The organism is Aeromonas sp. A600620 (genome assembly GCF_029479985.1).
Lineage (GTDB): Bacteria > Pseudomonadota > Gammaproteobacteria > Enterobacterales > Aeromonadaceae > Aeromonas > Aeromonas veronii_A.
Window position 1 is genome coordinate 113,853 of the sequence record NZ_JAAKXB010000011.1, and the last position, 42,041, is coordinate 155,893.

At 58.3% G+C, this 42,041-nt stretch carries 51 protein-coding genes and 1 other RNA gene (1 of these 52 only partly in view); 22 read left to right on the forward strand and 30 right to left on the reverse strand.

From position 1 onward, the window contains the following. An RNA gene (gene rnpB / locus G5533_RS14435) (RNase P RNA component class A) lies at positions 1–383 on the reverse strand (it extends 4 nt beyond the left edge of the window). 157 nt (positions 384–540) lie between these two features. Next, complete coding sequence (rsmI, locus tag G5533_RS14440) at positions 541–1,374, reverse strand: 16S rRNA (cytidine(1402)-2'-O)-methyltransferase (RefSeq protein WP_042079676.1); 834 nt, start codon at positions 1,372–1,374, stop codon at positions 541–543. A 199-nt stretch (positions 1,375–1,573) separates the two neighbouring features. Here rsmI and G5533_RS14445 point away from each other — a divergent pair, with 199 nt between their 5' ends. From G5533_RS14445 to dolP, 4 genes are read left to right on the forward strand one after another with little or no spacing between them, the layout of a single operon-like run. Further along, positions 1,574–3,361, forward strand: a complete 1,788-nt coding sequence (locus G5533_RS14445; protein ID WP_234888387.1) for a penicillin-binding protein activator — start codon at positions 1,574–1,576, stop codon at positions 3,359–3,361. Further along, positions 3,303–3,674 (forward strand): YraN family protein, encoded by a 372-nt coding sequence (locus G5533_RS14450; RefSeq protein WP_005355127.1) that lies wholly within the window; start codon positions 3,303–3,305, stop codon positions 3,672–3,674. The genes G5533_RS14445 and G5533_RS14450 overlap by 59 nt, the downstream gene beginning before the upstream one ends. A gap of 9 nt (positions 3,675–3,683) precedes the next feature. Further along, entirely contained in the window at positions 3,684–4,274 is a 591-nt protein-coding gene (locus G5533_RS14455) for a D-sedoheptulose-7-phosphate isomerase (RefSeq protein WP_441254949.1), read from the forward strand. A gap of 4 nt (positions 4,275–4,278) precedes the next feature. Then, positions 4,279–4,857 (forward strand): division/outer membrane stress-associated lipid-binding lipoprotein, encoded by a 579-nt coding sequence (gene dolP / locus G5533_RS14460; RefSeq protein ID WP_005336277.1) that lies wholly within the window; start codon positions 4,279–4,281, stop codon positions 4,855–4,857. A 43-nt stretch (positions 4,858–4,900) separates the two neighbouring features. Here the strand turns inward: dolP and G5533_RS14465 are convergent, their stop codons facing one another. From G5533_RS14465 to zapE, 8 genes are all read right to left on the reverse strand, one after another. After that, positions 4,901–5,326, reverse strand: coding sequence for a ClpXP protease specificity-enhancing factor (locus tag G5533_RS14465; RefSeq protein ID WP_005336278.1), 426 nt, complete (start codon positions 5,324–5,326; stop codon positions 4,901–4,903). Continuing rightward, on the reverse strand, positions 5,323–5,952 hold the full coding sequence (gene sspA / locus G5533_RS14470) for a stringent starvation protein SspA (RefSeq protein WP_005336279.1): 630 nt from the start codon (positions 5,950–5,952) through the stop codon (positions 5,323–5,325). Before sspA ends, G5533_RS14465 begins: the two co-directional genes overlap by 4 nt. 87 nt (positions 5,953–6,039) lie before the next feature. After that, positions 6,040–6,774: a cytochrome c1 gene (locus G5533_RS14475; protein WP_201938939.1), complete on the reverse strand. Its 735-nt coding sequence runs from the start codon at positions 6,772–6,774 to the stop codon at positions 6,040–6,042. Next, positions 6,771–7,988, reverse strand: a complete 1,218-nt coding sequence (locus G5533_RS14480; RefSeq protein WP_005341735.1) for a cytochrome b — start codon at positions 7,986–7,988, stop codon at positions 6,771–6,773. Before G5533_RS14480 ends, G5533_RS14475 begins: the two co-directional genes overlap by 4 nt. A gap of 2 nt (positions 7,989–7,990) precedes the next feature. Continuing rightward, positions 7,991–8,581 carry a ubiquinol-cytochrome c reductase iron-sulfur subunit gene (gene petA, locus G5533_RS14485; RefSeq protein WP_216952217.1) on the reverse strand — a complete coding sequence of 197 codons (591 nt, stop codon included), beginning with the start codon at positions 8,579–8,581 and terminating at the stop codon, positions 7,991–7,993. 295 nt (positions 8,582–8,876) lie between these two features. After that, a complete protein-coding gene (rpsI, locus tag G5533_RS14490; protein ID WP_005336286.1) occupies positions 8,877–9,269 on the reverse strand; it encodes a 30S ribosomal protein S9 in 393 nt (130 codons plus the stop codon). Positions 9,270–9,284: 15 nt separating this feature from the next. Continuing rightward, entirely contained in the window at positions 9,285–9,713 is a 429-nt protein-coding gene (gene rplM, locus G5533_RS14495) for a 50S ribosomal protein L13 (protein WP_005341737.1), read from the reverse strand. A gap of 266 nt (positions 9,714–9,979) precedes the next feature. After that, entirely contained in the window at positions 9,980–11,074 is a 1,095-nt protein-coding gene (gene zapE / locus G5533_RS14500; RefSeq protein WP_421263412.1) for a cell division protein ZapE, read from the reverse strand. Positions 11,075–11,214: 140 nt separating this feature from the next. On the opposite strand from zapE, the gene G5533_RS14505 reads away from it, so the two are divergent. The 3 genes from G5533_RS14505 to degS all read left to right on the forward strand — a co-directional run bounded on the left by G5533_RS14505 (position 11,215) and on the right by degS (position 14,272). Further along, positions 11,215–11,595 carry a YhcB family protein gene (locus G5533_RS14505; protein ID WP_216952219.1) on the forward strand — a complete coding sequence of 127 codons (381 nt, stop codon included), beginning with the start codon at positions 11,215–11,217 and terminating at the stop codon, positions 11,593–11,595. An 81-nt stretch (positions 11,596–11,676) separates the two neighbouring features. Next, a complete protein-coding gene (locus tag G5533_RS14510) occupies positions 11,677–13,038 on the forward strand; it encodes a Do family serine endopeptidase (protein ID WP_005336295.1) in 1,362 nt (453 codons plus the stop codon). A gap of 109 nt (positions 13,039–13,147) precedes the next feature. Further along, positions 13,148–14,272, forward strand: coding sequence for an outer membrane-stress sensor serine endopeptidase DegS (degS, locus tag G5533_RS14515; protein WP_421206659.1), 1,125 nt, complete (start codon positions 13,148–13,150; stop codon positions 14,270–14,272). A gap of 146 nt (positions 14,273–14,418) precedes the next feature. On the opposite strand, the gene npr is transcribed toward degS, so the two are convergent. From npr to G5533_RS14565, 10 genes are all read right to left on the reverse strand, one after another. Further along, positions 14,419–14,691 (reverse strand): PTS phosphocarrier protein NPr, encoded by a 273-nt coding sequence (gene npr / locus G5533_RS14520; RefSeq protein WP_005336318.1) that lies wholly within the window; start codon positions 14,689–14,691, stop codon positions 14,419–14,421. 20 nt (positions 14,692–14,711) lie between these two features. Continuing rightward, positions 14,712–15,578, reverse strand: coding sequence for an RNase adapter RapZ (gene rapZ / locus G5533_RS14525; RefSeq protein WP_421255505.1), 867 nt, complete (start codon positions 15,576–15,578; stop codon positions 14,712–14,714). 45 nt (positions 15,579–15,623) lie between these two features. Further along, entirely contained in the window at positions 15,624–16,070 is a 447-nt protein-coding gene (ptsN, locus tag G5533_RS14530) for a PTS IIA-like nitrogen regulatory protein PtsN (protein WP_005336322.1), read from the reverse strand. Positions 16,071–16,072: 2 nt separating this feature from the next. Next, positions 16,073–16,360, reverse strand: a complete 288-nt coding sequence (gene hpf, locus G5533_RS14535; RefSeq protein ID WP_005336323.1) for a ribosome hibernation promoting factor — start codon at positions 16,358–16,360, stop codon at positions 16,073–16,075. A 20-nt stretch (positions 16,361–16,380) separates the two neighbouring features. Next, positions 16,381–17,820, reverse strand: a complete 1,440-nt coding sequence (locus G5533_RS14540) for an RNA polymerase factor sigma-54 (protein WP_005336331.1) — start codon at positions 17,818–17,820, stop codon at positions 16,381–16,383. 65 nt (positions 17,821–17,885) lie between these two features. Next, positions 17,886–18,611 carry an LPS export ABC transporter ATP-binding protein gene (gene lptB, locus G5533_RS14545; RefSeq protein WP_005336333.1) on the reverse strand — a complete coding sequence of 242 codons (726 nt, stop codon included), beginning with the start codon at positions 18,609–18,611 and terminating at the stop codon, positions 17,886–17,888. A gap of 3 nt (positions 18,612–18,614) precedes the next feature. Continuing rightward, the gene (lptA, locus tag G5533_RS14550; protein ID WP_040068817.1) at positions 18,615–19,142 is read right to left on the reverse strand and encodes a lipopolysaccharide transport periplasmic protein LptA; all 528 of its coding nucleotides are present in this window, start codon (positions 19,140–19,142) and stop codon (positions 18,615–18,617) included. Then, the gene (lptC, locus tag G5533_RS14555; protein ID WP_005336338.1) at positions 19,129–19,689 is read right to left on the reverse strand and encodes an LPS export ABC transporter periplasmic protein LptC; all 561 of its coding nucleotides are present in this window, start codon (positions 19,687–19,689) and stop codon (positions 19,129–19,131) included. The genes lptA and lptC overlap by 14 nt, the downstream gene beginning before the upstream one ends. Continuing rightward, on the reverse strand, positions 19,686–20,240 hold the full coding sequence (gene kdsC / locus G5533_RS14560; protein ID WP_164535919.1) for a 3-deoxy-manno-octulosonate-8-phosphatase KdsC: 555 nt from the start codon (positions 20,238–20,240) through the stop codon (positions 19,686–19,688). Before kdsC ends, lptC begins: the two co-directional genes overlap by 4 nt. Next, entirely contained in the window at positions 20,240–21,235 is a 996-nt protein-coding gene (locus G5533_RS14565) for a KpsF/GutQ family sugar-phosphate isomerase (RefSeq protein ID WP_421255506.1), read from the reverse strand. The genes kdsC and G5533_RS14565 overlap by 1 nt, the downstream gene beginning before the upstream one ends. Before the next feature lie 207 nt (positions 21,236–21,442). Here G5533_RS14565 and mlaF point away from each other — a divergent pair, with 207 nt between their 5' ends. The 7 genes from mlaF to murA are packed head-to-tail and all read left to right on the forward strand — an operon-like array spanning position 21,443 to position 25,964. Next, the gene (mlaF, locus tag G5533_RS14570; protein ID WP_005336343.1) at positions 21,443–22,243 is read left to right on the forward strand and encodes a phospholipid ABC transporter ATP-binding protein MlaF; all 801 of its coding nucleotides are present in this window, start codon (positions 21,443–21,445) and stop codon (positions 22,241–22,243) included. After that, positions 22,243–23,022 carry a lipid asymmetry maintenance ABC transporter permease subunit MlaE gene (gene mlaE, locus G5533_RS14575; protein WP_005336345.1) on the forward strand — a complete coding sequence of 260 codons (780 nt, stop codon included), beginning with the start codon at positions 22,243–22,245 and terminating at the stop codon, positions 23,020–23,022. Before mlaF ends, mlaE begins: the two co-directional genes overlap by 1 nt. 7 nt (positions 23,023–23,029) lie before the next feature. After that, the gene (mlaD, locus tag G5533_RS14580) at positions 23,030–23,527 is read left to right on the forward strand and encodes an outer membrane lipid asymmetry maintenance protein MlaD (protein ID WP_005336348.1); all 498 of its coding nucleotides are present in this window, start codon (positions 23,030–23,032) and stop codon (positions 23,525–23,527) included. A 2-nt stretch (positions 23,528–23,529) separates the two neighbouring features. Next, on the forward strand, positions 23,530–24,162 hold the full coding sequence (locus tag G5533_RS14585; RefSeq protein ID WP_421206654.1) for an ABC transporter substrate-binding protein: 633 nt from the start codon (positions 23,530–23,532) through the stop codon (positions 24,160–24,162). Beyond that, positions 24,159–24,431 carry an STAS domain-containing protein gene (locus tag G5533_RS14590; protein ID WP_421206652.1) on the forward strand — a complete coding sequence of 91 codons (273 nt, stop codon included), beginning with the start codon at positions 24,159–24,161 and terminating at the stop codon, positions 24,429–24,431. The genes G5533_RS14585 and G5533_RS14590 overlap by 4 nt, the downstream gene beginning before the upstream one ends. Continuing rightward, complete coding sequence (gene ibaG, locus G5533_RS14595; protein ID WP_005306001.1) at positions 24,431–24,688, forward strand: BolA family iron metabolism protein IbaG; 258 nt, start codon at positions 24,431–24,433, stop codon at positions 24,686–24,688. Before G5533_RS14590 ends, ibaG begins: the two co-directional genes overlap by 1 nt. A 19-nt stretch (positions 24,689–24,707) precedes the next feature. After that, on the forward strand, positions 24,708–25,964 hold the full coding sequence (gene murA, locus G5533_RS14600) for a UDP-N-acetylglucosamine 1-carboxyvinyltransferase (RefSeq protein ID WP_421255507.1): 1,257 nt from the start codon (positions 24,708–24,710) through the stop codon (positions 25,962–25,964). A gap of 578 nt (positions 25,965–26,542) precedes the next feature. Here murA and G5533_RS14605 read toward each other — a convergent pair. Beyond that, a complete protein-coding gene (locus tag G5533_RS14605; RefSeq protein ID WP_421231511.1) occupies positions 26,543–27,796 on the reverse strand; it encodes a phospholipase D-like domain-containing protein in 1,254 nt (417 codons plus the stop codon). A 73-nt stretch (positions 27,797–27,869) separates the two neighbouring features. Here G5533_RS14605 and G5533_RS14610 point away from each other — a divergent pair, with 73 nt between their 5' ends. Continuing rightward, entirely contained in the window at positions 27,870–28,046 is a 177-nt protein-coding gene (locus G5533_RS14610; RefSeq protein ID WP_005339947.1) for a hypothetical protein, read from the forward strand. On the opposite strand, the gene G5533_RS14615 is transcribed toward G5533_RS14610, so the two are convergent. The 3 genes from G5533_RS14615 to tatA all read right to left on the reverse strand — a co-directional run bounded on the left by G5533_RS14615 (position 28,024) and on the right by tatA (position 30,154). Then, positions 28,024–29,445 (reverse strand): transglycosylase SLT domain-containing protein, encoded by a 1,422-nt coding sequence (locus G5533_RS14615; protein ID WP_227341810.1) that lies wholly within the window; start codon positions 29,443–29,445, stop codon positions 28,024–28,026. The two genes, G5533_RS14610 and G5533_RS14615, sit on opposite strands and share 23 nt — an antisense overlap. Before the next feature lie 228 nt (positions 29,446–29,673). Then, the gene (locus G5533_RS14620) at positions 29,674–29,976 is read right to left on the reverse strand and encodes a YfcZ/YiiS family protein (RefSeq protein ID WP_101531245.1); all 303 of its coding nucleotides are present in this window, start codon (positions 29,974–29,976) and stop codon (positions 29,674–29,676) included. A 16-nt stretch (positions 29,977–29,992) separates the two neighbouring features. Next, entirely contained in the window at positions 29,993–30,154 is a 162-nt protein-coding gene (gene tatA / locus G5533_RS14625; RefSeq protein WP_005339944.1) for a twin-arginine translocase TatA/TatE family subunit, read from the reverse strand. A gap of 276 nt (positions 30,155–30,430) precedes the next feature. On the opposite strand from tatA, the gene G5533_RS14630 reads away from it, so the two are divergent. Beyond that, positions 30,431–31,399 carry a LysR family transcriptional regulator gene (locus G5533_RS14630; RefSeq protein WP_005348538.1) on the forward strand — a complete coding sequence of 323 codons (969 nt, stop codon included), beginning with the start codon at positions 30,431–30,433 and terminating at the stop codon, positions 31,397–31,399. A gap of 77 nt (positions 31,400–31,476) precedes the next feature. Here G5533_RS14630 and G5533_RS14635 read toward each other — a convergent pair whose 3' ends face one another. Next, positions 31,477–32,076 (reverse strand): YhgN family NAAT transporter, encoded by a 600-nt coding sequence (locus tag G5533_RS14635; RefSeq protein ID WP_040069536.1) that lies wholly within the window; start codon positions 32,074–32,076, stop codon positions 31,477–31,479. A gap of 99 nt (positions 32,077–32,175) precedes the next feature. Further along, the gene (locus G5533_RS14640) at positions 32,176–32,421 is read right to left on the reverse strand and encodes a YecH family metal-binding protein (protein ID WP_005357633.1); all 246 of its coding nucleotides are present in this window, start codon (positions 32,419–32,421) and stop codon (positions 32,176–32,178) included. Positions 32,422–32,630: 209 nt separating this feature from the next. Between G5533_RS14640 and G5533_RS14645 the strand changes: the two genes are divergently transcribed. Further along, on the forward strand, positions 32,631–33,914 hold the full coding sequence (locus tag G5533_RS14645; protein ID WP_058056277.1) for a dicarboxylate/amino acid:cation symporter: 1,284 nt from the start codon (positions 32,631–32,633) through the stop codon (positions 33,912–33,914). Positions 33,915–33,925: 11 nt separating this feature from the next. On the opposite strand, the gene G5533_RS14650 is transcribed toward G5533_RS14645, so the two are convergent. Both G5533_RS14650 and G5533_RS14655 read right to left on the reverse strand, forming a co-directional pair. Further along, positions 33,926–34,240 carry a putative signal transducing protein gene (locus tag G5533_RS14650; protein ID WP_058056276.1) on the reverse strand — a complete coding sequence of 105 codons (315 nt, stop codon included), beginning with the start codon at positions 34,238–34,240 and terminating at the stop codon, positions 33,926–33,928. A 9-nt stretch (positions 34,241–34,249) separates the two neighbouring features. Next, positions 34,250–35,152: a LysR family transcriptional regulator gene (locus G5533_RS14655; RefSeq protein WP_019444678.1), complete on the reverse strand. Its 903-nt coding sequence runs from the start codon at positions 35,150–35,152 to the stop codon at positions 34,250–34,252. A gap of 96 nt (positions 35,153–35,248) precedes the next feature. Here G5533_RS14655 and G5533_RS14660 point away from each other — a divergent pair, with 96 nt between their 5' ends. Continuing rightward, positions 35,249–36,301, forward strand: coding sequence for an HlyD family secretion protein (locus tag G5533_RS14660; protein ID WP_219295563.1), 1,053 nt, complete (start codon positions 35,249–35,251; stop codon positions 36,299–36,301). Further along, the gene (locus G5533_RS14665) at positions 36,301–37,854 is read left to right on the forward strand and encodes a DHA2 family efflux MFS transporter permease subunit (RefSeq protein ID WP_421255508.1); all 1,554 of its coding nucleotides are present in this window, start codon (positions 36,301–36,303) and stop codon (positions 37,852–37,854) included. Before G5533_RS14660 ends, G5533_RS14665 begins: the two co-directional genes overlap by 1 nt. Before the next feature lie 77 nt (positions 37,855–37,931). Here G5533_RS14665 and G5533_RS14670 read toward each other — a convergent pair whose 3' ends face one another. After that, a complete protein-coding gene (locus G5533_RS14670; protein WP_421223133.1) occupies positions 37,932–38,558 on the reverse strand; it encodes a lysoplasmalogenase in 627 nt (208 codons plus the stop codon). A gap of 175 nt (positions 38,559–38,733) precedes the next feature. On the opposite strand from G5533_RS14670, the gene G5533_RS14675 reads away from it, so the two are divergent. Next, positions 38,734–38,889 carry a hypothetical protein gene (locus G5533_RS14675; protein ID WP_231720668.1) on the forward strand — a complete coding sequence of 52 codons (156 nt, stop codon included), beginning with the start codon at positions 38,734–38,736 and terminating at the stop codon, positions 38,887–38,889. Between the two features lie 351 nt (positions 38,890–39,240). Here the strand turns inward: G5533_RS14675 and G5533_RS14680 are convergent, their stop codons facing one another. Then, positions 39,241–40,359: a fatty acid desaturase gene (locus G5533_RS14680; RefSeq protein ID WP_216959726.1), complete on the reverse strand. Its 1,119-nt coding sequence runs from the start codon at positions 40,357–40,359 to the stop codon at positions 39,241–39,243. Between the two features lie 147 nt (positions 40,360–40,506). On the opposite strand from G5533_RS14680, the gene fabR reads away from it, so the two are divergent. Beyond that, the gene (gene fabR, locus G5533_RS14685) at positions 40,507–41,127 is read left to right on the forward strand and encodes an HTH-type transcriptional repressor FabR (RefSeq protein ID WP_005339921.1); all 621 of its coding nucleotides are present in this window, start codon (positions 40,507–40,509) and stop codon (positions 41,125–41,127) included. Between the two features lie 19 nt (positions 41,128–41,146). Continuing rightward, the gene (locus G5533_RS14690) at positions 41,147–41,512 is read left to right on the forward strand and encodes a YijD family membrane protein (RefSeq protein ID WP_213389829.1); all 366 of its coding nucleotides are present in this window, start codon (positions 41,147–41,149) and stop codon (positions 41,510–41,512) included. The last annotated feature ends 529 nt before the right edge of the window (positions 41,513–42,041 follow it).

The window sequence follows — 42,041 nt, forward strand, 5'->3', positions numbered from 1 at the left end:
GGAGTCGGCCTGTAAGCCGGGTTCTGTACCGGGTTGCCCCGGGTAGCAATCATTCCTCTAGGCCAGCAATCGCTCGCTGGCTCAAGCAACCTACCCGCCCCCAACGCGGGCCGCGCCAATAGGGGCCTATTTGGTCTTGCTTCGGGTGGAGTTTACCGTGCCACGAACTGTTGCCAGTCGCGCGGTGCGCTCTTACCGCACCCTTTCACCCTTACCTGATCCCTTGCGGGCCATCGGCGGTCTGCTCTCTGTTGCACTGGTCGTAGGCTCACGCCCCCCAGGCGTTACCTGGCACCCTGCCCTGTGAAGCCCGGACTTTCCTCCCCTCCGCCCGTCTGTCCCGAGGGACACAACGACGAAGCAGCGATTGCCTAGCCAACTCCGAGGCGCGGATTATAGCCTTGCGATACGCACGGGGTAAACCGGCAATTCCCGTTTACAGCCATTTATCGCGCTTTGCCCCCCGTTTACATGCTGAATGCTCGACGGTTCGGGGGATTGCACAGGTCAAAAAGCAGTCTGCCAGCCTATTTCATCCGCTCAATAGTGCTCGAGACCATATTTGTAGAGGGCATTCTTTTTCACGCCGTGGACCTCGGCGGTCAGGGCAGCCGCTTTTTTCAGTGGCAGCTCAGTCACCAGCAGACCCAGAGTACGGATCGCCTCGGCTGGCAGATCCTCTTCATCTTTGGAGGCACCACTCACGACCAGCACGATCTCGCCGCGGCAACGGTTGTCATCCTCACCAAGCCAGGCCAGCATTTCAGAGGCAGGCAGACCATGAATTGACTCGAAGGTCTTGGTCAGCTCGCGGCACACCACCACCTGACGCTCGCCGAGAATGCGAGCAATCGCTTCTACTGTATCCTGCACACGGCGCGGCGATTCGTAAAACACCAGCGAGCGGGTGTCTTCAATAACGGCTTGCAGGCGATCGTCACGCCCCTTGCTCTTGGCGGGCAGGAAGCCTTCAAAGGCAAAGCGATCGGTGGGCAGACCGGCCGCACTTAGCGCGGTGATGGCAGCACAGGGACCGGGCAGCGGCACCACCTTTACCCCGGCTTCACGACAGCGGGTGACCAAGTGATAACCGGGGTCGCTGATGAGCGGGGTGCCGGCATCGGAGACCAGCGCAACACTCTTGCCCTCTTTGATCCGGCCGATCAGCACATCGGCTTTCTGCTGCTCGTTGTGATCGTGCAGGGCGAAGGTCGGCACCGAGATTTGGTAGTGGCTGAGCAGGATACCGGTATGACGGGTATCTTCGGCGGCTACCAGATCGACACTGCGTAAAATGTCCAATGCACGCTGGGTGATGTCCGCCAGATTGCCGATCGGAGTGGGGACTATATACAGGGTTGGGATGTCACTCATGGGATCTCCGAGTGCCCCGACAATTGTGTCGCCATATTGGCCCGTTTACACTATGGGGAACTTCAACACTGGTCGGGGAATGAACTTGAACCGGGTTACAAAGCAGCTAAGTGTATCACGACTCTTCGGCATCATACTCGCGGCAGTACTGCTCGCCGCCTGTGCGTCGGAGCCCACTCAACCGTCAGGGCAGTCAGGCATGCCCTCTGCGTTCTCCAATCTGACCAAGAATGCCCAGTGGTATCTTGAGCAGGTGGATCCCGCCAAGCCGGCCGAGGCCTTTACCTGGCAGATGCTGGCGGCACGCAGCTATCTGGCGCTGGGCCAGGCCAAACCGGCCTCGGCGCTGTTCCAGCAATTGCAGAAGCAGGCCAAGGATCCCGTTCAGAAGGCGCAGTTGCAACTACTGCAAGCCCATCTGTTGCTGGCGCAAGGCCACGCCAATCAGGCGCTGATCCTGCTGGAAGGCAAACCTGAGGTGCTGCTGGATGCCGATACCCAGAAGGATTGGTATCGCCAGCGCGTAGTGCTGCAGCTCGACATCAATAACAAGTTTGGCGCAGCCAAGTCATTGATTGCACTGGAGCCCTACCTCAATCAGAGCGAGCAGGCGACCAACCATCAGCAAATCTGGTCGTTGCTCAAAAGCATGACCCCTTCCACCCTGCAAGCGCTGGAAGAGGCTCCGGCCCCTGATGTGACCACCGGCTGGCTACGACTGGCGGCACTGGTCAACGAGTTTGGCGCCCAGCCGAACTTGCTGGCCCGCCAACTGGCAGGCTGGAAGCGTGACTTCCCCAACCATCCGGCCCAGAAAGATATGCCGGCAGGATTGGGCGATCTGGCGGCCACTGCCAGCACCTCGGTGCAACAGATCGCTGTGCTGCTGCCCCTCTCCGGCAATCTGGAGCCGCAGGGCGCAGCCATCCGTAATGGTATGCTGATGTCTTATAAGGAAAATCAGGGGCAATTCACCCTGAACTTCTACGACACCCAGAGCAAGTCGACCGGCGACCTTTATAAGCAGGCGATTCAGGAAGGGGCAGACATGATCATCGGCCCGCTGCTGAAAGATCGGGTCGAGGAGCTGCTCAAGGCCAATCCGACCGTGCCGGTACTGGCGCTCAACGAGCTGGACAAGCCGGTCGTCAACGACACCACCTACTACTTCTCCCTTTCTGCTGCCGCAGATGCCGCGCAGGCAGCCCAGTACCTTTACACCCAGGGCTACCGTAAACCGCTGCTGATCGCCGCCCAGGGGCGGATCGGTTACAGCAGTATCAAGGCGTTCGAGCAGAGCTGGGCCACCCTGAGCCAGGATAAGCCGGTCGTTGCCACCTTCGGTGCGCGCAACGAAGTGCAGGGGATGGTCAAGAATGCCCTGAGCGGCCGCTCTACCGCCCGTGCAGGTGAAGTGGTGCAACTCTCTGATGCCACACCGCGCAGCATCGATGCCGTTTACGTGGTCGCCAACAGTCTGGAAACCCGGATGATCAAGCCCTATGTGGATGTCTCGGTCAATCCGATGGGCAGCCTGCCCATCTACACCAGCTCCCGTGGCTACGACAGCGCCGCCACCGAGGTCGCCTCCGAGCTCAACGGCATGCATATCGCCGATATGCCGCTGCTGCTGGGCGGCTACGAGAAACAGCGCGAGCAGATCGCCCTGCTCTGGCCGCAGACCCAGGGTGACCTGCTGCGTCTGTTTGCCATGGGCTACGATGCCGTCAGCCTGGCTGAGAACCTCCAGCAGATGCGCAAGGTAGGCGGCATGCAGCAGGCCGGCATGAGTGGTCAGCTGAGCGTGGATGCCCAGGGCAATATCGTGCGGATGCTGAGCTGGGGTACTTACCAGAACGGCAAACTGGTCGACGAGAACGCCGTTCAGCAACTGGAGGAGCCCTCCAATGAAGGAACTATGGAAACGGATGCGCCAGCAGTTGCCGAGCCTGTTCCCCTCACCAACGAGCAAGGGACAGCACTTTGAACAAGTCGCTGAACGCTGGTTGCAGGCCCGGGGCCTGCAACCGGTAGCTCGCAACTACCGCTGTCGTGGCGGTGAAATAGATCTCATCATGCACCAGGGCCAGACCCTGGTGTTTGTTGAGGTGCGCTACCGGGCCACCGGCAGCCATGGCGGGGCCGCCAGCTCGGTCACCCGCAGCAAACAGCACAAGATCATGCTGGCAGCGCGCCACTATTTGAAGCAACATGCCATCAACGAGGCCAATCAGGCCTGCCGATTCGATGTGATTGCGTTCGAGGGCGACCAGCCAGCCTGGATCCAGAACGCATTTTAAGAGGACCCTATGACTGACCGCATCAAAGAGAACTACACCGAAAGCATCCAGACCAAGATAGCCGCCGCCGAGGCGTTGCCGGATGCCATCCATACTGCAGCCCAGATGATCACCATCTGCCTGCTCAATGGCCACAAGGTGCTGGCATGCGGTAACGGTCCTTCTGCCGCACTGGCGCAACTGTTTATCTCCGAGCTGGTCAACTGCTACGAGACCCAGCGCCCCTCCCTGCCCGGCATGGCCCTGACCCCGGACATGGCAACCATCAGCGCCATCGCCACCGACCACGGTTTTGAAGAGGTCTACTCCAAGCAGATCCGCGCGCTGGGCCAGCCTGGCGACATTCTGGTGGTCATCACCACCTCCGGCCACAGCCGCAGCCTGATCAAGGCCGCCGAGGCTGCCCTCTCCCGCGACATGACCATAGTGGTGCTGAGCGGGGGTGACGGTGGCGAAATGGCAGGTCTGCTCGGCCCAAACGATGTGGAGATCCGTGTTCCCTCCTCCCGTCGCCCTCGCATTCTGGAAGTGAACCTGTTGACCCTGCACTGCCTGTGTGATCTCATCGACCAGACACTTTTCCCGCAACAGGAAGATTGAAACCATGAAAAAGCACACTATCCTGCTCGGTCTGCTGGTTAGCACCCTGCTGCTGCAAGGCTGCGCAGCCCTGGTTGTTGGCGGCGCCGCAGGGACTGCCAAGGCCTCTGGCGATCGCCGAACCCTGGGCGCGCAGTGGGATGACCAGACCATCGAGCTGAAAGCGGCCAATCTGCTGGCCGACAACAAACCCCTCAGCGCAGCCAGCAAGATCAGCGTCTACAGCAACAATGGCCGCGTCCTGCTGGTCGGCCAGACACCTTCTGACGTTTACAAGATTGAGGCGGGCAAAATTGTCAGTCGCATCGAAGGGGTCCGCCACGTCTACAACGAATTGCGCATCGGCCAACCTGCCAGTTTCACCACCCGCAGCAATGACTCCTGGATCACCTCCAAGGTGAAAGCCGACATGTTCGGCACCAAGAACTTCGACAGCACCAAGGTCAAGGTGGTCACCGAGAACGGCGAGGTGTTCCTGATTGGTCTGGTGACTCGCCAGGAGGGAGAGCAGGCAGTCAACATCGCCCGCCATGTCACCGGCGTGAAGCGCGTGATCAAGGCCTTCGAATTCGCCCAGAACTAAGCCCGACCGCACATAAAAAAACGCAGCCAATCGGCTGCGTTTTTTATTTGATCACCTTCAGGGTCGGACGACCGCTTGGACGCGGTGGTTCCGGCTCAGGCTCCACCGGCGCTTCAGCCTGCTCCAGCCAGATATCGTAACCCGGCTCAGGCGGGAACATGGTGCCCACGCCGTTCTCCCGGGCATGGATAGCCAGCACGGCCGCCATCGGGATATAGACCTGCTGGGATACCCCGCCAAAACGGGCACTGAAGCTGATAGCCTCGTTATCCATGTGAAATTGCATCACGGCTCGGGGCGCGATATTCAGTACAATTTGCCCGTCCTGAGCAAACTGCATCGGCACCATCACATGGGGAATGTTGACGTTGACCACCAGATGAGGGGTCAGATCGTTGTCCAGCAACCAGTCAAAGAACGCCCGTAACAAGTACGGGCGGCTCGGTGTCATTGTCGGTTCCATGCTCATACGCCAGCACGGATCTCGCGTTCGGCTTCGGTCAGGGAAGCCTGGAAGGACTCACGCTCGAACAGACGAACCATGTAGGCCTTCAGCTCTTTGGCGCCACGACCGGTCAGGTCGATGCCAAGGCTCGGCAGACGCCACAGCAGCGGTGCCATGTAGCAATCCACCAGACCGAACTCTTCGCTCATGAAATAGGGCATTTCACCGAAGATCGGCGCGATGGCCAGCAGGTTGTCACGCAGTTCGTTGCGTGCCGCTTCAGCGTCGGTACCGGCCATGATCTTGTCGGCCAGGGAGTACCAGTCCAGCTCGATGCGGTGCATCATCAGACGGCTGTTACCGCGGGCAACCGGGTAAACAGGCATCAGGGGCGGATGCGGGAAGCGCTCATCCAAATACTCCATGATGATGCGCGAGGTGTAGAGCGCCAGCTCACGATCAACCAGGGTCGGTACAGAGTTGTACGGGTTCAGCTCGGCCAGCTCATCCGGCAGATTGGCTGGGTCAACCTGACAGATATCCACACTAACACCCTTCTCCGCCAGGACAATACGCACCTGATGGCTGAACATATCGTTGGCACCGGAAAACAGCGTCATTACCGAACGCTTATTGGCAGCTACAGCCATTGAACCCTCCCGTCATAAAAAAGCAGAAACGGCAATGAAGCATCTTGGTCTTCATTGCCGTGCATTATATTACCCGGATCTGGTCGCTTAGTGAACGTCGCGCCAGAATTCCTTCTTCAACAGCACAGTGAAGATGAAGAAGATCACGATGAAGCCAAGCACCCAGAAGCCCATGCGTTCACGCTCCTGTTGTACCGGTTCAGCCGAGTAGACCAAGAAGTTTACCAGATCCAGTACCGTCTTATCATACTCTTCGTCATCCATTTCACCGTTGCCGTCAGATTTGATGCTGACAACCTGCTGGGTCTCGACGCCATCGACCATGTGAGTCGCGAACTCGGCACGGGGAGTCCCCTGCAGCGGCTCCAGCACATGGGGCATGCCCACTGACGGGAACACCACGTTATTCACACCAAACGGACGGGTCGGATCCACGTAAAAAGAACGCAGATAAGTGTAAATCCAGTCCGCACCACGTACTCGGGCAACCAGAGTCAGGTCGGGAGGCGGCGCACCAAACCACTTGGCGGCATCCTTCTCGGACATGGCACTCTTCATCAGATCACCCACTTTGGCGTCGGTGAAAATGAGGTTCTCCTTCATCAGATCCTCAGGGATCTCCAGATCGGCAGCAACCCGGTTGTAGCGTTGGTACTGGGTAGAGTGGCAGCCGGCACAATAATTCATGAAGGTGGCAGCTCCGCGTTGCAGGGATGCCTTGTCACTCAGATCGTAATTGGCCTTGTCCAGTGCAACCGCACCTCCAGCGGCAAACACCAGAGAGGGCAGCAGGGTCAGCACTGCAAATATTATTTTTTTCATTTAAATGTCACCCTCTCCGGCAGCGGCTTGGTGCGTTCGTTTTTGCTGTAGAAGAACAACAGCACGAAGAAACCGAAATAACCCAAGGTACAGATCTGGGCAACCAGCGTCAGAGTCGGCGTCGACGGCAGTACACCCAGCACCCCCAGAATGATGAAGCAGACCACAAACTGGGCGATGTTCAGCTTGTGCAGCTTGCTGCGATAGCGTACTGAACGCACCTTGCAGCGATCCAGCCAGGGCAGCAGGAACAACACCACAATAGAGAGGCCCATCATGATGACGCCAAGCAGCTTGTCAGGTACCGCACGCAGAATCGCGTAGAAGGGGGTGAAGTACCACACAGGCGCGATGTGAGCCGGAGTCTTCAGGCCGTTGGCCACTTCAAAGTTCGGCTTCTCGAGGAAGTAACCCCACATATCCGGCTTGAAGAAAATGATGGCGCAGAAGAAGAACAGGAAGCCAGCGACACCGATCATATCCTTGACGGTGAAGTAAGGATGGAATGCCACCGCATCCAGCGGCCAGCCGTTCTCGTCCTTGTGCTTCTTGATATCGATGCCATCCGGGTTGTTGGAGCCCACTTCGTGCAGCGCCAGGATATGCATCGCAACCAGCATCACCAAAACCAGCGGCAACGCGATGACGTGCAGCGCGAAGAAGCGGTTCAGGGTCGCACCAGAGATAACGTAGTCACCACGGATCCACAGGGTAAGATCGTCACCGATGACCGGAATGGCACCAAACAGCGAAATGATGACCTGGGCCCCCCAGAATGACATCTGTCCCCAGGGCAGCAAGTAGCCCATAAAGGCTTCCGCCATCAGCACCAGGAAGATCAGCATGCCGAAAATCCACAGCAGCTCGCGCGGCTTCTGGTAAGAACCGTAAATCATACCTCGGAACATGTGCAGGTAGACCACCACGAAGAAGGCAGAGGCACCGGTAGAGTGCATGTAACGTAGCAGCCAGCCATACTCCACATCCCGCATGATGTACTCGACGGAGGCAAACGCACCTTCCGCAGAGGGGTTGTAGTTCATGGTCAGCCAGATGCCGGTGATGATCTGGTTAACCAGCACCAACATGGCCAGCGAACCGAAGAAATACCAGAAGTTCAGGTTCTTCGGAGCCGGATACTTGGCCATGTGGTCGTTGTACATGGCCGTAAGCGGAAAGCGATCGTCAATCCAGCCCATCAGTTTGCTCAACATGATCAGGCCTCCTTGCCATCGGCACCGACCAGAATGGTGGTGTCGTTAATGAATTGATACGGCGGAATAACCAGGTTCAGTGGTGCAGGCACCCCCTGGAACACACGGCCAGCCATATCGAACTTGGAGCCATGACACGGGCAGAAGAAGCCGGACGCAACCCCCTGCACCTGCTCACCAAAACTGTCAGGCAGATAAGAAGGTGAACACCCGAGATGGGTGCAGATACCGACCGCGACAAAAATTTCGGGCTTGATCGATCTGTACCCGTTATGGGCATAGTCAGGCTGCTGCGGCTCTTCTGATGAGGGATCCCGCAACTTGTCATCATGTGCTGCCAGGGCATCCAGCGTCTGCTTGGTGCGTTTCACCACCCAGACGGGTTTGCCACGCCACTCGACACGGATGAGCTGACCCGGTTCCAACTTGCTGATATCGACTTCAACCGGTGCACCGGCTGCTTTGGCCTTGGCACTCGGATTCCATGACTTTATAAACGGCACTGCGGTAAACGCAGCTCCTACCCCACCAACGGCAACCGTTGACCAGGTAAGAAATCTGCGGCGACCGGTATCAACTGGCGCATTGCTCATCCAAAAACTCTCCCATGTGGACTCCGCACATTCTTATAGTGTCCCTGTTCCCCATTTTTCCCGTGACAACAGCGGCGGAAGCTGGATTTACAATTGCCACAGAAAACAGGGGAAATTTTAAAGAAAAGATAACAACTTGACAAGAAAGAGCGGTGAGCAATAAAAACAATAAAGAAACAATTTTTTGTCTTTTGTGACGCGTGGTTAGCATTGATGTCGGTAATATTACTAATAAAAAAAGCCTGGCGGTTGCCAGGCTTTTTTGACACTCGAAAGAGTGAGCACCGAAAGCGAATTAACGCTTGGAGTACTGCGGACGCTTACGAGCTTTGTGCAGACCGACTTTCTTACGCTCAACCTTACGGGCATCGCGAGTAACAAAGCCTGCTTTACGCAGTTCGGAACGCAGGGTTTCATCGTACTGCATCAGAGCACGAGTGATACCGTGGCGGATCGCACCAGCTTGACCGGAGATGCCACCACCGTTAACGGTGATGTACAGATCCAGTTTCTCGGTCATCTCAACCAGTTCCAGCGGCTGACGAACTACCATGCGGGCAGTCGGACGACCGAAGTACTGCTCCAAGGAGCGCTGGTTGATTACGATCTTACCGCTACCCGCTTTGATAAATACGCGAGCAGTGGAGCTTTTGCGACGGCCGGTACCGTAGTATTGATTTTCTGCCATGTTGCCAGTTCCCGATTAGATATCCAGTACTTGAGGTTGCTGAGCAGCGTGAGCGTGCTCGGCGCCTGCGTAAACTTTCAGTTTACGGAACATGGCACGGCCCAGAGGACCTTTCGGCAGCATGCCTTTAACAGCAGCTTCGATTACCATTTCCGGTTTACGCTGAATCAGCTTGTCGAAGCTGATTGACTTGATACCACCCGGGAAACCGGAGTGAGCGTGGTACATTTTGTCGGTAGTTTTCTTACCGGTAACACGTACCTTCTCAGCGTTTACAACGATGATGTAATCACCGGTGTCAACGTGCGGAGTGTATTCAGCTTTGTGCTTACCACGCAGACGAGCAGCGATCTCGGTTGCGATACGACCCAGAGTTTTACCTTCTGCGTCCACAATGTACCAGTCACGTTTTACGGTTTCTGGCTTGGCAACGAAAGTTTTCATTAAGTTAAACCCAATTACCTGTTACAGACCCAATTGTTTATGGGGGCTCTCCCACAAACAACAAACGATGGCCTACCTGTACCCCTTCGAATACAAGTAAAGCTTAAAGTGTTGCTGTCTTATCGACAGCTGTAACGTGGGCCGGGCGATTATAAGTGAAGTTGCCTTAAATATCACCTGCTAATTTCACTGCCATGAAACCAGCAAATGTCGCCCGGCCCTACCTGCCGCAGATGCCCATCCGACTGGCAGGCGCGGTATTGTGACTAAGGAAGGTGCACTCTGGCAAGGTATTCGTGCGATTGCATTTCCTGAAGCCGTGAAAGACAGCGTTGGAATTCGAAATTCAGCAGCCCTTCACCGTAGAGTTCTGCCATGGGAACCGCCGCCGACATGATGAGCTTGACGTGCCGTTCATAAAACTCATCGACCATGGCAATGAAGCGGCGAGCCGCGTCATCCGTGCCTGTGCCCATTGGCTGCACATTGGCCAGCAGAACAGTATGGAACAGTCTGGCCAGCTCGATATAGTCGTTCTGGGAGCGGGGAGTACAGCAAAGTTGCTCAAATTCCATATAGAGCACCCCTTCCCCCATTCCGAGCGACGTCAGCTGACGATGATTGACCTCGAACGTCCCCTCGCAAGCCGTGTGCCCACCGGTTAATTGCTGAAAATAGCGGTCAAGATTGGCTTTTGCCTGCAAGTCCAGCGGGCAGTGATAAATCTCCGCTTGTTCCAGCGTACGCAGGCGATAGTCGATACCGCCATCTACGTTAAGTACCTCGCAATGACGCTCGATCAGCTCGATAGCTGGCAGAAAACGGGCTCGCTGCAGCCCGTTGCGATAAAGATCCTGCGGCGGAATATTTGAAGTGGCGACCAGCACAACGCCGTGACCAAACAGCTCCTGAAACAGCGTGCCCAGCAACATGGCATCGGTGATGTCGGAGACAAAAAATTCGTCGAAACAGATGATGTCTGTCTCGCTGGCAAGCTTGCTGGCCACCAGTTTGAGGGGATCGGACTGCCCGCTCAACCCCTGCAATTCATCGTGAATGCGGTGCATGAAACGGTGGAAATGGCTGCGCATCTTGCGCGTCCCCGGCAGGCTGTCGAAAAAGGTATCCATCAGCCAGGTCTTGCCTCGGCCCACTCCGCCCCACATATAGATACCGAGGACGGGCTCCGGCGGCTTGGGCTTTTGCAGCCAACCCAGCAACCCTCGAGATCTGGTCGGAGTCGGGCGCCGTAGCAAATCCTGATACAGTCGCTCCAGCCTGCTAATGGCCATCCCCTGCGCGGGGTCGGCCACAAAGCCGGGGCGCAGCAGATCCTGCTGGTATTTTTGCTGCGGTGTCATCCTTGAGCGCCTCTCCAAGTCCCTGAATCGAGGACAAAATGGTATCACGGCCTCAGGACGCACGGTATAGTGCCATCAAGGCATGGCGGTTATGACGACCGCATAAACCCACTCTGTTTTAGCTGTAACAAGGAGCATCTATGAGTCTGTTAACTGGGATCCTGCTGGCTGTCGCGGCCTTGATTATCGGTATCGTTCTCGGCCGTTTTTCGGTACGCAGCCGCGATGCCGGCCGTCTGGAACAGGAACTGAAAAAGGCCCACAAGGAGCTTGAAAGCTATCAGGGCCAAATCAATACCCACTTCGCCGACAGCGCCGCGCTGATGGAGCAACTGGCCGAGCAGTATCAGACCCTCTATCGCCACATGGCCGAGCAGAGCAAATTCCTGGCCAAGGCACAGGAACCGCTGTTCCGTGAATCATTGGTAGAAGAAGCCCCAACCAAAGAAGCAGATGAGCCGGGCGTACCGCCTCGCGACTATGCCGGCGCCTCTTCCGGACTGCTCAAACAACCAAATTAGTTCCTCGCGGAACTAATTGGCCAGCCCTGTGGTCTGACCTTGACGATTGCAATGCAACTTTTTCTGGGAGCTGTTTTTCATATGCGTAAACCTCTTTCCATGCTCAGTGTGCTAGCCCTCAGCGTCGGTATCGCCATGTCTGCGGCCCCTGCTCAGGCCGCACTGCCTTCCCTGTTAGGCTCTAATCAGGAGATGCCAAGCCTGGCGCCTGTTCTCGAACAGGTCACCCCGGCGGTGGTCAATATCTCGGTTTCTGGCAAAAAAATTACCCGTCAGCGTCTGCCGGAACAGTTCAAGTTCTTCTTCGGCCCCAACATGCCCGATGAACAGGTGAGCGAGCAGCCGTTCCAGGCGCTCGGCTCCGGTGTCATCGTCGATGCCAAGAAGGGTTACGTCATCACCAACGCCCACGTGGTGCACGAGGCGGACGAGATCAAGGTCAACCTGAAGGATGGTCGTGAATATGCGGCCAAGAAGATCGGTGAAGACAAGCAGTCCGACATTGCCCTGCTGCAAATCAAGGCCGAGGATCTGGTGCAGATCAAGTTCGCCGACTCCGACGAGCTGCGGGTAGGTGACTATGCGCTGGCCATCGGCAACCCGTTTGGTCTGGGTCAGACCGTCACCTCCGGTATTGTCAGTGCGCTGGGTCGCAGCGGCCTCAACATCGAGAATCTGGAGAACTTCATCCAGACCGATGCGGCCATCAACTCCGGTAACTCCGGAGGAGCCCTGCTCAACCTGCGTGGCGAGCTGATCGGTATCAACACCGCGATTCTGGGCCCGAACGGCGGCAACATCGGCATCGGCTTTGCCATCCCTTCCAACATGGTGCGGGATCTGACCGAGCAGATCGTCAAGTACGGTGAAGTGCGTCGCGGCCAGCTGGGTATTACCGGCACCGAGCTCACCTCCGACATCGCCAAAACCTTCGGTTACAACAAGAAGGATGGTGCCTTCGTCAATCAGGTCATGCCTGATTCGGCGGCCGACAAAGCGGGCATCAAGGCTGGCGATATCATCGTCAGCATCGATGGCAAACCGGTTCGCTCCTTCGGCGAGCTGCGCGCCAAGATCGCCACCATGGGCGCTGGCAAGCAGGTCGAACTGGGGCTGATCCGCGATGGCAAGTCACAAACTGCCAAGGTGACCCTGAAGCAGGCCGATGACAGCGAAGTACGCGCCAGCGCGCTGCATCCAGCACTGGAAGGGGCCAAGCTGAGCACCACTACCGACCCGGTCTCCGGTGTTGCGGTGGCCGATATTGATCCTCGCTCTCCGGCAGCCGCTTCCGGCCTGCAGAAGGGTGACATCATCATCGGGGTCAACCGCCTGCGCATCAACACCCTGGGCGAGCTGACCAAGGCGCTCAAGAACAAGCCTGACGTGCTGGCACTCAACATCCAGCGCGGCGACTCCTCGCTCTATCTGGTGATCCGCTAACGCTCAAGTTGTTCGCCAACCCCTCTATCACCCGCGGCCTTCACCGCGGGTGATTTTTATCCATCGATAGTGTTATTCTCTGCGCGCAGCCTGTACGGATGAGAATGACATGAAAATTTCCCCTTTAGTCAGTTACTTGGGCAAGTCTGTCGGTTTCGGTTTGACCGTCGCGGCGCTGCTGTTGCTGCTGTTTCCCAATTTTCGCGGTGGCGCCCAACTCCCGGGGCTCATCACCAATGCCCGAGAACTGAGTTTCTCCTATGCCGCTCATCGGGCCGGCCCCGCCGTCGTCAACATCTACACCCGCAGCTTTGCTCCCAACCAGGGCAATCAGGGAGAACTGCGTCCACAAGGACTGGGCTCCGGCGTCATCATGACCCAGCGCGGCTACGTGCTGACCAACTACCACGTCATCGCTGACGCCGACCAGATCATCGTAGCCCTGCAGGATGGCCGGGTTTTCAGTGCCGAGCTGGTCGGCACAGACCCGCTTACCGACCTTGCCGTGCTCTATATCGAGTCAGACAACCTGCCGGTAATCCCGCAAGATCCGGAGCGGTTGCCAGAAGTGGGCGATGTAGTACTCGCCATCGGCAATCCCTACAACGTCGGCCAGACCATCACCCAGGGCATCATCAGCGCGACTGGCCGCACCGGTCTCTCCAGCATGGGGCCGGACAGCAATGGCCGGCAGGATCTGCTGCAGACCGATGCCGCCATCAACGAGGGCAACTCGGGTGGCGCGCTGGTCAACGGCCGTGGCGATCTGGTGGGCATCAACACCGCCACTTATCACCTCAACGGCAATCAGGAGAGCTACGGCATCAGCTTTGCCATCCCCTACCGGCTGGCGAAGCGGATCATGGATGAGCTGATCACCAACGGCAGGGTCATTCGAGGCTACCTTGGGATATCCAGCGTCGAGATCAACCCGATAATCGCGCGGATGATGAATCTCGGCGATCTGCGTGGTCTGGTAGTGAAGAGTCTGGATCCCTACGGTCCAGCAGCCAAAGGCGGTCTGCAACGAGGGGATGTGCTGCTCAAGATCAACGGCGAAGCCATCAGCGGTCCCAGAGCCGCCTTGGACAAGATCGCCGAGAGCCGCCCCGGCACCAAGCTGACCATATCGGTGTTACGCTCCGGCAAGCCGCTGGAAGTGGTGGTCACCATTGAAGAGGATGTGCGCTATCAGAACCGGGCTGGAGTCAGCAATGTCTCATCGGCCAGCTAACGCGGCAACGGTCTATTGCATCAGCCTGCAGCCTGATAGGCTGCGCCTAACTCTCATTTCTCCATGGAACTACATAGTCAGCCATGTCATGCCGCAATAGCGCGACCGAATACAAGTGAAAGGAATAGAAGAAGAACGAGGAGTGACTACTCCTCATTGAAGCCGGAGGTGAACAGCTCCACCACGGCGGCCAGGGCCTCGACCTCTTCGGGGCCCTCAACCTGTACTTCCACCTGCCGCCCTTGCGCGGAATCCAGCATCAGCAGGCCGATGATGCTGTCAGCATCGGCCTCCACACCATCTTCATTGCGCAGCAGCACGTGGGCATCGAAACCCTGCACCAGCTCGAACAGCATCATGGCTGGTCTGGCATGAATACCCAGCTTGTTTTTCACTTCAACCGAGGCGGAAACAGTCATCGGGTCGTCCTATTGGTCCGTCAAGATTGGGGGACACTCTTGTCGAGAGTGCGGTGGCGGATCTGCACGTTCTTGCCAAGCAAACGGAATGCACTGGCCAGCCGCTCTGCAATAAAGACCGAGCGGTGCTGACCGCCGGTGCAACCGATGCCGACCGTGAGGTAGCTGCGATTGTTGCGCTCCAGATGGGGCAACCAGGTCACCAGCATGTTCTCGACCTGCTGGGTAAACAGCATCACGTCAGCCTGCGCCGAGAGGTAGTTGGCGACCGGCTCATCCTTGCCAGTGAACGGCTTGAGCTCGGGGATCCAGTGAGGATTGGGCAGGAAGCGAGCATCGAACACGAAGTCGGCATCCTTGGGAATGCCGTACTTGAAGCCGAACGACTCGAACACCAGCACCAGCTCGTTCTCTTTCTTGCCGAGTACCCGGGTTTTGATGAGCTCGCTCAGGTCGTGAATGCTGAGGGTGGTGGTGTCGATACGCAGGTCAGCGGTCGAGGAGAGTGGCGCCAGCAGGTGGGTCTCCTCCCGAATCGCCTCATCCAGCGACAGCTTGTTGCGTGAGAGTGGGTGCAAACGGCGGCTCTCGCCATAGCGTTTGAGCAGGGTGCCGTTGTCGGCGTCGAAGAAAAAGCTGGAGAACTCTACCCGCCCCTCATTGCGCACCTGAGCCAGCAGATTTTCCAGTTTCTCCGGATCGCTCGGCAGGTTGCGCACGTCGATGCTGACCGCCAGCTTGTCGTACTGGCTCTCCACCGAGACAATCAGCTGGGGCAGCAGATTGACCGGCAGGTTATCCACACAGTAGTAACCCAGATCTTCCAGCACTCGCAGGGCTACCGTTTTACCGGAGCCCGAACGTCCACTTACCACGATTAACTGCATCTTGTTCCCTCACGCCAAAACGGGTGTCTCATCCTTGGCCTGCTGTCAGGCCGAGGTCATGATCTGATAGAGCTCTTCGTCGCTGGTTGCCTGACGCAACTGGCGGCAAACCGCCTTGTCACCCAGCTTGGAAGCCATCAGAGAAAGGGTCTTGAGATGCTGCTTGCACTCGCTTTCCGGCACCAGCAAGGCAAACAGCAGGTCAACCGGTTGATTGTCGATGGAGTCGAAAGGAATAGGGTCGGCAAAGGTCATCAGGATCGCGGTTGGCGGGAACTCATCGTCAATGCGACCGTGGGGGATCGCAATACCGGCACCGATCCCGGTACTACCCATTTTTTCACGGGCCAGCAAGCATTCAAACAGCGCCTGACGGGAGGTGCCAAGGCGTTCGGCGGCCAGCTCGCTGATGATTTCGAGGGCGCGTTTCTTGCTGGTACAAGGGACTGCACTCTTGGTGCAGTCCCGACTCAGTATGTGTTCAAGTTGCATGGTTATTTTTTATTTAACTTATCTTTGTGCTTGATGATCTGCCTGTCCAGCTTGTCGAGCAAGGTGTCTATCGCAGCATACATATCGGCATGTTCAGAGTTGGCAAACACTTCGCCACCGCTGACGTGCAATTTGGCTTCCGCTATCTGGTTCAGTTTTTCCACGCTAAGCACCACATGAACATTGTTGATGTGGTCGAAGTGACGCTCGAGTTTGGCAAATTTGTTATTCACATAATCACGCAGAGCTTCGGTGATCTCGACATGGTGTCCGGTCAGGTTAATTTGCATAACATCATCCTTTTGTTTGCCTAAACCAGGCGTTTGCGCTGATTGGAAGGTGGGATAAACAAGGATTCGCGATACTTAGCGATCGTGCGTCTCGCCACCATAATACCCTGTTCGGCCAGCAAATCCGCGATCTTGCTATCACTTAACGGCTTGGCAGGATTCTCTGCCGTGACCAGCTTCTTGATGAGCGCGCGAATTGCGGTCGATGAGCACTCTCCTCCTCCTTCGGTGTTCACATGGCTGGAGAAAAAAAACTTCAATTCGAAGATACCACGGGGGGTATGCATGTACTTCTGGGTCGTCACCCGGGAGATGGTCGACTCATGCATCTCTACCGCTTCGGCGATGTCATTGAGCACCATCGGCTTCATCGCCTCTTCACCATACTCGAAAAAGCCCTGTTGCTGCTCGACAATGCAACTGGCAACTTTCAGCAGGGTGTCATTGCGACTTTCCAGGCTCTTGATGAACCACTTGGCTTCCTGCAAATGGGAGCGGATAAACTGGGTGTCGGTGCTGCTGCGGGCGTTGCGGGCCATGGCGGCATAGGTCTCGTTGACCCGGATGCGGGGGGCGGAGTCGGGATTGAGCTCGACCACCCACTTGCTGCCCTTCTTGACCACGGAGACGTCGGGGATCACGTACTGAGAGTCACTCTGGATGATGCCGTTGCCGGGACGTGGCTCCAGCAGCTGGATCAGATCCAGCACCTCCTTGAGGTCGCTCTCTTTGAGTTTTGTCTTGCGGGCGAGGGTGCGGTAATCCCGGTTGCCGAGCAGCTCCATGTGCTCGAGGATCACCTCCTTGGCCTCGTTGAGCCAGGGGGTCTGCGGGTCATACTGGTCCAGCTGGATCAGCAAACACTCCTGCACAGAACGGGCAGCAATGCCGACAGGATCGAAGTGCTGCACCCGCTTGAGTACCGCCTCGACCTCATCGAGTTCCACCTCTACGTCATCGCTGGTGACTGCAGCCTGGATATCCTCCAGCGCAACGGTCAGATAACCGGATTCGTCGATGGCATCGATGATGGCGAGCGCGATGGCGGCATCCACATCGCTGAACGGTGTGAGCCGCATCTGCCACAGCAGATAATCCTGCAGGTTTTCGGTGGTCTCTCCCTGATAGACGCTATCTTCCCCATCATGGATGGGGCCCGCGCTCTGGGCGGTGCCGGCAGAGTAAACCTCGTCCCAGGTGGTATCCACCGGCAACTCGTCCGGCATCTGCTCCTGGGCCATGGCATCGCTGGAATCCAGCTGGCTGGCATCGACCGGCGCTTCCGGACTGGTCTCTTGCGCCTCGCTCTCTTCCTGCTCCAGCAGAGGGTTGTTTTCGAGCGCTTGCTGAATTTCCTGCTGAAGTTCCAGAGTGGAGAGCTGGAGCAGACGAATCGCTTGTTGTAATTGCGGCGTCATGGTCAGGGACTGACCGAGACGCAACTGTAATGTCGGCTTCATCTACGTCGGGATATCCTTATGTTCAGCGAGGCACTCGTCAAAGGAAATGAAGGCATGCCCCCTTACTATAGACTGAATTGATCGCCCAAATAGACGCGCTTGACCTGCTCATCGGCAAGGATGTCAGCCGGTGCACCTTCGGCAATCATCTTGCCGTGGCTGACGATATAGGCCTTCTCACATACGTCCAGAGTCTCTCTGACGTTGTGGTCGGTAATCAAGACGCCAAGGCCTCTATCTTTCAGATGCTGAATGATCTTCTTGATGTCTATCACAGAAATCGGGTCAACCCCTGCAAAGGGTTCATCCAGCAGAATAAAACGCGGCTCGGCCGCCAGCGCGCGGGCGATCTCGACCCGACGGCGCTCACCGCCGGAGAGGCTCTGACCCAGGTTGTCGCGAATGTGGGTGATGTTGAACTCTTCCAGCAGTTGCTGAACCTTGTCCTCACGCTCCTCACGGCTCAACCCTTTGCGGGTCTGCATCACTCCCATCAGGTTGTCGAACACCGACAGGCGACGGAAGATGGAGGCCTCCTGCGGCAGGTAACCGATGCCGTTGCGAGCCCGCACGTGCATGGGCTGCAAACTGATGTCCTGATCGTCGATAGTGATGAGACCGGCATCGCGCTGCACCAGCCCCACGATCATATAGAAGGAGGTGGTCTTGCCCGCCCCGTTGGGGCCGAGCAGGCCGACAATCTGGCCGGTGCCCACTTCAAGGCTGACGTCACTCACCACCATGCGGCGCTTGTAGCTCTTCTGCAGGCCCACTGCTTTTAACACTGCCATGGCTTATTTTCCCTGCTTCTTCTGGTCGGCGGGCTTGTCGAAATTCTCTACCTGATCCGGCAGGAATACGGTTTTGACCCGCTGGCTCGGGCTCTTGCTCTCGGCAATCATCTTCTGTTTGACGATGTCGTAGCGGATCAGATCGCCATTGACCTGGCTATCTTCCTGCTTGAGCTGACCGTTGCCGGTGATGGTCACCAGCCGGTTCTTCAGCTCGTAGCGGATAGTGTTGCCGTGGGCATTGACCGGCTTGCCGTTATCCAGAATCTGGAAGAAGGTGGCGGGTTTGCCGTAGGCAGTCATCACCTCCGCCCCTTTCTCGCCGGAGCGGGTCACTACCACCTTGTCAGCCTTGATCCGGATGGTGCCCTGATTGATGGTCACATCCTCTTCGAAGGTGATGCGGTTGTCCTGCATCTCGGCCACCTGTTTGACGGCATCGACGTAGACCTTCTCGGCAAAGTCGGACTCTTTGGCGGTCACCGCACCACACAACAACAGGGCTGCGAGGGCCAGATTAGCGTTTTTCATTGAAATAGATGGCATGGCCTTGATCCAGTAACTCAAAATATTTGCGGTCCAGATGGCCCTTGAGGCCAACCCCTTGGGTCTGGAAATCCCGACCCAGAATGTTCACTTCCCGGTTGCTGCGCACATCCTGTGTCACCAGATCCAGCTCCAGATAGGGGGTATCCAGTGTGGAGATAAAGGAGGTGGGCAGCAGACCATCCAGATGCACCTTATCCCGCAGGATGACGTTGTCGCCGGTGTTGAGCACGCCGGTTTCGGCAGTCACCTTCCACTCGGCGGCACCCTGATCGTCATACATGTAGACCACCGGCTTGTCGAAGGTGGCCTGCTCGAGGATTTGATAATACTCGGCGTAGGTCGACTCCAACCGCTCGGTGCGCTTGCCATTGATATCAAAACGGGTGGTCACCAGATCTTTGGCGACAAAATCCGGCTGATAGTTTTCGATTTTGACAGCGCTCTCCGGCACCAACTCAACCTTGCCCAGCTGCCAGGCAACCAGCGCAACCAGAAACAGCAGGGCAAACAACAGGGTCTGTCTGCTCATACCGAGGCCTCGGGCTGATAATCGTCGTGGCCCTGCGCCTGCAAAATGAGGTCACACACCTCGCGCACCGCCCCCACACCACCGCCAAGCCGGGTCACCATATCGGCACGACTCAGCACCAGCGGATGGGCATCGGCCACCGCGATACCCAGGCCGCAGGCGGCCATCACCGGCAGATCGATGGTGTCATCGCCCATATAGGCGGCCTGTTCAGCAGTCAGCCCCAGCTTGGCCAGCAGCGCTTCGAAGTGAGGCAGCTTTTTATCAGCCCCCTGCACCACATGAGCCACCCCCAGGCTTTTCATCCGATCGCTGACGATACGGGAGTTGCGCCCGGTGATGATGGCGATCTCGATCCCGGCATTGAGCAGTGCTCGCATGCCCGCGCCATCGCGGGTGCAGAAGGTTTTCAGCTCTTCGCCGTTGTTTCCCATGTAGATGAGGCCGTTGGAGAGCACCCCGTCCACATCGCACACCAGCAGGCGGATTTGCGCCGCCTTCTCAAACTGGCTGCGCGTCACCGGACCATAGAGGGTCGGTACGTTTTGCATCAAATTACTCCGGCTTTCAGCAGGTCGTGCATGTTGAAGGCGCCGAGCGGGCGCTTGTCACCATCCACCACCAGTAATCCGTTGATTTTTCTCGTTTCCATCAGCTTGACGGCTTCTGCAGCCATCATCTCTGGGCCTACGGTAACACAGTTGGCCGTCATCACACGGCTGATGGGGGTGTGATGGATATCGATCTGCTGGTCAAGAATGCGGCGCAGGTCGCCATCGGTAAAGAGCCCGGCCAGCAGGCCATTGCCATCGACCACAGCCGTCATACCGAGCCCCTTGCGGCTCACTTCCAGCAGCGCCTGGCTGATGGTGGCATCTATCCCTACCCGGGGCAACAGCTCACCGCTGTGCATCAGGTCGCCGACCCGCAGCAACAGACGCTTACCAAGGGAACCGCCCGGGTGAGAGAGGGCGAAGTCATCGGCGGTAAAACCTCGCGCTTCCAGCAGAGCCACCGCCAGGGCATCGCCCATCACCAGGGTTGCCGTGGTGCTGGAAGTGGGTGCCAGACCCAGCGGGCAAGCCTCTTTCTCCACCTTGATGCACAGGTGCACGTTGGCCTCTTTGGCCATGGTGGAGGCGGGATTGCCGGTCATGCAGATGAGCGGAATGCCGCGGCGCTTGAGTACCGGCAGCAGGGCCAGGATTTCGTCGCTCTCACCGGAGTTGGAGATGGCGATGATAAGGTCGCCACTGGAGATCATCCCCAGATCGCCGTGACTCGCTTCCCCCGGGTGAAGGAAGAAGGCCGGGGTGCCGGTGCTGGCGAGGGTGGCGGCGATCTTGCTGCCGATATGGCCCGATTTGCCCATGCCGGTGACCACTATCTTGCCACCGCAGCGCAGCACCATTTCGCACGCCTTGTCGAAGGCGTCGTTCAGATACTGATATAGTCCATCAATGGCTTGCTTTTCTGTGTCCAGTACCGCGCGGGCACTGCGACGAAAATCGAACAGTTCAGACATTTTCTCAGGCTTTACAGACATAAAGACACAGCTCCGGGCCGAAATTAGCTGCGGGATTATAAAAAAGTCTGCCCGGATAAGCGAATCGGATGGCAAGTCCCGCTCTCAATGACGCACTTTGTTACAGAAAACTGTCGTGCAAATGGGCTTGCAGCCTGTTCAATAGTTGTTCCTTGCTGTTGCTTAGACCTAGACTACCCCATAAAATTCGCACCTCATTTACACCGGATGGACAATTGTTTGAACAATGACCTGATCACCATCTCCGATCTGACCTTCAGTCACGGAGATCGGCTGTTGTATGACGGGATCAACCTGACCATTCCTCGTGGCAAGGTAACCGCCGTCATGGGCCCGAGCGGCATCGGTAAAACCACCCTGCTTCGGCTGATCGGTGGCCAGCTCAAGCCGGAGTCCGGTCACATTCTGTTTGACGGGGAAGATATCCCCACCCTCTCCCGTTCGCGCCTCTATGAAGTGCGCAAACGGATGAGCATGCTGTTCCAGAGCGGCGCCCTGTTTACCGGCATGACGGTCTACGACAACGTGGCCTTCCCGCTGCGGGAGCACTCCGGCCTGCCGGAGGAGCTGATCCACACCATCGTCATGATGAAACTGCAGGCGGTGGGCTTGCGCGGCGCAGCGAAACTGATGCCCTCCGAGCTCTCCGGCGGCATGGCGCGCCGAGCGGCGCTGGCACGGGCCATCGCCCTTGACCCCGACCTCATCATGTATGACGAGCCCTTCGTCGGGCAGGATCCCATCACCATGGCGGTGCTAGTCAAGCTGATCAAGGAGCTGAACGATGCCCTCGGTATCACCTCAGTCATCGTCACCCACGATGTGAAAGAGGTGCTGAGCATCGCCGATTACGCCTACATCATTGCCAATCGCAAGGTGGTGGCGCACGGTACGCCGGATCAGCTGCGCGAGGAGCACAATCCCGAAGTCGAGCAGTTCCTCAAAGGATTGCCCGATGGTCCTGTTCCGTTTCATTTTCCGGCAGGCGATCTGCTACAGGATCTCTGATGTTGATAAGTCAAATAAGCAAGCTGGGGCGGGTCGGAGTGCGGTTTATCAGCTCCGTCGGTCGCGCCACCATCATGTTGTTCCATGCGCTGGCGGGCAAACCCGAGCCGCGCAAGCACTTCCCGCTGCTTGTCCAGCAGTTGTATGTGGTGGGCGTACAGTCGGTGGCCATCATTCTGGTCTCCGGCCTGTTCATCGGCATGGTGCTCTCGCTGCAGGGTTACAACGTATTGAAGGATTTCGGCGCCGAGCAGAGCCTGGGGCCGCTGGTCTCCCTCTCCCTGCTGCGGGAGCTGGGTCCTGTGGTCACTGCGCTGCTGTTTGCCGGCCGTGCCGGTTCGGCCCTGACCGCTGAAATCGGCCTGATGAAGGCCACCGAGCAACTTTCAAGCCTCGAGATGATGGCGGTCGACCCACTGCGCCGGGTGGTTGCCCCCCGCTTCTGGGCTGGCGTCATCAGCATGCCGCTGCTGGCCTTTATGTTCAGCCTGATCGGTATCTTCGGCGGCAAGCTGGTCGGTGTGGACTGGCTCGGCGTGGACGAAGGGGGCTTCTGGTCTGCCATGCAGGCCTCCGTCGACTGGCATGAAGACATCATGCAGGGCGCCATCAAGAGCCTGATTTTCGCCCTAGTGGTCACCTGGATTGCGCTCTTTAACGGCTATGATGCCAAGCCGACCTCGGCCGGGATCAGTCAGGCCACGACCCGAACTGTGGTCCACTCATCCCTCGCCGTGCTCGGCCTGGATTTTATACTCACTGCAGTCATGTTTGGATAAGGTAAAGATGAAGTTCAGCAAAGTAGAATTCCTGGTCGGCACCTTCATGCTGGCTGGCATCGGTGCCATTCTGGCACTGGCCCTGCAAGTGGCCGGTTTGAGCTTCAAACCGGAAGGAGAAACCTATACCCTGCGCGCGCATTTCGATAATATCGGCGGCCTGAAAGTCCGTTCGCCGGTCAAGGTCGGCGGCGTGGTGGTAGGCCGGGTCAGCGACATCGTACTGGACCCGAAAACCCAGGTGCCCGAAGTGACCCTGATGATGCAAAAGAGCGCTGGCGAGTTCGCCGATACCAGTTCCCTCTCCATCCTCACCTCCGGTCTGCTCGGCGAGCAGTACATCGGTCTGGCCCCCGGCTTCAGCGATGAGGAGATGGGCACCGAGATGCTCAAGGATGGCGACCTGATTGAAGACACCAAATCCGCCATCGTGCTGGAAGATCTGATTGGCAAGTTCCTCTACAGCCAATCCTCCGACAGCAAATCAGACAGCAAGAAGGAGTAATCATGTTCAAGAAAATCGCCCTGCTGCTGGGTCTGATGACCAGCATGCTCTTTTCCCTGTCTGCCCAGGCCGCAGTCGATGCCACCGACCCCAACGCGCTGGTGGATCAGGCGGCCAAGCAGACCTTTGCCCGCCTGAAGGCCGATCAGGCCCAGGTGAAAAGCAATCCGGATCACCTGCGGGTGATCATCCGCGAAGAGCTGCTGCCCTATGTGGACAACCGCTTCGCCGCCTACAAGGTGCTTGGCAACCAGATTAAAGAGACCACCGAAGCGCAGCGCAATGCCTTCGTCGAGGTGTTCACCGAGTACATGGTGAGCTCCTACGCCGATGCGCTGGCCCATTTTGACAAGCAGACCGTCAAGGTCGAGCCGGGCAAGGCTCCCAGCGGCAATATCACCGCCGTCAACGTCAGCGTGAAAGAGGCCGGCAAGCCGGACATCTTCCTCGAGTTCAAGCTGCGCAAGAACAACAAGACCGGCGAGTGGAAAGCCTTCGACATGGTGGCAGAGGGGATCAGCCTGCTCTCCGCCAAACAGAGCGAGCTGGGCGGTTTGATCCGCCAGAACGGCATCGATGCGGTGATCGCCCAGTTGCGCGCCCACAATGCCAAGCCGTTGGTGCTCAAGTCATGAGACTGAGCGGCGAGCTGCAGGCGGCTCAGGTGATTGAGCTGTGGCAACGGCGGGCTGACTGGTGGCAGGAAGACCAGATCGAGCTCGGCGACGTGACCACGCTGGATTCCGCCGGGCTGGCCCTGCTGGTCAAATGGGCCAAAGCCGTATTAGCGCGAGGCGCCACACCGCAATTGGTGGGCGCCTCCAGTGATTTCTATACCCTGGCCAACCTCTACGGGGTGGCCGGGCTGTTTCAGTCAACCCCGCTCACAACTGAGGACGCATAATGCAAGTCTCTGAAATTGAAGCGATACTCCTTGAGGCTCTGCCATTGTCCGAAGTCCATGTCAAAGGGGACGGTAGTCACTACCAAGTGATCGCCGTCGGTGACATGTTTGACGGCATGAGCCGGGTCAAGAAGCAGCAGGCCATCTATGCCCCGCTGATGGACAAGATCGCCAGCAACGCCATTCACGCCCTCTCCATCAAGGCGTTCACCGACGCCGAGTGGAAACGCGAACGTAAATTCCTATTGCCCTCCTGATTTGGTAACGAAGTAAAAAATGGACAAATTCAAAATCGATGGTCGTTGTACTCTCAACGGCGAAGTGACCATCTCCGGCGCCAAAAACGCCGCGCTGCCGATCCTGTTCGCAACCCTGCTCTGTGATGAAGAGGTACACCTCTCCAACGTGCCGCGCCTGAAAGATGTGGGCACCACCATCAAGCTGCTGGAGATGCTGGGCGCCACCACCAAAGTCAACGGCAACGTCACCGTGCTGACCGGTGCGGTCAACAACCACGTCGCCCCCTACGAGCTGGTGAAGACCATGCGCGCCTCCATTCTGGCGCTGGGCCCGCTGGCTGCCCGTTTCGGCGCCGCTGATGTCTCCCTGCCCGGCGGTTGCGCCATCGGTGCCCGTCCGGTCAACCTGCACGTCCACGGCCTGCAGCTGATGGGTGCCAAGATCACCATCGAAGATGGTTACATCAAGGCCCGTGTCGATGGCCGCCTGAAAGGCGCTCACATCCTGATGGATATGGTCTCCGTGACCGGTACCGAAAACCTGATGATGGCTGCGACCCTGGCTGATGGCCGCACCGTGATCGAAAACGCCGCGCGCGAGCCGGAAGTGGTCGATCTGGCCAACTTCCTCAATACCCTGGGTGCCAAGATCCAGGGGGCGGGTACCGACACCCTGACCATCGATGGTGTCGAGCGCCTGCACGGCGGCAACTACAGCGTGCAGCCTGACCGCATCGAAACCGGAACCTTCCTGGTGGGCGCGGCGGTCACCGGCGGCAAGATCACCTGCCGCAAGACCGACCCGACCCTGCTGGAAGCGGTACTGGTCAAGCTGGAAGAGGCTGGTGCACTGATTGAGAAGGGTGAAGACTGGATCACCCTCGACATGACTGGCCGCACCCTCAAGCCGGTCACCATCAAGACTGCCCCCTACCCGGCCTTCCCGACCGACATGCAGGCACAGTTCACCGTGCTGAACGCCGTTGCCAAAGGCACCGGCATGGTCACCGAGACCATCTTCGAGAACCGCTTCATGCACGTTCCCGAACTGGTACGGATGGGTGCAGACATCGAACTGCAGGGCAATGTGGCGATCTGCCGTGACACCGAGCAGCTCAAGGGTGCCCAGGTGATGGCGACCGATCTGCGCGCCTCCGCCAGTCTGGTGCTGGCCGGCTTCGTGGCCGAAGGCTCCACCATCGTCGACCGTATCTATCACATCGACCGTGGCTACGAAGACATCGAGCAGAAGCTGCAGGGTCTGGGCGGCCGCATCGAGCGCATCAAGGGCTGATAGCCCACTGATCGCAGGCCGATAAAAAGGCCCCCTCGCTAATGCAAGGGGGCCTTTTTACATTCATCTGGGCTGCCGAGATTCAATGCGGTCGAGAGTGGTCCATATCGTGTCAGGCTATTTACCAGCCCCCTGGCGGCCAACGTTCATTGGCTCGAGACTCGCCAAAGAACCAAAAAAGTGGGGTGACATGTCCATGTCACCCCCTCGCAAATAGCATGTTCCATATTGGAGTCCGGCCACGCCAGGTCTCTGTTTCACTTTCCGATAGTTCGCGACCCATCTTAAGTGCGCGCCAATTGCAGCAATGCAACCGGCCAGCTACCCGTTACAACCTTCGTCCACACGGCAGACAAGCCGCCGTGTTTGTCCTTGCAACTGAAATATTACGCATAAAAACAAAATAAAAAACGTTTTTATGCTAATTCCATTCACATCAGAGTACAAAAAACAGCCTTATCATCACCACTAAATTGTTATAAAACAGAAAGATAGATTCATGCATGGTTATTCACCCGCAAAGGGCATCAGCAATGGCTTACAAGGCTTTGCGAGATCTCGCACAAAAAATGGCTGCCTTACAGCCAACGGCGCAGGGGCAACCAGTCACTCAGGCGAGCTATCAGTCGCCTTGGCCACCCCTCGGGTTTGCGCGGCAATCCACCGGCCTGCTCCTGCCAGCGAGCCAGCCACGTTCGCAGCGCCTCGCAGATCGGCAGGCAGTGCAGATGCAGCATCAGTTCGGTATTGAGAAACAGCGAGCGGGGATCGAGATTAAGGCTGCCAAACAGCGCCCGCTCCTTCCCCAGCAGGATCAGCTTGGCGTGCAGGCTGCCGTGACCATGATCAAACTCGGCGACCCGGATCCCGCGGCGCAGCAACCAGCCGAGATAGCGCTGATAGGCGCCATAGACCAGCGGCACATCGGTGCTGGCCAGCGAGTTGGTGAGAATGTCGATGGCGACCCCCTGCTGGCGTAGCCGCGCCAGACGGTGCCGAAACCCGCGAGTAAGGATGAGGTAAGGGGTCACCAACCCCAGCGAGCCGGGATTGTCAGCCAGCTGGCGCCAGAGCTGACGGGCGGTGGTGGGACGGGAGATGAGCCCCTTGCCGGGACGGTCGAACCACACCTCTGCCCGCCCCTCGTGCCACTGCAGCGGTACATCGCTCTCGTCAAACAGCGCCGCGGGCAGATCATAGACCGTCGCCACCGCCGGATCCGTCATGGTGAACAGGAAGTCGTTGACCACCTCTATTTCGGCGGGCAGCAGCTCGCGGCGCAGCAGATGGCGGATGGGGTGACTCCAGCGGCTGTGCCAGAACTGCTCGAACCCCTGCGCCATCTGCTGGCACAGCCCCCCCTGACAGGCGAGATCGAGATCCACGAAGGGGGCTTGCGGATCCAGACCGAAGTAGCGATCGCCTATGTTGCGCCCGCCGATCAGCGCCAGCTTGCCATCCACCAGCAGCAGCTTGTTGTGCATCCGGTGGTTGATGCGGCGAAAGCTGAGCAGCCCCTCCAGCAGCAGTGCCAGCGGGCGCCAGCCCCGCAGCCAGAAGGGGTTGAACAGCCGCACTTCGATCCCGGGGTAGTGAGCCACCATCTCCAGAAAGCGGTTGTCACCGGCATAGAGATCATCCACCAGCAGCTGTACCTTGACGCCACGCCGGGCGGCGTGAAGCAGCTCGCTCAGCAGCAGCTTGCCGCTGCTGTCCTCCTCCCAGCTGTAGTACTGCGCCTGGATCCGCTCGCGGGCATGGCGGATCCAGTGACAACGCACCTTGAGCGCCAGCTGGGGATCGTCGATCAGGGCAAAGGATCCGGGGATCATGGTGTCATCCTGCTGTCATGGCCGGGTGTCATAACGCTGGCGAGCCTCTTCACATATTCAAAAGGAGTTGCTGATGGAACTGCATGATACCCCGATGTTGCGCTATCTGGGCCAGCTCAGCCAGCCAGATCTCATCCCGGCCACCGGCCCTGCTCACTGGTTTTTGCAACACAGGGACGGTGGCTGGCAATTGCCGACCGTGCAGGCGACCCTGCCGGTCAACCGGCTCAGGGCTGAGCCGCTTCGATAGCGGCAGCCTTGCCCTCGATCTGGGGCAGGCTGAAACGATAGGCCACGTAGTACTTGTAGATGGTGCCGACATAGTTGATCGGCCCCTGTCCGACTTCGTTGGCCACCAGCTGATCCACGTTACCGAACCAGACGTTGGGATCGAGTCCCAGTTTCTCCGCCTTGCCTCGCAGCGCCTGCACCCGGTTCGGCCCAGCGTTGTAGGCGGCGAGGGCAAACAGGTGGCGGTTGAGCCGATCCAGCTTGGGATCATTGAAGTAGGTATCGAGGATCAACCGCATGTAGCGGCAGGCGGCCTCCACATTTCCCTCCAGCGTGGTGAGTCTGGCGCCGTTGATGCCGACTTCCCGCCCCGTACTGGGCAGCAACTGCATGAGGCCCACGGCCCCCTTGGGCGAGCGCGCCTTGGGATTGAGGCCGGACTCCTTGTAGCCAAGCGCCGCCAGCATCAGCCAGTCGAGATCGTATTGATTGGCGTACTTCTCCAGCACCTTGCGAATGGTCGCGAGGCGCCCCATAGGATCCGGCGCCAGGATATTGCTCATCTGATCGCTGCGAACCAGCAAGCGGCGCAGGGTCATGTCGCTGTAGAGGCTGTTGCGGCTGACGCTCGCCAGATAGCCATTGACCGCTTTCAGCAGCTCGGGGCTGTTCTTGCGCAGCGCCCAGCCACTGGTGCCGTTGCTGCGCAGGGGGATCAACTTGTGAGCCTTGAGACCGGAGATCATGCCACTCAGCCAGATCCGCCCCTTGTAGCTGTCGGTCACCGTCAGGGGAATAATGCCGGCGGCCACCATCTCCAGCAGATCGCCATCCTGTAGATATTCGGGCACCGTCTCGATATAGACGGGGGGCAGCCCCAACTCGCGAAACAACCAGTTGAGCTGGCGCAAGCTCTCGTAGTAGCTGGAGCTGGCCCGCACCCAGACCCGCCTGCCGGAGAGCTGGGTAATGCGGCTGAAGGCGGGCAGGCTGTTCTGGCTAACCACCCACTCCTCGATGGAAGAGATGAGCGGCCGGGAGAAGGCCACCTGTTCACGCCGGGTCGGGGTCACCGTCATGGTCGCCGCCACCAGATCCCCACGCCCCTCGGTCAGATAGTCCAGCAGCTTGTCCTGCCGCACCGGGATGTAGACCACCTTGAGTTTGACCTTCTCTTTAGCGAGATAGGTGTTGTTCAGCCAGCGCTCGAATCCTTGCAGCTGATTGACCAGAATGCCGTACTGGGTGCCGCGATCGAGAAAATAGAAACCGCGCTCATAGACCACCAGAGCCCTGAGTTCGCGCTTTTGCAGAATGCTTTCGAGGTCCCCGGGTTGGGGCAAACGCACCGGCTTGAGCTCAGCCGCCAGCAGGGAAAAACAGCAGAGGGCCAGCAGAGCCCAAATCCAGCGTCGCATCACGATGGCTGCCCCTGTGCTGAGGTCACGCCTGCTGCCTGTTGGCAGCACGGATCACGATAGAGGGTGGGATTGGGGGCAGAGATCCATCGCTGCGTCATGATATTTACGCCTTCTGTTGGCCGACTCGCGCCGGGCAAAACGTCTGTGGGATAGAGTAACTATAGAACGCCGACCCACAGCAGAAGGGTCAACACGGCAGGCAAACCTGCCGCGTTATCAGACAACTCAGATAGAGCGGGCCCGCATTTCGAAAATCAGTTTTTCGGCGGTGCAGGTGAATTGCAGGCGGGCTTTCAGGATCACGCCGTTGGCGCCCTGGGTCAGTTCGCTGCTCACTTGAGCTTCGGCGGTGACCTGTTTGGCAAGTGCTTCATAGGCAGCCAGCTTGGCGCGGGCATCCGCCTCGGCCGCGGCTTCAATAACCAGCTCCATCACATCGTCGCCTTCGCCGATGATGGTGCCGATCTCGGCAAAACAGCCGCAGCTGTCACAGGTTTCGTTCAGTTCAACTTTCTCGTCTACAGACATTTTCTACTCCTACTGCTTATTTCGGATGATTTGCGTCGTCACGCATCGCCTTGCGAAAATCTTTGATGGCGGTCCCCAGATCCTCACCTGCACTGGCAAGACGCTTGCTGCCGAAGACCAGCACAACGACCAGCAAGAGGATCAGCATATGCCAGATATGAATTCCACCGAGTCCCATAGGGATACTCCCTCACAAAGAGATATCTGTTACTTGTATCAAAATAGAGCGCAGGGATTGTTGGGCAAAATCAAGGCAGGTGCAAGTGAGCAAATAAATCATAGCCAAAAAATAGGGCGACCCTGAGGTCGCCATATTGATTGTGCTACATGTCCCCTCAACCGCTACATCCTGTACCAGTGGTTCATGCGAACCTGAGACCATTCGAGGATAAGATCGCCAAGATATGAAAACAAATGGTATAAATTCATCTTAGAATTGAAGAGGATTCATATCATGCTGCTGGAACAACTGGGTCGCATCGACCTAAATTTGCTGATTATCCTGCAGGTATTGCTGGAAGAGCGCAACGGCAGCAAGGCGGCACGCCGCCTTCATCTGAGCCAGTCCGCGGTCAGTAAAGCCCTCGGCCGTCTGCGCGATACCTTCAATGATCCCCTCTTCATCCGATCTGCCTACGGGCTGGAACCCACCGGCCGTGCCCTTGCACTGCAGCAGCAGTTGCAACCCATCCTGCTGTCGCTGGATAACCTGATCCAGCCGCCCGAGTTCGACCCCGCCAGCTCGGAGCGAGAGTTCGTCATCGCCAGCATGGACAGCGCCTTTACCCTGTTTGCCCCGCTCTACCTGAGCGAGCTGAAGCGGCAGGCACCAAGGATCCGCTTGCGTTACGAGGAGTGGACCGAGAACAGTCTGACCGAGATGAGTCAGGGACAGGTGGACATCGCCTTCGCGGTGCGGGAGAACTGCATCAGCTCCGATTATCGGCTCGATACCCTGCCCGACAGCATCTGTCAGCGAGTGCTGGCGGTCGATGACCTCACCTGTCTGGTGCAGCAGCACCACCCCGCGCTGCGAGAGCCCAACTGGAATCTGGAGCACTACCTCAGTTATCCCCATGTGCAGACTTACTGCGAGGGACGGGACCGCTGGATGCTGGATCACAAGCTGGCAGAGCAGGATCTCTACCGGCGTATCGAGGCAACCGTGCCCTCCTTCGAGGCGGCGCTGCGGATGGGGATGCACTCCGACATGATAGTGACCCTCTCCAGGCTCTACGCTCGCCACGCTACCCAGGTCTATCCGCTGTTGCAGCTGCCGCTGCCCATCGGGTTGGACAGCATCTCCCATCTGCTCATCTGGCATCAGCGTCACAGCGAGGATCCGGGCCACCGCTGGCTGCGGGAATTGCTGCTCTCCCTCATCATGAGCAAACTGGAACCCGCAGCGACCACTCACGAGTGACGACACGCCCTCTCGGCAGGAAGAAAAGAACGGGGCTCTGCGTAGCCCCGTTTCATTCACTTCAAGATGTAAACCGCTCAGCCTTGGCCGGTCACTGCCAGATAGTGATGTACCCCGTCCAGCAGCATCTGGACCGAGATCATCACCAACAGCATACCCATCAACCGCTCCACCGCAGTGAGTCCCCGCTCACCCAGCAGCTTGTTGAATACCTCGTAGAACATCAGGATCACCGCGCTGGCAGCCCAGGCCATAAAGAGCGCCAGCGACCAGTCCACCATCCGGCTGGGCTCCTGATTGGCCAGCAGCATCAAGGAGGCGAGGATCGAGGGACCGGCGATCATCGGGATCGCCATCGGCACCAGGAAGGGCTCCTCGCCCGCCGCCAGCCCGGTCACGCCCCCCTCACTCGGGAAGATCATCTTGATGGCGATCAGGAACAGGATGATGCCCCCCGCAATGCTGACCGCCTCCTGCCGCAGGTTGAGGAAACCGAGGATCTGCTGACCGACGAACAGGAATAGCATCATGATGGCCAGCGAGAAGAGCAGCTCGCGCACCATCACCTTGCGACGTCGCTTGGGATCGATATGACGCAGGATAGAGAGGAAGACCGGCAGGTTGCCCAGCGGGTCCATGATCAGAAACAGCATGACTGCGGCAGAGAAAGTATCCATACAACGCCCGGGCTACGCCCTGAATAGGGAAAAGAGAGGGGGCGAAATATAGCAAAGGGCGAAGAATTGAGCGAGCGCCATGATGCGCTCGCAGCGGGATTAACCGTGGTTGCAGATCTTGTCGGCGCGGGTCTGGAAACCTTCGGCCGAGTCGATGAATTTGCCGCGGGCAGCCAGAAAGTCGATCAGCGCTTCCGCATCCATCTCGCTGGCGCTGCAGGTATGAAAACGGGCTTCGGCACCGAACCGTTCGGCCATCGCCTGTTTCAGGCTGGCACGGGTAAATTGCCCCCCTTGCGCCAGCATCATCTCCATCACTTCGTGACCATGAACCGATTGCGACATCTCTCACCTCAATAATGAACATATTTAATGCCAATTAAATATCTCCCTGCCCGGAGGGATCTTGATATAGGCCAATAAATTGCGCATTTCCTGGTCAGGGGAGTGGTCACCGCCACCGCTTTGTCGATAATGTGGCAACCCGCGTCAGGGATCGCTACACTGGCGCCCCTTTTTGGCCATCGCAGACAATGTATAAGGATATTGGCGTCATGCTGTTCCATGGAGAGGCTCTCAAGCCCTGGCAGATCTGGACCCGCCGACCACTCTGGCTCAAGACCCTGATCGGCATGCTGACAGGGGTGGGTCTGGGCGTCGGCTTTGAAGAGCAAGCCCTGCTGCTCAAGCCCCTTGGCGTCTTGTTCGTCAACACCATCCAGATGCTGATGGTGCCCCTCATTTTCTGCTCGGTCATCGCCGGTCTCACCTCGCTGCTCAATGGCAAGGCCCTCGATCGCATCGGCAGCAAGGCGATCTGCCTCTACTTCTGCTCCACCGCCATCGCCATCTGCATCGGCCTGATGATGGGCTGGCTGCTGGAACCCGGCATGGGCGCCGACATGGGCCCCTATGAGCGGGTCGGTATGTCGGAACCACCCACCCTGGCCAGCGTGCTGAGCCATCTGGTGCCGAGTAACCCGGTACAGGCGATGGTGGATGGCAAGATCCTGCAAGTAATTGTCTTTGCGGTGGCGCTGGCGGTCGCCCTCAATGCCAGCGGTCGCCGTGGCCGCCCTGCCATCCTCTTCTTCACCTCGCTGGCAGAGGGGATGTTCAAGCTGACCCAGATGGTGATGGCTCTCGCCCCTTATGGTGTCTGCGCCCTGATGGCCTGGATGACCGGCAAGTACGGTCTCGACCTGCTGCTGCCGCTGCTCAAGGTGATCGGCGCCGTCTACCTCGGCTGTCTGCTGCACGTGCTCGGGGTCTACAGCACTCTGTTGCTCCTGCTGGCACGGCTCAATCCACTGCACTACTTCAAGAGCATCGTTGACGCTCAGGCGGTGGCCTTCACCAGCAGCTCCAGCAACTCCACCCTGCCCATCAGTCTGGCCTGCGCCGAGAAGCGGCTGGGAGTCTCCCCCGCCATCACCGCCAAGGTGCTGCCCATCGGCGCTACCATCAACATGGATGGCACCGCCCTCTATCAGGGGGTCACAGCGCTGTTCGTGGCTCAGGCATTCGGGGTGGATCTGCACATGGTCGATTACCTGACCATCATCAGCATTGCCACCCTGGCCAGTATTGGCACCGCTGGCACCCCGGGCACCGGGTTGATGCTGCTGACCCTGACCCTGACGGCGGTGGGCTTGCCGCTGGAAGGGGTGGCACTGATTGCGGGCATTGACCGGATCCTCGACATGGCGCGCACCACGGTCAACGTATCGGGGGATATTCTGGTGTCGGTGCTGATCGCCCGCAGCGAAAACGAGCTGGATCTGGCGACCTATCACGATGCCAGCGCAGGGGAAGATATCGAGTTCCCGCCGCGCTAGCGGAAGAGAGATCAACTGTCGTGGGGATCGTGATGACAGCGCCAGCAGACGTCGAAGTTGGCGCCGTTCTCCTCCCCGCACTGGCCGCACAGCCAGCCGTTACCCTGACGCTGCTGGTAACGCTCGATGACCCTTCCTGCCTTGCTGCGATCCTCTGCCCGCACCATCAGGGTCACCTGCAACATGTCGACCGGCAGTTCGCCAAGGGCGCCAGACAGCCCCTCGCCATTGAGGCGCACCTGCACCCCTTCCGCCTCCAGCGCCCCTTTCAACGCGTGCGCCTCCAGGGTGTGTGAGGCGCGATAGAGATTGATCCAGTTATCCATAGCTCCCCCTTACAACAACTTGTCGATGCCAAACTCGGCGCCGTTCTCAATCATGAAATCGATGAATGCCCGCAACTTGCGCGGCATCAGTTGCCGCTCCGGAAACAGCAAATAAATCGGCACCCTGGGTTGCTGCCACTCTGGCAGCAGGATCACCAGCTCGCCGCTGGCCAGCTCATCCTGACAGAGCATAGCGGGTAACGAGGCCAACCCCAGCCCCGCCTTCGCCGCCTCCCGGGCACAGGTAATATTATTGACCCGAAAACGGGATGGGGGGTCAACCAGCACCTCTCTGCCATCCAGCTCGAAGCACCAGTGAGAGGCGAGAAACCCGCTGCTCACCGTCACCCGCTCGTGGTTGGCCAGATCCTCCGGCCGCTCGATGACCGGGCTGCGGGCCAGATAGTCCGGGCTGGCACAGAGCAGCCGTCCGGTGCTCCAGAGTCGGCGCGCCGCCAGATTGGAGTCGCTCATGTCGCCAATCCGCACCACCGCATCCAGCCCTTCGCTGATAGGGTCCACCACTCGATTGGTCAGCTCCAGCTCCACCTGCAAGGCGGGATAGGCCTGCAAAAACTTGGCGACCAAGCGCCCAACCACCAGTTGCCCCGTCTCGATAGGCACCGCCAGTTTGAGCGTGCCGGTTACCTCCTGCTGGCTGGCGCTCAGCATGAGCTCGGCTTCGGTCAGGGCATCGACCGCCTTGCTACAGTGCAGGTAGTACTTCTCCCCTTCCTCGGTCAAAGTGAGCTGACGAGTGGAGCGATAGAGCAGACGCACTCCGAGCCGCTGTTCCAGTTCGGCGATGCGGCGGCTGACCATCGCCTTGGTCATCCCCAGCTCGCGGGCGGCCCCCGTAAACGAGCCCTTGTCGACGATACGCACCAGAATTAACGCGGCATTGAGATCCATTGTTGCACCAGTGAAACTGTATATCTCGTGAACCAATACTAATCGAAACAGTTGACCAGTGTTAGCCTGCGCCCCTTAAGTTCAGGAATCACAAAAATGAGTCAACACAAAAAAATTCCCCTGCTGGCAGCCATGATATTGGCGCTGCTCGGTCTGCTGTTCGCCGGTTACTGGTATCTTCACGGCCGCTATTTTGAAAGCACCGACAACGCCTATCTGCAAAGTGAAGTGACCGGGATCAGCTCCAAGCTGCCCGGCTATATCCGCGAAGTGCTGGTCACCGACAACCAGCCGGTCAAAGCGGGCCAACTAATAGCCCGTCTCGATGATCGCGAATACAAAACCAGGGTCGCGGAGGCCGAAGCCGACCTGCGCCTCAATCAGGCGACGGCCGAAAATCTGGCCGCCACCCGCACCCAACAACTGAGCCTGATCCAGCAGGCCGAGGCCAAGCTCGCCTCCGCCAACGCCGAACAGCTGCGCGCCAGCCAGCAGGTCAACCGGATCAGTCAGCTCAACCAGCGCCACTACAGCTCGCAAGACAGTCTGGACGAGGTGCGTGCCGGCCTGCAGGTCAATCAGGCGCAAGCCCGGGAGGCCCAAGCCGCCCTGCAGGCGGCACGTGAACGACTGCTGGTACTGGATGCCGAGCGCAAACAGAATCTGGCCAAGCTGGCATTGAGCGAAGCACAACTGGAGCAGGCCAAGCTGGAGCTCGGCTACACCGAACTGCGGGCACCGGCCGACGGCATCATCGGCAAGCGCAGCCTGCGGGAAGGGCTCTACGTCCAGTCCGGTATGCAGGTCGCCAGCCTGGTGCCGCTACAGCAGGTGTGGGTCGAGGCCAACTTCAAGGAGACCCAGCTCGCCCATATGCAGCCGGGCCAGAAGGTCGAAGTGGTGCTCGATGCCTACCCGGATCAACCGGTCGAGGGGATCATCGACAGCCTGGCCCCGGCCACCGGTGCCAAGTTCGCCCTGCTGCCACCGGAGAATGCTACCGGCAACTTCACCAAAATCGTGCAGCGGGTACCGGTGAAGATCCGCATCCCCGAGCCAGGCCCGCTGGCAGGCAAGCTGCTGCCGGGTCTCTCCACCGAAGTGATCGTGGATACCCGCACTCCTGAGCCCGTGGTGGCTGCCAACTGATGGAACCCATTCCACGTCGCAACTGGATCGCGGTCATGGGGGGGCTTATCGGCGCCTTCATGGCCATCCTCGATATCCAGATCACCAATGCCTCCCTGAAGGATATTCAGGGGGCCCTGTCGGCCACCCTGAGCGAAAGCTCCTGGATCTCCACCTCCTATCTGGTGGCGGAGATGATCGCCATCCCCCTGAGCGGCTGGCTGAGCCGGGGGCTGAGCGTGCGCCGCTACCTACTCTGGACCACCAGTGCGTTTATCGCCGCCTCCGTGCTCTGCTCGTTCAGCTGGAACCTCACCAGCATGATCGTCTTCCGGGCGCTGCAGGGCTTCACCGGCGGGGCGCTGATCCCGATGGCCTTCTCCCTCATCGTCACCCTGTTGCCGCTACAAAAGCGGGCCACCGGCATGGCGCTGTTTGGCCTCTGTGCCACCTTCGCCCCCGCCATCGGTCCGACCCTCGGCGGCTGGCTCACCGAGCAGATGTCGTGGCACTACATCTTCTATCTCAACGTGCCGCCGGGACTGCTGGTGATGGCCATGCTGGCCCACGGGCTGGATAAAAAACCGGTGGACTGGGCCGTGATCAAGCGGGTAGACCTCATCGGGATTGTCACCATGGCACTTGGCCTCGGCCTGCTGGAGGTGGTACTGGAAGAGGGCAATCGGGAAGACTGGTTCGGCTCAAGTTTCATCGTGCGACTGGCGGTCATCTCGGCAGTGGCGCTGGTGTTCTTCGTCATCAGCCAGCTGATCCGCCGTCACCCGCTGGTCAATCTGCGGTTGCTGCACAACCCGCGCTTCGCGCTGGCCTGCTTCGCCTATCTGATCCTCGGCATGGCGTTGATGGGCTCCATCTATGTGCTGCCGCTCTACATGACCCAGATCCACAACTACAACGCGCTGGAGATCGGCGAAGTCCTGATGTGGATGGGGCTGCCGCAACTGCTGGTGCTACCGCTGGTGCCCAAACTGACCCACAAGATAGACCCGCGCTATCTGGTGAGCTTCGGCTTCCTTATCTTCGCCGTCAGCTGCTTTATGAACGTCAACATGAGTGCCGACTACGCCGGGCCGCAGCTGATCCAGTCGCTTATCGTGCGGGCGCTGGGGCAGCCCTTCATCATGGTGCCGCTCTCCCTGGTCGCCACCGCCAGCCTGAGCCACGACGAGATCCCCTCCTCCTCGACCCTGCTCAACGTACTGCGCAACCTCGGTGGCGCGTTCGGTATCGCCATCATCGCGACCCTGCTCGACAACGATACCCGCACCCATGTGCTGCAAATTGGCAGCACTCTGGCCGCCAGCAGTATCGAGGGGCAGAGCTATCTGCTGCAACTGGCCCAGAGCATGATGGCGCAGGGTTCAGGCCCCGAGATTGCTCAGCAGCAAGCCCACGCCATGCTGGCCAACACCATCAACCGGGAAGCAGCCATCATGGCCTACAACCAGGTGTTCTACATCATGGGGATCTTCTTGCTGATCGCCAGCGGCCTGATGCTGTTGCTCAAATCCCCCGCCCCACGGGCTGCGGATGCCGAACCGCTAGAGGCGTGAAAAACGCCGGGCATAAAACGAAAAACGGGCCAATGCCCGTTTTTCTTTATCTGTTACCTGTACTCCACCACGTGGTGTTATCCCGCCAGCGAGCCCGCAATCAGGAATTGTGCCGCAAAATAGCTGCTCATCACCCAAGCGCGGGCGTGGGGAAAGGGGCGGCGGAAGCGATCGAGCGCCAGCATGCTGTCGGAGAAGAGGAACATCAGTGCCCCCACCAACGCAGCGGCAGAACCGGCAGTGAGAGAGGCGTGCCAGGCACCGGCGGCCACCCAGGCCATGCCGATAATCACCAGCATGTAGCAAAAGACCGGGATCCGCATCTCCCCAAGCTTGCCCCACAACAGGCCAAATACCATGCCGGCAATCAGCAACAGTAGCAAGCCGTCCACCAGATTGAGCAGCAGCGGTCCTTGGGCAAAGCCGACGATATAGCAGAGATGCGCGACAAGAAATGCCGCCAACCCTTGAATGAAGCGATCGCTTGGCAGCATCAGCAGCACATCGCCCGCCAGCGAGAGGCAGAGGCCGAGCAGGATCCAGGCGTGGGAACCGTCGTGGTCATAACTCTGGTAGCCGAACGCCAACGCGATGATAAACAGCATGGTCAGCGGCTTGCTGATATAGAACTGGCGGCTGTCTGAACCGTAGGCCGCACGGATATGCCACCAACCTGAAGCGATGATCAAGAAACTCAATAACATGCCCTGCTCCTCACCTGTTGCTCGCAGTCATACGGCAACCGTTTTTATCATGATGCAGGGTAACAAATTCCCTCCCCCAGTGGCAGGGGTGCTTATCAAATGGACAGACTAAGCCTAAAGTCTAATTGCCGCCCCGAGTGGTTCAGGGCATAAGTGACGGGTCTGGAGGATCACCATGGAAGAAGCTATGAAGAACTATCTGCCCGCCATCGATATCATGATGTGCCATCTGGGGATCAGCTTTGAGCAGGCCTGCGAACAGCTGGGTCTCAGCCAGCAGGAGCAACAGGCACTGGATCAGTTGCAGCAACAGCAGAGCCGAGCCAACTAAGCCCTCCCGTTATTGGATATCATGATGTGCCATCTGGGGATCAGCTTTGAGCAGGCCTGTGAACAACTGGGTCTTAGCCAGCAGGAGCAACAGGCGCTGGATCAGTTGCAGCAACAGCAGAGCCAAGCCAACTAAGCCCTCCCGTTATTGGATATCATGATGCGCTATCTGGGGATCAGCTTTGAGCAGGCCTGTGAACAGCTGGGTCTCAGCCAGCAGGAGCAGCAGGCACTGGATCAGTTGCAGCAACAGCAGAGCCAAACCAACTAGCCCGTTCAAACATGCATACCAAAGAGAAGACCGCCAGCAGGCGGTCTTCTCTTTTAGTATGTGTGATACCCCGGCAAGGCATCATGCAATGCCTGCCAGCAGGCGACTCCAGTTGCGTTTACCAGCGATAAAGCCGTCACGCAGGGCCCGGTACTCCAGTTGCAGCTTGAGGCGGTCATAGCGCGCCAGCGCCTTGCGCTTGCGCAGCTCCAGCAGCCGCTTGCGACTAGCGTAATAGTGTTGCAACTGCTGGCTCAGCTTGTCGTACTCCTCCTGCAGCAGCGCCTGCCACAGTTCGCGATCTTCCTGCTTGCGCAACTTGGCTTGTGCCCGTTTCAGCTGCATCTGCAGCCGGGCTTGTTCGATACGCTCCTCCGGCGAAGATCTGAGATCTCCCGCCAGACCGCACCAGGAGGCGAGCCGGATCAACCACTTGGTCGGATCGAACTGCCACCAGTGAATGCCATTGCGGTAGTCATTCTCGAACAGGTGGTGAAAGTTGTGGTACCCCTCGCCAAAGGTGAAAAAAGCCAGGATGCCGTTATCGCGAGCGGTATTGCGGTCGGTATAGGGCTGACTGCCCCAGATGTGGGCCAGCGAATTGATGAAGAAGGTGGTGTGGTGAGTCATCACCATTCTCAGCACGCCTGCCAACAGCAACATGCCGAGCATATCCCCGTGCCATAGGCCGAGCAGCAGCGGCAGCCCCAGATTGGCCGCCAGCGCCAGCGTCAGATAGTGACGGTGCTGAAACGCGACCACCGGGTTGTTCTGCAGGTCACGCACATTATTGTAATCGCCATAGCGATCTCCCTGATGCTCCCGCAGCATCCAGCCGATGTGGGAATACCAGAAGCCGCGCCCCGCGCTGTAGGGGTCTTTATCGTTGTCATCCACATGACGATGGTGACGGCGGTGATCGGCCGACCAGTGCAGGGCCGAATTCTGCAGCGCCAACGCACCGCCGATGGCAAACAACCACTGCAAAGCGGGGTGCGCCTTGTAGGCCTTGTGCGACCAGAGCCGGTGATAGCCTGCGGTGATGGAGAGACCACTAAGGCAGAACAACAACAGGAAACTGGCCCACTGCCAGAGATCGTAACCGTGGCTCACGCCGTACCAGGGCACGACAATCAACGCCACTATCCCGGAGAGGGAGAACAGCAGGGTATTGGTGAAAATAATGGGGGGTCTGGCCATCTCATTGCATCCTTTCAGCGAACAGCTGTTAGCCATTTTCTATGGTGATTTCCTCACGGTCAATGGTAAAAAAATAGGATACAAACCTGATCCTGAGGCGCCTTCGGGTTATCATTTGTCCTCGTTAAGCTGAAGGTGACTGATTTCGTGGGTATTCGCGCTCAACAAAAAGAAAAAACCCGGCGTACATTGATCGATGCTGCATTCAGCCAACTGTGCGCCAATCGGAGTTTCTCCAATCTCAGCCTGCGGGAAGTCGCTCGCGAAGCGGGTATCGCGCCCACCTCTTTCTATCGCCACTTTCGCGATATGGAGGAACTGGGCCTGACCCTGGTTGACGAAGGAGGCCTTACCCTGCGCCAACTGATGCGCCAGGCACGCCAGCGCATTGCCGGTGGTGGCAGTGTCATCAGCACCTCGGTGCAGACCTTTATGGAGTTTGTCGAGAACAACCCCAACATCTTCCGGCTGCTGCTGCGGGAACGCTCCGGCACCTCGGCCGCCTTTCGTCAGGCGGTGGCTCGCGAAATCCAGCACTTTATCGCAGAGCTGACCGATTATCTGGAAGCCACCACCGAAGCACCACGGGAAGATGCCTACATCCAGGCAGAAGCCATGGTCACCATCGTCTTCAGTGCCGGTGCCGATGCACTCGACATGACCAGCGAAGAGTGCCGGGCACTCTCCGACCGAACAATTCGCCAACTGCGGATGATCGCCATGGGCGCCGAGGTACAAAACCAGAAGCGCCGTGAACCTCACCCATGACCACAGGATGGAGAACGATATGACTGAACAGCTTATGATCCCGAAAAAACCGCTCGCCATGGCCATGCTGATTGGTATCTGTGGCGATGCCTCTCTGGCCGTGCTGACCAACTCGGTCGTACCTTTCTCCTTCTTTCCGCTGATTGCCCTCTGGCTGGCGGCCTATCAGCTGTTCCAGCACTATCGCCATGAACCCATGGTGGGCAACACTCCCATCTGCACCCTGCTCTGCTTCTTTATCGGTGTCTTCGGTCACTCCGCGCTGCTCAAGGTGCAATACCCGGAGCTTGGCAGCAACTTCTTCTCCCTGATCATGATGCTGCTGTTACTGGCAGCCCTCTCCATCAAGCTCGGCCTGAGCATTGGCAACAAAGAGAAGCACTGATAAATAGACCGAGTGATGGTAATCAGTTGATAGATAAAGCAAAGAGGCCTTCCCGTCGGGAAGGCCTCTTTGCTTGAACGGTACCTGATTAATCTCGGTATTCCCAACCTAGCCAAGCTGCTGGACTTCAAGATCGACGTGCAAATGGAAGAGGGGTGGTCAATATGGAACTTCCCTGCAACCAGCAGGCGGCAGAAGCCTGATTTGACCACCTTCAGAGTCATTCAGATAGCTGTAAATGAGACTGATAAGACTCTGATATAGCCCGAAAATGGTGGAAATAATCGGCTATCTGGCACTCTTACTTGGCAGGGAAAAGCCAGATATTGGTGGTTTAACACGCTAAAAATACAAAAGCCCGGTCGTGAAGCCGGGCTTTGCTGTTCGTTCTGGTGTGCAAACCTGTGGGTCTTATGGACAAAACCACCCATAGCAAAAAGGCCTTCCCATCTGGGAAGGCCTTCAAATTAGTGGCGGAGCGGACGGGACTCGAACCCGCGACCCCCGGCGTGACAGGCCGGTATTCTAA

Coding starts and splice junctions, on each gene's coding strand:
- G5533_RS14540 (WP_005336331.1), bottom strand. CDS start 17,820: ATGAAGCCGACATTACAGTTGCGTCTCGGTCAGTCCCTGACCATGACG.
- murA (WP_421255507.1), top strand. CDS start 24,708: ATGGACAAATTCAAAATCGATGGTCGTTGTACTCTCAACGGCGAAGTG.
- G5533_RS14605 (WP_421231511.1), bottom strand. CDS start 27,796: ATGATCCCCGGATCCTTTGCCCTGATCGACGATCCCCAGCTGGCGCTC.
- hpf (WP_005336323.1), bottom strand. CDS start 16,360: ATGCAAATTAACCTGACCGGACACCATGTCGAGATCACCGAAGCTCTG.
- G5533_RS14665 (WP_421255508.1), top strand. CDS start 36,301: ATGGAACCCATTCCACGTCGCAACTGGATCGCGGTCATGGGGGGGCTT.
- kdsC (WP_164535919.1), bottom strand. CDS start 20,240: ATGCAAAACGTACCGACCCTCTATGGTCCGGTGACGCGCAGCCAGTTT.
- G5533_RS14480 (WP_005341735.1), bottom strand. CDS start 7,988: ATGTTGAGCAAACTGATGGGCTGGATTGACGATCGCTTTCCGCTTACG.
- G5533_RS14465 (WP_005336278.1), bottom strand. CDS start 5,326: ATGAGCATGGAACCGACAATGACACCGAGCCGCCCGTACTTGTTACGG.
- G5533_RS14635 (WP_040069536.1), bottom strand. CDS start 32,076: ATGGATACTTTCTCTGCCGCAGTCATGCTGTTTCTGATCATGGACCCG.
- G5533_RS14615 (WP_227341810.1), bottom strand. CDS start 29,445: ATGCGACGCTGGATTTGGGCTCTGCTGGCCCTCTGCTGTTTTTCCCTG.
- dolP (WP_005336277.1), top strand. CDS start 4,279: ATGAAAAAGCACACTATCCTGCTCGGTCTGCTGGTTAGCACCCTGCTG.
- G5533_RS14650 (WP_058056276.1), bottom strand. CDS start 34,240: ATGGATAACTGGATCAATCTCTATCGCGCCTCACACACCCTGGAGGCG.
- G5533_RS14640 (WP_005357633.1), bottom strand. CDS start 32,421: ATGTCGCAATCGGTTCATGGTCACGAAGTGATGGAGATGATGCTGGCG.
- sspA (WP_005336279.1), bottom strand. CDS start 5,952: ATGGCTGTAGCTGCCAATAAGCGTTCGGTAATGACGCTGTTTTCCGGT.
- rsmI (WP_042079676.1), bottom strand. CDS start 1,374: ATGAGTGACATCCCAACCCTGTATATAGTCCCCACTCCGATCGGCAAT.
- tatA (WP_005339944.1), bottom strand. CDS start 30,154: ATGGGACTCGGTGGAATTCATATCTGGCATATGCTGATCCTCTTGCTG.
- G5533_RS14455 (WP_441254949.1), top strand. CDS start 3,684: ATGACTGACCGCATCAAAGAGAACTACACCGAAAGCATCCAGACCAAG.
- npr (WP_005336318.1), bottom strand. CDS start 14,691: ATGACTGTTTCCGCCTCGGTTGAAGTGAAAAACAAGCTGGGTATTCAT.
- G5533_RS14510 (WP_005336295.1), top strand. CDS start 11,677: ATGCGTAAACCTCTTTCCATGCTCAGTGTGCTAGCCCTCAGCGTCGGT.
- rpsI (WP_005336286.1), bottom strand. CDS start 9,269: ATGGCAGAAAATCAATACTACGGTACCGGCCGTCGCAAAAGCTCCACT.
- G5533_RS14690 (WP_213389829.1), top strand. CDS start 41,147: ATGACTGAACAGCTTATGATCCCGAAAAAACCGCTCGCCATGGCCATG.
- degS (WP_421206659.1), top strand. CDS start 13,148: ATGAAAATTTCCCCTTTAGTCAGTTACTTGGGCAAGTCTGTCGGTTTC.
- G5533_RS14505 (WP_216952219.1), top strand. CDS start 11,215: ATGAGTCTGTTAACTGGGATCCTGCTGGCTGTCGCGGCCTTGATTATC.
- G5533_RS14590 (WP_421206652.1), top strand. CDS start 24,159: ATGAGACTGAGCGGCGAGCTGCAGGCGGCTCAGGTGATTGAGCTGTGG.
- G5533_RS14645 (WP_058056277.1), top strand. CDS start 32,631: ATGCTGTTCCATGGAGAGGCTCTCAAGCCCTGGCAGATCTGGACCCGC.
- petA (WP_216952217.1), bottom strand. CDS start 8,581: ATGAGCAATGCGCCAGTTGATACCGGTCGCCGCAGATTTCTTACCTGG.
- G5533_RS14660 (WP_219295563.1), top strand. CDS start 35,249: ATGAGTCAACACAAAAAAATTCCCCTGCTGGCAGCCATGATATTGGCG.
- G5533_RS14680 (WP_216959726.1), bottom strand. CDS start 40,359: ATGGCCAGACCCCCCATTATTTTCACCAATACCCTGCTGTTCTCCCTC.
- G5533_RS14565 (WP_421255506.1), bottom strand. CDS start 21,235: ATGTCTGTAAAGCCTGAGAAAATGTCTGAACTGTTCGATTTTCGTCGC.
- G5533_RS14655 (WP_019444678.1), bottom strand. CDS start 35,152: ATGGATCTCAATGCCGCGTTAATTCTGGTGCGTATCGTCGACAAGGGC.
- G5533_RS14450 (WP_005355127.1), top strand. CDS start 3,303: ATGCGCCAGCAGTTGCCGAGCCTGTTCCCCTCACCAACGAGCAAGGGA.
- ibaG (WP_005306001.1), top strand. CDS start 24,431: ATGCAAGTCTCTGAAATTGAAGCGATACTCCTTGAGGCTCTGCCATTG.
- G5533_RS14585 (WP_421206654.1), top strand. CDS start 23,530: ATGTTCAAGAAAATCGCCCTGCTGCTGGGTCTGATGACCAGCATGCTC.
- G5533_RS14630 (WP_005348538.1), top strand. CDS start 30,431: ATGCTGCTGGAACAACTGGGTCGCATCGACCTAAATTTGCTGATTATC.
- G5533_RS14610 (WP_005339947.1), top strand. CDS start 27,870: ATGGAACTGCATGATACCCCGATGTTGCGCTATCTGGGCCAGCTCAGC.
- G5533_RS14675 (WP_231720668.1), top strand. CDS start 38,734: ATGGAAGAAGCTATGAAGAACTATCTGCCCGCCATCGATATCATGATG.
- rplM (WP_005341737.1), bottom strand. CDS start 9,713: ATGAAAACTTTCGTTGCCAAGCCAGAAACCGTAAAACGTGACTGGTAC.
- lptC (WP_005336338.1), bottom strand. CDS start 19,689: ATGAGCAGACAGACCCTGTTGTTTGCCCTGCTGTTTCTGGTTGCGCTG.
- mlaF (WP_005336343.1), top strand. CDS start 21,443: ATGGACAATTGTTTGAACAATGACCTGATCACCATCTCCGATCTGACC.
- G5533_RS14670 (WP_421223133.1), bottom strand. CDS start 38,558: ATGTTATTGAGTTTCTTGATCATCGCTTCAGGTTGGTGGCATATCCGT.
- lptB (WP_005336333.1), bottom strand. CDS start 18,611: ATGGCAGTGTTAAAAGCAGTGGGCCTGCAGAAGAGCTACAAGCGCCGC.
- mlaD (WP_005336348.1), top strand. CDS start 23,030: ATGAAGTTCAGCAAAGTAGAATTCCTGGTCGGCACCTTCATGCTGGCT.
- ptsN (WP_005336322.1), bottom strand. CDS start 16,070: ATGCAACTTGAACACATACTGAGTCGGGACTGCACCAAGAGTGCAGTC.
- mlaE (WP_005336345.1), top strand. CDS start 22,243: ATGTTGATAAGTCAAATAAGCAAGCTGGGGCGGGTCGGAGTGCGGTTT.
- zapE (WP_421263412.1), bottom strand. CDS start 11,074: ATGACACCGCAGCAAAAATACCAGCAGGATCTGCTGCGCCCCGGCTTT.
- lptA (WP_040068817.1), bottom strand. CDS start 19,142: ATGAAAAACGCTAATCTGGCCCTCGCAGCCCTGTTGTTGTGTGGTGCG.
- rapZ (WP_421255505.1), bottom strand. CDS start 15,578: ATGCAGTTAATCGTGGTAAGTGGACGTTCGGGCTCCGGTAAAACGGTA.
- G5533_RS14475 (WP_201938939.1), bottom strand. CDS start 6,774: ATGAAAAAAATAATATTTGCAGTGCTGACCCTGCTGCCCTCTCTGGTG.
- G5533_RS14445 (WP_234888387.1), top strand. CDS start 1,574: ATGCCCTCTGCGTTCTCCAATCTGACCAAGAATGCCCAGTGGTATCTT.
- G5533_RS14620 (WP_101531245.1), bottom strand. CDS start 29,976: ATGTCTGTAGACGAGAAAGTTGAACTGAACGAAACCTGTGACAGCTGC.